Origin of the sequence: Ancylothrix sp. D3o, from assembly GCF_025370775.1 — a bacterium.
In the GTDB taxonomy this organism is placed as follows: domain Bacteria; phylum Cyanobacteriota; class Cyanobacteriia; order Cyanobacteriales; family Oscillatoriaceae; genus Ancylothrix.
This window is the reverse complement of the sequence record NZ_JAMXEX010000006.1, coordinates 173,015-230,685: the sequence shown is the minus strand read 5'-3', so window position 1 is coordinate 230,685 and position 57,671 is coordinate 173,015. Positions and strand designations below refer to the sequence as shown.

Annotated in this window: 51 protein-coding genes and 1 other RNA gene (2 of these 52 running past the window's edge); 25 read left to right on the top strand and 27 right to left on the bottom strand. The window is 43.6% G+C overall.

Annotated features, from left to right (window positions below):
• Together NG798_RS13925 and NG798_RS13920 are read right to left on the bottom strand one after the other, a co-directional pair.
• Positions 1-824 carry the beginning of a metallophosphoesterase family protein gene (locus tag NG798_RS13925; RefSeq protein WP_375338964.1) on the bottom strand. It extends 979 nt beyond the left edge of the window, so 824 of the gene's 1,803 nt are visible here — the first part of the coding sequence; it begins with the start codon at positions 822-824; its stop codon lies off the left edge, out of view.
• A gap of 199 nt (positions 825-1,023) precedes the next feature.
• Entirely contained in the window at positions 1,024-1,155 is a 132-nt protein-coding gene (locus NG798_RS13920) for a hypothetical protein (RefSeq protein WP_261223840.1), read from the bottom strand.
• Positions 1,156-1,391: 236 nt separating this feature from the next.
• On the opposite strand from NG798_RS13920, the gene NG798_RS13915 reads away from it, so the two are divergent.
• Both NG798_RS13915 and gatC read left to right on the top strand, forming a co-directional pair.
• Positions 1,392-1,913, top strand: coding sequence for a photosystem I assembly protein Ycf3 (locus NG798_RS13915; protein WP_261223838.1), 522 nt, complete (start codon positions 1,392-1,394; stop codon positions 1,911-1,913).
• A gap of 92 nt (positions 1,914-2,005) precedes the next feature.
• Positions 2,006-2,287 (top strand): Asp-tRNA(Asn)/Glu-tRNA(Gln) amidotransferase subunit GatC, encoded by a 282-nt coding sequence (gatC, locus tag NG798_RS13910; RefSeq protein ID WP_261223836.1) that lies wholly within the window; start codon positions 2,006-2,008, stop codon positions 2,285-2,287.
• Between the two features lie 46 nt (positions 2,288-2,333).
• Here the strand turns inward: gatC and NG798_RS13905 are convergent, their stop codons facing one another.
• Positions 2,334-3,635 carry a homoserine dehydrogenase gene (locus NG798_RS13905; protein WP_261223819.1) on the bottom strand — a complete coding sequence of 434 codons (1,302 nt, stop codon included), beginning with the start codon at positions 3,633-3,635 and terminating at the stop codon, positions 2,334-2,336.
• A gap of 438 nt (positions 3,636-4,073) precedes the next feature.
• Between NG798_RS13905 and NG798_RS13900 the strand changes: the two genes are divergently transcribed.
• Both NG798_RS13900 and NG798_RS13895 read left to right on the top strand, forming a co-directional pair.
• Positions 4,074-4,298, top strand: coding sequence for a hypothetical protein (locus tag NG798_RS13900; protein ID WP_261223817.1), 225 nt, complete (start codon positions 4,074-4,076; stop codon positions 4,296-4,298).
• Entirely contained in the window at positions 4,295-4,561 is a 267-nt protein-coding gene (locus tag NG798_RS13895; RefSeq protein ID WP_261223815.1) for a Txe/YoeB family addiction module toxin, read from the top strand. Before NG798_RS13900 ends, NG798_RS13895 begins: the two co-directional genes overlap by 4 nt.
• A 161-nt stretch (positions 4,562-4,722) precedes the next feature.
• Here the strand turns inward: NG798_RS13895 and NG798_RS13890 are convergent, their stop codons facing one another.
• Entirely contained in the window at positions 4,723-5,718 is a 996-nt protein-coding gene (locus NG798_RS13890; RefSeq protein ID WP_261223813.1) for a glycosyltransferase, read from the bottom strand.
• Between the two features lie 471 nt (positions 5,719-6,189).
• Between NG798_RS13890 and ftsH3 the strand changes: the two genes are divergently transcribed.
• The 9 genes from ftsH3 (at position 6,190) to NG798_RS13845 (ending at position 18,088) form a co-directional block, all read left to right on the top strand.
• Positions 6,190-8,028 carry an ATP-dependent zinc metalloprotease FtsH3 gene (gene ftsH3 / locus NG798_RS13885; RefSeq protein ID WP_261223811.1) on the top strand — a complete coding sequence of 613 codons (1,839 nt, stop codon included), beginning with the start codon at positions 6,190-6,192 and terminating at the stop codon, positions 8,026-8,028.
• Between the two features lie 130 nt (positions 8,029-8,158).
• On the top strand, positions 8,159-8,608 hold the full coding sequence (locus tag NG798_RS13880) for a hypothetical protein (RefSeq protein ID WP_261223802.1): 450 nt from the start codon (positions 8,159-8,161) through the stop codon (positions 8,606-8,608).
• A gap of 216 nt (positions 8,609-8,824) precedes the next feature.
• Positions 8,825-11,266: a glycoside hydrolase family 31 protein gene (locus NG798_RS13875; RefSeq protein ID WP_261223800.1), complete on the top strand. Its 2,442-nt coding sequence runs from the start codon at positions 8,825-8,827 to the stop codon at positions 11,264-11,266.
• Between the two features lie 81 nt (positions 11,267-11,347).
• Positions 11,348-12,337 carry a carboxylesterase gene (locus tag NG798_RS13870; RefSeq protein ID WP_261223798.1) on the top strand — a complete coding sequence of 330 codons (990 nt, stop codon included), beginning with the start codon at positions 11,348-11,350 and terminating at the stop codon, positions 12,335-12,337.
• A 513-nt stretch (positions 12,338-12,850) separates the two neighbouring features.
• Complete coding sequence (locus NG798_RS13865; RefSeq protein WP_261223945.1) at positions 12,851-14,560, top strand: NAD(P)H-quinone oxidoreductase subunit 4; 1,710 nt, start codon at positions 12,851-12,853, stop codon at positions 14,558-14,560.
• Between the two features lie 946 nt (positions 14,561-15,506).
• The gene (gene ndhL, locus NG798_RS13860) at positions 15,507-15,743 is read left to right on the top strand and encodes an NAD(P)H-quinone oxidoreductase subunit L (RefSeq protein ID WP_261223796.1); all 237 of its coding nucleotides are present in this window, start codon (positions 15,507-15,509) and stop codon (positions 15,741-15,743) included.
• A gap of 82 nt (positions 15,744-15,825) precedes the next feature.
• Entirely contained in the window at positions 15,826-16,143 is a 318-nt protein-coding gene (locus NG798_RS13855; protein WP_261223794.1) for a DUF3007 family protein, read from the top strand.
• 139 nt (positions 16,144-16,282) lie between these two features.
• Complete coding sequence (gene trpA, locus NG798_RS13850; protein ID WP_261223784.1) at positions 16,283-17,083, top strand: tryptophan synthase subunit alpha; 801 nt, start codon at positions 16,283-16,285, stop codon at positions 17,081-17,083.
• Positions 17,084-17,323: 240 nt separating this feature from the next.
• Positions 17,324-18,088: a response regulator transcription factor gene (locus NG798_RS13845; protein ID WP_261223943.1), complete on the top strand. Its 765-nt coding sequence runs from the start codon at positions 17,324-17,326 to the stop codon at positions 18,086-18,088.
• A gap of 164 nt (positions 18,089-18,252) precedes the next feature.
• On the opposite strand, the gene chlP is transcribed toward NG798_RS13845, so the two are convergent.
• Positions 18,253-19,473 carry a geranylgeranyl reductase gene (gene chlP, locus NG798_RS13840; RefSeq protein ID WP_261223783.1) on the bottom strand — a complete coding sequence of 407 codons (1,221 nt, stop codon included), beginning with the start codon at positions 19,471-19,473 and terminating at the stop codon, positions 18,253-18,255.
• Between the two features lie 264 nt (positions 19,474-19,737).
• On the opposite strand from chlP, the gene recJ reads away from it, so the two are divergent.
• Positions 19,738-22,107 carry a single-stranded-DNA-specific exonuclease RecJ gene (gene recJ / locus NG798_RS13835; RefSeq protein ID WP_261223781.1) on the top strand — a complete coding sequence of 790 codons (2,370 nt, stop codon included), beginning with the start codon at positions 19,738-19,740 and terminating at the stop codon, positions 22,105-22,107.
• Here recJ and NG798_RS13830 read toward each other — a convergent pair.
• Both NG798_RS13830 and NG798_RS13825 read right to left on the bottom strand, forming a co-directional pair.
• The gene (locus NG798_RS13830; RefSeq protein WP_261223779.1) at positions 22,104-22,775 is read right to left on the bottom strand and encodes a YdcF family protein; all 672 of its coding nucleotides are present in this window, start codon (positions 22,773-22,775) and stop codon (positions 22,104-22,106) included. The genes recJ and NG798_RS13830 overlap by 4 nt on opposite strands.
• 4 nt (positions 22,776-22,779) lie before the next feature.
• On the bottom strand, positions 22,780-23,583 hold the full coding sequence (locus NG798_RS13825; protein ID WP_261223777.1) for a hypothetical protein: 804 nt from the start codon (positions 23,581-23,583) through the stop codon (positions 22,780-22,782).
• A gap of 454 nt (positions 23,584-24,037) precedes the next feature.
• Here NG798_RS13825 and ctpB point away from each other — a divergent pair, with 454 nt between their 5' ends.
• Positions 24,038-25,336, top strand: coding sequence for a carboxyl-terminal processing protease CtpB (gene ctpB, locus NG798_RS13820; protein ID WP_261223775.1), 1,299 nt, complete (start codon positions 24,038-24,040; stop codon positions 25,334-25,336).
• Positions 25,337-25,562: 226 nt separating this feature from the next.
• Here ctpB and NG798_RS13815 read toward each other — a convergent pair whose 3' ends face one another.
• From NG798_RS13815 to NG798_RS13805, 3 genes are all read right to left on the bottom strand, one after another.
• The gene (locus NG798_RS13815; protein ID WP_261223773.1) at positions 25,563-27,659 is read right to left on the bottom strand and encodes a serine/threonine-protein kinase; all 2,097 of its coding nucleotides are present in this window, start codon (positions 27,657-27,659) and stop codon (positions 25,563-25,565) included.
• An 808-nt stretch (positions 27,660-28,467) separates the two neighbouring features.
• Positions 28,468-29,085, bottom strand: a complete 618-nt coding sequence (locus tag NG798_RS13810) for a (2Fe-2S) ferredoxin domain-containing protein (RefSeq protein WP_261223770.1) — start codon at positions 29,083-29,085, stop codon at positions 28,468-28,470.
• Positions 29,086-29,157: 72 nt separating this feature from the next.
• Positions 29,158-29,430, bottom strand: coding sequence for an Asr1405/Asl0597 family protein (locus NG798_RS13805; RefSeq protein WP_261223768.1), 273 nt, complete (start codon positions 29,428-29,430; stop codon positions 29,158-29,160).
• 224 nt (positions 29,431-29,654) lie between these two features.
• On the opposite strand from NG798_RS13805, the gene NG798_RS13800 reads away from it, so the two are divergent.
• Positions 29,655-30,191, top strand: a complete 537-nt coding sequence (locus NG798_RS13800) for a Dps family protein (protein WP_261223766.1) — start codon at positions 29,655-29,657, stop codon at positions 30,189-30,191.
• A gap of 802 nt (positions 30,192-30,993) precedes the next feature.
• Here the strand turns inward: NG798_RS13800 and NG798_RS13795 are convergent.
• On the bottom strand, positions 30,994-31,389 hold the full coding sequence (locus NG798_RS13795) for an AbrB family transcriptional regulator (RefSeq protein WP_261223764.1): 396 nt from the start codon (positions 31,387-31,389) through the stop codon (positions 30,994-30,996).
• A 531-nt stretch (positions 31,390-31,920) separates the two neighbouring features.
• Here NG798_RS13795 and NG798_RS13790 point away from each other — a divergent pair.
• Positions 31,921-32,109: a hypothetical protein gene (locus tag NG798_RS13790; RefSeq protein WP_261223762.1), complete on the top strand. Its 189-nt coding sequence runs from the start codon at positions 31,921-31,923 to the stop codon at positions 32,107-32,109.
• Positions 32,110-32,697: 588 nt separating this feature from the next.
• Positions 32,698-32,940 (top strand): DUF6737 family protein, encoded by a 243-nt coding sequence (locus NG798_RS13785; RefSeq protein WP_261223760.1) that lies wholly within the window; start codon positions 32,698-32,700, stop codon positions 32,938-32,940.
• Between the two features lie 375 nt (positions 32,941-33,315).
• On the opposite strand, the gene NG798_RS13780 is transcribed toward NG798_RS13785, so the two are convergent.
• Positions 33,316-34,002: an ImmA/IrrE family metallo-endopeptidase gene (locus NG798_RS13780; RefSeq protein WP_261223758.1), complete on the bottom strand. Its 687-nt coding sequence runs from the start codon at positions 34,000-34,002 to the stop codon at positions 33,316-33,318.
• A 2-nt stretch (positions 34,003-34,004) separates the two neighbouring features.
• A complete protein-coding gene (locus NG798_RS13775; protein ID WP_261223748.1) occupies positions 34,005-34,343 on the bottom strand; it encodes a helix-turn-helix domain-containing protein in 339 nt (112 codons plus the stop codon).
• A 306-nt stretch (positions 34,344-34,649) separates the two neighbouring features.
• On the opposite strand from NG798_RS13775, the gene NG798_RS13770 reads away from it, so the two are divergent.
• The 4 genes from NG798_RS13770 (at position 34,650) to NG798_RS13755 (ending at position 36,694) form a co-directional block, all read left to right on the top strand.
• Entirely contained in the window at positions 34,650-34,997 is a 348-nt protein-coding gene (locus tag NG798_RS13770) for a hypothetical protein (RefSeq protein ID WP_261223746.1), read from the top strand.
• Positions 34,998-35,135: 138 nt separating this feature from the next.
• A complete protein-coding gene (locus tag NG798_RS13765; RefSeq protein ID WP_261223941.1) occupies positions 35,136-35,879 on the top strand; it encodes a hypothetical protein in 744 nt (247 codons plus the stop codon).
• A 142-nt stretch (positions 35,880-36,021) separates the two neighbouring features.
• Positions 36,022-36,315, top strand: a complete 294-nt coding sequence (locus NG798_RS13760; RefSeq protein WP_261223744.1) for a hypothetical protein — start codon at positions 36,022-36,024, stop codon at positions 36,313-36,315.
• A 130-nt stretch (positions 36,316-36,445) separates the two neighbouring features.
• Positions 36,446-36,694 carry a hypothetical protein gene (locus tag NG798_RS13755; RefSeq protein WP_261223742.1) on the top strand — a complete coding sequence of 83 codons (249 nt, stop codon included), beginning with the start codon at positions 36,446-36,448 and terminating at the stop codon, positions 36,692-36,694.
• A 217-nt stretch (positions 36,695-36,911) separates the two neighbouring features.
• Here the strand turns inward: NG798_RS13755 and NG798_RS13750 are convergent, their stop codons facing one another.
• Entirely contained in the window at positions 36,912-37,223 is a 312-nt protein-coding gene (locus NG798_RS13750; protein WP_261223740.1) for an RNA-binding protein, read from the bottom strand.
• A 792-nt stretch (positions 37,224-38,015) separates the two neighbouring features.
• A complete protein-coding gene (locus NG798_RS13745; protein ID WP_261223739.1) occupies positions 38,016-38,219 on the bottom strand; it encodes a hypothetical protein in 204 nt (67 codons plus the stop codon).
• Positions 38,220-39,061: 842 nt separating this feature from the next.
• Here NG798_RS13745 and NG798_RS13740 point away from each other — a divergent pair.
• On the top strand, positions 39,062-41,158 hold the full coding sequence (locus NG798_RS13740) for a CBS domain-containing protein (RefSeq protein ID WP_261223736.1): 2,097 nt from the start codon (positions 39,062-39,064) through the stop codon (positions 41,156-41,158).
• A gap of 211 nt (positions 41,159-41,369) precedes the next feature.
• Here the strand turns inward: NG798_RS13740 and ssrA are convergent.
• Positions 41,370-41,760, bottom strand: a transfer-messenger RNA (tmRNA) gene (gene ssrA, locus NG798_RS13735).
• 206 nt (positions 41,761-41,966) lie between these two features.
• Complete coding sequence (locus NG798_RS13730) at positions 41,967-43,844, bottom strand: BamA/TamA family outer membrane protein (RefSeq protein ID WP_261223728.1); 1,878 nt, start codon at positions 43,842-43,844, stop codon at positions 41,967-41,969.
• Positions 43,845-44,164: 320 nt separating this feature from the next.
• Here NG798_RS13730 and NG798_RS13725 point away from each other — a divergent pair, with 320 nt between their 5' ends.
• Complete coding sequence (locus NG798_RS13725; RefSeq protein ID WP_261223726.1) at positions 44,165-45,433, top strand: lipid-A-disaccharide synthase-related protein; 1,269 nt, start codon at positions 44,165-44,167, stop codon at positions 45,431-45,433.
• Between the two features lie 154 nt (positions 45,434-45,587).
• On the opposite strand, the gene NG798_RS13720 is transcribed toward NG798_RS13725, so the two are convergent.
• The 10 genes from NG798_RS13720 to NG798_RS13675 form a co-directional block, all read right to left on the bottom strand.
• A complete protein-coding gene (locus NG798_RS13720) occupies positions 45,588-46,322 on the bottom strand; it encodes a 2-phosphosulfolactate phosphatase family protein (RefSeq protein ID WP_261223724.1) in 735 nt (244 codons plus the stop codon).
• Between the two features lie 327 nt (positions 46,323-46,649).
• Entirely contained in the window at positions 46,650-47,936 is a 1,287-nt protein-coding gene (locus tag NG798_RS13715; protein WP_261223722.1) for a serpin family protein, read from the bottom strand.
• Positions 47,933-48,673: a trans-aconitate 2-methyltransferase gene (locus tag NG798_RS13710; protein WP_261223720.1), complete on the bottom strand. Its 741-nt coding sequence runs from the start codon at positions 48,671-48,673 to the stop codon at positions 47,933-47,935. Before NG798_RS13710 ends, NG798_RS13715 begins: the two co-directional genes overlap by 4 nt.
• Positions 48,660-49,508 (bottom strand): metallophosphoesterase, encoded by an 849-nt coding sequence (locus NG798_RS13705; RefSeq protein ID WP_261223717.1) that lies wholly within the window; start codon positions 49,506-49,508, stop codon positions 48,660-48,662. Before NG798_RS13705 ends, NG798_RS13710 begins: the two co-directional genes overlap by 14 nt.
• 162 nt (positions 49,509-49,670) lie before the next feature.
• Positions 49,671-51,641 carry a serine/threonine-protein kinase gene (locus NG798_RS13700; RefSeq protein ID WP_261223714.1) on the bottom strand — a complete coding sequence of 657 codons (1,971 nt, stop codon included), beginning with the start codon at positions 51,639-51,641 and terminating at the stop codon, positions 49,671-49,673.
• 54 nt (positions 51,642-51,695) lie between these two features.
• A complete protein-coding gene (locus tag NG798_RS13695) occupies positions 51,696-52,877 on the bottom strand; it encodes a serine/threonine-protein kinase (RefSeq protein WP_261223702.1) in 1,182 nt (393 codons plus the stop codon).
• Positions 52,878-52,952: 75 nt separating this feature from the next.
• Positions 52,953-54,881: a serine/threonine-protein kinase gene (locus NG798_RS13690; protein WP_261223700.1), complete on the bottom strand. Its 1,929-nt coding sequence runs from the start codon at positions 54,879-54,881 to the stop codon at positions 52,953-52,955.
• 254 nt (positions 54,882-55,135) lie between these two features.
• Complete coding sequence (locus NG798_RS13685) at positions 55,136-56,086, bottom strand: WD40 repeat domain-containing protein (protein WP_261223698.1); 951 nt, start codon at positions 56,084-56,086, stop codon at positions 55,136-55,138.
• 3 nt (positions 56,087-56,089) lie between these two features.
• The gene (locus tag NG798_RS13680) at positions 56,090-56,386 is read right to left on the bottom strand and encodes a DUF3593 domain-containing protein (RefSeq protein ID WP_261223696.1); all 297 of its coding nucleotides are present in this window, start codon (positions 56,384-56,386) and stop codon (positions 56,090-56,092) included.
• The gene (locus NG798_RS13675; protein WP_261223694.1) at positions 56,383-56,718 is read right to left on the bottom strand and encodes a DUF2499 domain-containing protein; all 336 of its coding nucleotides are present in this window, start codon (positions 56,716-56,718) and stop codon (positions 56,383-56,385) included. The genes NG798_RS13680 and NG798_RS13675 overlap by 4 nt, the downstream gene beginning before the upstream one ends.
• Positions 56,719-56,839: 121 nt before the next feature.
• Between NG798_RS13675 and csaB the strand changes: the two genes are divergently transcribed.
• Positions 56,840-57,671 carry the 5' portion of a polysaccharide pyruvyl transferase CsaB gene (gene csaB / locus NG798_RS13670; RefSeq protein WP_261223692.1) on the top strand. Its footprint extends 209 nt past the window's final position, so 832 of the gene's 1,041 nt are visible here — the first part of the coding sequence; it begins with the start codon at positions 56,840-56,842; the stop codon falls past the right edge of the window.

The following is a 57,671-nucleotide window of genomic DNA, read 5'->3' as shown; positions in this document are numbered from 1 at the left end:
TACTGCTCATTAAGATTCGTTTCCATCGAATAACGCCCCATAACTTCATGGTTGCCGGTGGCGGGAAAAAGCGGCGCATTTTGAATAATTTGCCCACCTTTATAAATTGTTTTTACCCCATTTTTTTCTAACTCATAAAAAGCCCGTCCCTGCAAACAAGGAAAAAAAGCACCACCTCTTTGATCATCAAACCATTCGGAAGCACGATCAGGAATATTAACTAAATCACCGGCAAAAAACACCGCATCAACTTGTCCTATTGTTTCCTCAACTTTTTGCAAATTTGCCGCCGTCATCGGCTTTAATTGATGATCGGAAGTTAGCAATATTTTTAAAGCTTGATTGCGAAGCGGTGCCGGTGCTAGGCTAAAAACCGCACTTTTAAAACTTCTGCCATTTTCCCGCACACTACTAACAAAATAAGGAATTTTTGCCCCCAAAACTAACCCCTCAACCACAGCCTCATGCCGCCAAATATTCCGCATCACCGGCTTATTAAAAACAATATTATCTTTTGTTTGCCCCTGAAAACGCGAGCGTTCATCTTCTCGTACACGGCTTAATTTTGTTGTCGTTGCAACAGTTTCTTTATCAAGATTTTTACCAAAATTCACGAAATGCCGAGTGCCGGCAAATTCAGTAAACCAAACAACTCGTACAGAAGTTTCTGTGGGAAGTTGCAAAAAAGGTTCTGTAAGCAATTCCAAATCAGATTTCATAGCAAACGGTAAGATAGGAGAAGGACGAAATAACAGAATCAATAACAATAGAATAAACGCACCGGCACCCCTAAGCAAAGTCTTTTTGGCAAAACGTTTCAACATAAATTATCTCTGATGCGAAATTTATTGAAGGGCATTTTACCAAGGTTGGGATTTTTTGCAATAGTGCGTACAATACATCAAAAACAAAATCCCCCGATAACGCTACCGAGGGATTTTGCTTTTAGGTTTTTATTGTTGAGTAAGAAGTCACCCTTCTTGATTTTTCTAGGCTTATACATGGGTAAAAACTGGGTAGTAGTTAGGCTGAGCGTTTCACACTTCCATCTGTGTATAATTCCATTGGGACTAACTCAAGTTTGCCGTTAACTTTCATGTGGGAGTAAACAATCTTTACAAAACTGGGGGTTCTTTCTTGTTGGTGGTAAGACATGGCTGAGAGCCTCCTAACCTTTTCTTTCTTCCTACTTACTATTATCCCCGCTTCCCATCAGAAAAACTGTGACTTCAAACTTGCAGCAATGTGATAAATTATTTAAGGCAAGGTGATAACAGGCTAAGAGGCTTGTGATAGCCGTCACATCGCCTCAACTTGCCCCACCGGCCTTAAACTAGATTGATAAACCTTTTTAACCAACAGGCACAACAGCCCCAGCCACACTCAAACTTATGCCAAGAAGCCAACGCAACGACAACTTTATTGATAAAAGCTTTACCGTCATGGCAGATATTATCCTCAAGATAATGCCTACCAGCCAAAAAGCAAAAGAAGCCTTTGCCTACTATCGAGATGGAATGTCTGCTCAAGCTGATGGCGAATATGCAGAAGCCTTAGAAAACTATTATGAAGCCTTAACGCTTGAAGAAGACCCCAATGATCGCAGTTATATCCTTTACAACATTGGCTTAATTCATACCAGTAATGGTGAACAAGATAAAGCTTTGGAATATTACCACGAAGCGCTGGATCTCAACCCCAGAATGCCGCAAGCTTTAAATAATATTGCCGTGATTTATCATTATCGCGGTGAAAAAGCGCGCGAAGCCGGGAACGCAGAAGAAGCCGAAGCATTGTACGACAAAGCGGCTGACTACTGGAAACGCGCTATCAGCCAAGCGCCAAATAACTACATCGAAGCCCAAAACTGGCTTAAAACCACAGGCCGGTCTACAATGGATATTTATTTCTAAAGCAGTTATTGGTAATAGGAATTAGGTTAAAACCTAGCCCATTACCAATTACTAACTCCCCCTTACCAATTCCCTGTTCCCAATTTTTACTTATGATTGACCGCGAACAAGTCCGAAAAGTTGCTCACTTAGCTCGATTAGAATTAACGCCAAAAGAAGAGGAGCAATTTACAACGCAACTTAGCAGCATTTTAGATTATTTCGAGCAATTGGCAGAACTCAATACAGACAATGTGCCGCCAACAACGAGAGCCATTGATGTTAGTAATATCACCCGCGTTGACAAATTGGAAGCGTGCCCAGATCGGGAAGCAATTTTAAACTGTGCACCTGAAAGGGAAGAGGAGTTTTTCCGAGTCCCGAAAATCCTGTAGAGCGATACTTTGCCCACCGGCCCCCACCGATGGGCTCAGCAACAACTTACAATACACGCAGGATACTCGGTATGCTATCCACCGCACCAGATGTGCGAATTTCATCCAGGGCGGCACGGAAATTACCTTCTCTCACATCGTGAGTTACTACGACAATTTCTGCCAAATTATCCCGCATTCCAATCTGGACAATAGACTCTAAACTGACTCCGTGATTACCGAAACTCGTACCGAGTTTGCCTATCACGCCGGCTTGGTCATTTGTGAGAAAACGAGTATAAAAACGGCTCACAACATCCTCCACCGGCCCCACACTACAGTAATGTTGGTGAGAGCAACTAATTAACGGGTGAGGAATCGGCACTGTTTCAGTTTTTAGAACTGCGGCAATATTCATAATATCTGAAACAACGGCGCTGGCAGTTGGGCCGGCCCCAGCACCACGTCCATAAAACATCACCTGACCAAGGGGTTCGCCTTCCACCAAAATTGCATTATAAACTCCATTCACACTTGCCAACGGATGACTTTTTGGCAAAAGTGTCGGATGTACGCGCAACTGCAAGCGGTCGCTTTCTTCGGTGCTGCCTTCCTCACGTTTAGCAATGGCTAGAAGTTTGATAATAAATCCCAGTTTATCGGCATAAGCAATATCGGCGGCGCTGACATTGCGGATGCCTTCTTTATATACTTCCTCTAACTTGATGCGACCATTAAAGGCTAAAGAGGCCAAAATTGCAATTTTATCGGCTGCATCAAAGCCATCGACGTCAGCAGTAGGATCGGCCTCAGCATAACCGAGTTTTTGGGCGTCGGCGAGCACTTCGCCAAAGTCGGCGCCTTCTGTGGTCATGCGGGTAAGGATATAGTTAGTGGTACCGTTGACAATGCCCATAACGCTTGTGATGCGGTTGGCGCCGAGGGATTGTTTGAGGGGTTGAATGACGGGAATACCGCCACCCACAGCAGCTTCTAGCAAGACATAAACGCCTTTTTCGTTAGCGGCGGTGAAGATTTCGGGGCCAAAACGGGCAATGACGGCTTTGTTGGCGGTGACGACGTGCTTGCCGTTGGCGATGGCTTTGAGAATTAATGAGCGTGCCGGTTCGAGTCCACCTAGTAATTCTACAACGATATCAACTTCTGGATCGTTGACGATTGATTCGAGGTCTGTTGTTAGCAGAGTTTTGTCTATTTGTAAAGTGCGGGATTTATCGAGAGAACGTACTCCGACTCTATAGATTTCGATTTCTTTTAGCAATGGAAGACGACCGGCTGGGGAAAGTAATATTTCTGCGGTGCCGGTGCCGACGGTGCCTAATCCTAGCAATCCTACTTTAAAAGTCACGCTTGTTACCTAGACTAAAATTCAATTCACTCAAAACTATTGTAAAGAAGCCGGTCTACATCAATAAAGTTAATCTTGGCTATGGTTGGGCCGTTTAGGGAGGTTATACATTTTGCTGGGAGGCCGGTTATTTCTCACTTCATGTACACAGGCGGCGAATTTGGAAAAAGTTCAGGGTTGAAATTTTGTTCTGCCAGAGTTCAACAGAGAAGGTGTAATACCAAAGTAGAAATGTCCGGCCATCAATAATCTTTAAAAAGCCGCTTCACCAACAAACAAAAATAACCCTCAAGAAAGCTGATGCTCGTATAAGCAGTGTAGACACCTTGGCAAGAAGAAATTTTAATGATCTAAAAGCCGGTTAGGGGAGGTTGAGGGTTGGGATATTACTGTGTTAGGATAAAAGTGTGCTTAATAAATCAAAAACAGGTCAGAACAATGTCTACAGTTTATAGATTAAAAGCTAGTGAAATTGATCCAAAAATTTTAGAAGAAATTAAATCAAATTATGGAGACAAAGAAATTGAAATTATTATTTCAGAGTTCGATGAAACAGAGTATCTTTTGAAATCAGAAACCAACAAAAATCGGCTTTTGGCAGCCCTTGAAAATGTAAAAAAAAGCCAAAACTTAATTTCATTAGATTTGCATGATTTACCATGAGCAGAAAAATTGTTTTTGAATATTCTGCTTTTGCAGATTTTAATGACTGGGTTAAATTAGATAAAAAGATTTATCGGAAAATTATCGAATTGATTAAAGATATAGACCGATCACCATTTGAAGGATTGGGGAAACCAGAGCCTCTGAAATACGAGTTAAGTGGTTTTTGGTCTAGGCGGATTGATAATGAACATCGTTTAGTTTATCAAGTGACGGATCAAGAAATTTTGATTGTGGCTTGTAAGTATCATTACAGTGAATAGGAAAAGTAGGGGCCATCTCCTTATGGTTGCCCCGTTTGTGTTAATTGTTAATGGTATTTCGAGGACATACAGGGGTTTTATTTCACAGAGAAGACACAGAGGGTAGTTGAGGGTTTTTTGTTGGTGCTTGGTTTTTTTTGGAGTGAGGATGTTTAAGGGTTTTAATTAAAATATTTCTTCCCAAACTTTTTAACTACCTTATCCGCTAACAACCGAAACCGGCCCATCTTTGGCAAACCCCGAATCACAGTATCCCCAGAAGATTTGGCATCAAAAAACTCATTAATTTCGCTTAAAATTACCCCAAAACGCTTAACCACATTTTCTCCTCTATACTCCCTTAAAACCTCTTCAGACAAACTCAAAACCTCCCCTTTATTAACCACTTTCAAAATCCGCCTCACATCAAAATCCCTCGAATATGCCCCAATTTTATAACAATTAAAACCCGGATCTAAATAATCAGAAAGCCCACCATTGACGCTCGAAAACACCACACAACCACACGCCAAAGCCTCCATAGGTTGCAACCCAAAACCCTCACTCACTCCCTGCATTGCCCAATATTCCGCCGAATCATACAAATAAACTTTAGCCCGATTAAAAAGCGCCGGTAAGTCTTCTATATATGAACTCACCACACAGACATTACACTCTTTTTCCAACACCGGCACCAACTTTTTCATCAAATACCGCGACGACTTCCGCGCCTGCACCAAAATATCAATATCTCGCGCTATATTTCTATTATTAAATTCATCAGAAATTTGATTTGGCAAATAATAAATCAGCGAATTCGGCGACTTTTGCCCCCAATATCCCATCGTATTCCGACTTACCGTAATAATAGGAATATCCCCCGGCAAACTAAACCCATACCCAGCACTGTGAGCATGATAAATTACCTGATAACCCTTAAGTTGACGCGCCAACTTAGGCACATCAAACCCCCAACTAATTACAAAAATAGCATCATCCAAATTCCCTTGTTTTAAAACATCTTCTAAAAACAAAGTATCCTTTTCTCGCTGTCGGTAAGTAACAACTTCCGCCTCACATATTTGTTTTGCCAGATTTAAGGTTTTTAACTCAGCCCACAACCCACCACAAGCAAACTTTCCACCTGTTCCCGGCACCAAAAAATAAAGCTTTCTCACACCAAACCTCAAGAAATGATACTATCTCAATAGTTTAACTTAATTGCACTCATGGATAACGATTTAATTGCATTTTTCGCCGGTGCCGGTTTACTCATCCTCTATCTAATTTTTTCCGCGATGACAGAAATGGGTACAAAATTACCCTGGAAAAAGTAAACATTTGCTCTTTCCAGCAAACAGCTTGACATAGCTTTTAAGAATTGGTTTGTTTTGCTTTTCGTTTTTTTGCTGGAATTGTCATAATTATCTCACAGGGGAAAATGGGCTTCAGACATATTCCAGCCACCGGCCCCCTAAATACAGCAACCTTAACGCCCAGAACCCAGACAGGGCAAGCCAAGAGCCGCATTTCTGAGTTTTGCCATAGCAGAACTGCCGCAAAACCTGAAAATCGGTTAATATAAGTTTACACAAGCAAATAAAAAGACTCCCGGCCAAATAAGAAAAAAATTAGGAGGAAACCTCTCGGTGAATAAACGGTGGAGAAACGCAGGACTCTACGCCCTGCTGGCGATAGTCGTCATCGCCCTATTTACAGCATTTTTTGACAAACAACCGCCGAGCCGGCAAACCTTACGATACAGTCAATTTATCGAAGAAGTCCAAAGCAAAAAAGTAGATAAAGTCAGTATCAGTGCAGATCGTACCCGCGCTTTAGTCCAAGCCCAAGACGGCAAATTTTTAGTCAACTTGCCTCCCAATGACCCAGCCCTCTTTGATATCCTCAGCGATAACAAAGTCAACATCGAAGTTTTACCCCAAAACGATGAAGGCTTCTGGGTTAAAGCCCTCAGCGGTTTATTTTTCCCCGCTTTACTATTAGTTGGCTTATTCTTCTTACTGCGCCGCGCCCAAAATGGCCCAGGTTCCCAAGCGATGAACTTTGGCAAGTCTAAAGCCAGAGTCCAAATGGAACCCAACACCCAAATTACTTTTGGCGATGTGGCCGGTATTGACCAAGCCAAACTTGAACTCACCGAAGTTGTAGACTTTTTGAAAAACGCCGACCGCTTTACGGCTGTTGGTGCAAAAATTCCGAAAGGTGTGCTGCTTGTTGGCCCTCCGGGGACTGGTAAAACCCTGTTGGCTAAAGCTGTTGCTGGTGAGGCCGGTGTGCCTTTCTTCAGTATTTCCGGTTCTGAGTTTGTGGAAATGTTCGTTGGTGTTGGTGCTTCCCGCGTTCGTGACCTTTTTGAGCAAGCGAAAGCTAATGCGCCTTGTATTGTGTTTATCGATGAAATTGACGCGGTAGGTCGCCAGCGTGGCGCCGGCCTTGGTGGTGGAAACGATGAACGCGAACAAACTCTCAACCAGTTACTTACCGAAATGGACGGTTTTGAGGGGAACACCGGCATCATTATTATTGCCGCAACGAACCGCCCCGACGTCCTCGACGCTGCTTTAATGCGTCCGGGCCGGTTTGACCGTCAAGTGGTTGTGGATCGTCCCGACTACTCTGGCCGGTTGGATATCCTCAAAGTCCACTCTCGCGGTAAAACTTTGGGTAAAGATGTCGATCTCGAAAAGATTGCCCGCCGTACTCCTGGTTTCACCGGCGCCGATCTTTCCAACTTGCTGAATGAAGCTGCTATTCTGGCAGCCCGCCGCAGCCTTACGGAAATTGCGATGGATGAAATTAACGATGCCATCGACCGTGTGCTGGCCGGCCCAGAAAAGAAAGACCGCGTGATGAGCGAAAAACGCAAGACTTTGGTTGCTTACCACGAGGCCGGTCACGCTTTAGTCGGTGCTTTGATGCCAGACTATGACCCAGTGCAAAAAATCAGCATTATTCCTCGCGGACGGGCCGGTGGTTTAACTTGGTTCACACCAAGTGAGGAACGGATGGACTCTGGCTTGTATAGCCGGTCTTATTTGCAAAACCAAATGGCGGTAGCTTTGGGCGGTCGTCTTGCCGAAGAAATTATCTTTGGTGAGGAAGAAGTGACTACCGGCGCCTCCAATGACTTGCAACAAGTTGCTCGCGTGGCGCGCCAAATGGTGATGCGCTTTGGGATGAGCGAACGTCTGGGGCCGGTGGCTTTGGGCCGGCAACAAGGCAATATGTTCTTAGGCCGCGATATCATGGCAGAACGCGATTTCTCGGAAGAAACCGCCGCCGCCATTGATGAAGAAGTCCGCAGCTTAATTGATGTTGCTTACAAACGTGCTAAAGAAGTGTTGCTCAATAACCGGCACGTTTTGGATAAATTGGCAGAAATGCTGATTGAAAAAGAAACTGTTGATGCTGAAGAATTGCAAGAATTGCTTGCTACCAACGAAGTGAAAATGGCAGCTATTGCTTAATTCAAGGGTTGCTAAAATTTCCCTCCTATTTTGTTTCCCCTATCTTTTGCAGATAGGGGTTTTTTTATGAGCAGAGCCTAAAAATGCTAAACTAAAGCCAACCTGAACATCAATTCCATTTCAAATTGCTATGCAAAAACCGGCCCCACAAACACTTCTGGCTCTTTGGCTGGCACTGCAAAACTCACAAGTGCGACTCACCAAAGCAGAAAACCAAGCCTTAGAAAAAATAACCCATCATCTCAAACAGCACAAAGAATCAGCGAATGCTATAGAAAAAGAATTAATGGCTGTTATCAAGAGCAATGCCAATTTATCTCAAGCTTTTGAACAGGAACAAACCAAAATAGATGATACAAATTCATGGATAATAGACCGACTGATTACACATTTACAATCGGAAATTAGTCTAGGGGAAGGAAACAAAAATCAAGCACCTGTTGAGGCAGAACAAAAAGCAAATTTTCCTGAAAAAGAGGTAGATGATGAAGCTTTTGCCTTGGCTTGTGCTTTAGTTGATGAATTAAAGTTAGGTTGGGAGGAAGAATGGCAGACAGCCGCGATTTTAGAGGTTATTTAAACTTTGAGTAACCAAACTCAAAAAGAATTATTTTTTACTACAATTCACTTAATTTTTACTCCCTTCATCTCAAAACATGACACGGCTGTGTCACCACCCCACACAGCAAAAAATCCCCCTAAAGGTTGATGTTGATTACCGGCCACAACTGCCAATAATAAAAAAAATTATCCTCACAAAAAACCAGTTTCGCTTCAAACCGCAACAACACTCATCATGTCTATCCTCAAAAGCATAACCCAAAGATTAGAGTATTTTCGTGGCACCTTATTTTACATAGGCTACACCCCGAAAGCCTACCAATACTCTCGCAAACGCGACGCCATAGAAAAACAATTTCCCCGCACACCAACCCAAGAACCTTTTCCCAACCCTGGCAAACTACTCGAAGCCAAACCAACCCCCAGAGGTGCACATTTCTTTTTTGAAAAAGCCGAACTCCAAATCACCTACTTAACGCCTGATTTTGCCCTCGTAAACTGGCTTCCTGGTGAACCACCGGTACCATACGCAATAGCCCGTCATCAATGGCCTGAAGTTGATACAATACTCGAAGAAACCGGCCAAAGTTGGACAATAATACCGGCTACTTCTGAAGAAACGCCCAACACCCTAAAAATAAATATCAGCCTTGATGGAAGCCTGAAATACTATAACAAAGCCGGCCAACTATTCCGCCAAGAAAACCCACCCCAAAGCAAAGAAAACGGCTGGATACACACAGCACCACTGCGGAAAGAAGAACACATTTATGGCTTAGGAGAACGTGCTTTTCCTCTCAACTTGCGCGATCCCAAAGACGGCAGAACCCAAGTCACTTATAAAATGTGGAATTACGATGCCGCTGGAACCTATGGTGCCGGTTCTGATCCCATGTATCTTTGCATACCGGTTTATATTGGCATCCATCAAGAAGGTAGCTATTTAATCTTTTATGAAAACTCCTTTGAAGCCAACTTTACCCTCAATGAAAACGCCATTGCCGACTTTGAAGGTGGTTCATTACGCTACTACATAACAACCGGCACACCCCAACACTTAATCGAACGCTACACCGAACTCACCGGACGCTCACCTCTACCCCCGCGCTGGGCATTAGGCTATCATCAATCACACTGGGGATATCGCACCGAAGAAGCAGTTAAAAAAGAAGCAGAAGACTTTAAAAAATACAACCTTCCCCTCAGCGCCATTCACCTTGATATTGATGTCCAAGTGGGATTTCGTGCCTTTACAATAGACCCAGATCGCTTTCCCAAACTTCCAGAATTTATCAAAGAATTACTCGACCAAAATGTAAGATTTATTGCTATTATGAACCCCGGCGTTAAATACAGCCGGGAAAGCAATTTATTCCTCGAAGGACAACTTTTAAACGCCTTTTGTAAACTCCCCAACGGCGAACTCGTCAGCGGCCCCGTTTGGCCCGGCTGGTGTGTATTTCCCGACTTCACAAAGCCCACCGTCCGTCATTGGTGGAGTCGGCAATACGAATACCTTTTAGACGTCGGCGTGGCCGGTTTTTGGCACGATATGAACGAACCAGCCGCCTTTATACTTTGGGGCGACCGTTCCCTACCCAAACCCACCCAGCATTATATGGAAGGCCGAGGCGGCGACCACCGCGAAGCTCACAACATATACGGATTAATGCAGGCTAAAGCCGGTTACGAAAGCCTGCGAAACCACCGCACAAACCTACGTCCCTTCATCGTTTCGCGTGCTGGGTGGGCCGGCCTGCAACGCTACGCCTGGACATGGACAGGCGACATCGAATGTACCTGGACAGCCTTAAAACTCACGATCTCCACCGTTACAGGTTTAGGACTCTCCGGTATCCCCTACAGTGGGCCAGACACCGGCGGTTTCCAAGGCAACCCCTCCGCAGAACTTTACCTGCGCTGGTTCCAAATGTCCACTTTCCTGCCCTTCTTCCGCACCCACTCCTCAAATAACGTCTCACATCGCGCCCCTTGGACTTACGGGGAACCCTATCTCACAATAATGCGTGATTTTCTCCAATTGCGCTATCGTCTGATGCCGTATTTTTATACATTGGCATGGCAGACCAGTCAAAAGGGATATCCCCTTGTGAGGCCGGTGTTTTGGAGTGATCCCGAAGATCCTAAACTTTGGGGAATAGATGATGCCTTTTTATTAGGAGATTCGCTATTAGTTTGCCCCATCGTTATTGAAGGGGAAACCTCACGCAAAGTTACCTTACCCAAAGGCCGGTGGTATAACTTCTGGAACGATGAAATTTTAGAAAGTTCCACCCAAATAACTATTGATGCACCTCTCGAAAAAATTCCCATTTTTGTCAAAGAAGGTAGCATCATTCCAATGGAAGAAAACAACGAATTAACCCTGCATATTTACCCCTGCTCCCAAACCACTACCGAATCATTTATGTATAGCGATAGTGGCGACGGATATGGAGAAACTCGCCTCGACATTTTCCGCATGAACCAAAACAAAGACCAACTCGAAATCACCTGGCAACAACAAGGCGGTTATCCTTTTCCTTACAACAGCATCCGCGTAGAATTTCACGGCATGGAACCCCACAAAATCAGCCTAGACGGCAGCGAAACCACGCCCCAAAGCAAATATATCAACTGCCAGCCTTTTGAAAAGTTATCTGTCATCGGTGAGTAAATAATGCCACAAACCCGGTATCTTAAAAAATACCGGGTTTTTTATACCCGCCACAACTGATTTTTAACTTCAAAAACCCCCATGACTGATTATCCCACCCTCACCCAAAAAATTATTCACGACATAAACACTCAAGAAGCAAGCCTCCCCCTTTTTGACGAAAAGTGTGCATCTCGCTTTTTTTTCCATCCCCAACCTACAAAAAAAGTATTTCTATTTTTTCACGGTTTTACCGCCGTTCCCTATCAATTTGAACCGCTTGGGAAAGCTTTATATCAAGCCGGTTATAACGTCCTTATTCCCTTACAACCAGGACACGGAATCGCCGGCAACTGGAACGCCGATAACCCCCCACCCCTCCCCGAAAGCCTCCACACTTACACAGAATTTTGCTATCACTGGTTAGAAATTGCTCAAACTCTCGGCGAAAAAGTCATTATCGGCGGCTTATCCACCGGCGGCGTTTTAGCCGCAAACATTGCCCTAGAAACACCAGAAAAAATCGAAAAAGCCTTACTTTTTGCTCCCTATTTTGGCGGTACAAATGAGGCTGTTGATTGGTTTGTTAAACTGGTAAATATTTATTTTAAATGGATAAGGCCGGCGGGAAGAGAGCATTTTGGTTATGAAGGTTTCGAGATGCCAAAACTAAGAATTTTGCTAGAACTCGGAGAAGACATCTTAAACCGCGTTACAACACAACCAACAGCCCCAATATTTGTTATTTCCAGCGCAGCGGATCAAGCAGTTGATCCAAAAGAACAAGACCACTTATTTAAAGCCTCTTTAAACCTTGAACCTAAATCCTGGTTTTATAGTTTTGATAAAAGCCTTGGTATTCCTCACACCATGATGACGAGGGAAGAAGGAAATAATTATATTGAATTGTTAATTTCCATTGCTAAAGCCTATATCGAAACTGATCTAACTTGGTATGAACTGCAAGAACTACGCTGGCACATTGCCCAAGGAAAAAGCTTTGAGACAGCTATCAAAGAACTTAACCTCGCTCAGCGCGTTTATCCCAGTTTAGCTGCTATGTTACCTAAAATAATAACTCCAAACTCCTAAAATAATATCAACTTTTTTTCGCTATTTAAAGACCCAGCTACTCTAATAAACTGGGTCTTTAAGCTTTTGGCGCACCAAGTTAAATGAAAAACTTTCTTAAAACCGGCCTCTGAATCAACCCAATAATTATGTCCGCTACCATCTGAAGCAATTACAACCTTATTGGCAATTCTTTGATAACCTTAACGAATTCTAATTAGCCAAAATATTATTAAAGCAACGAAGTTTCTTTGCTTTCACTAATTCCTTTATTTGTCTATCCAAAATCCACCTACCTATAATAACCTCTTTAACACTGTGCATTGCTGGGATGAAAAAACATGGGCTATCGAGCCGACACTACTGTCAATGCCAAACTTTAAGTTATTGTTAATACCGGCTGCTTGATAAACTTAAAACTGGCAAACGTCAGCATAAGATTGCCCTATGCTTGAGGAAGAAAAAAATTGATGAAGAAATGTAACCAAAGTTTAGTAATGTTAAATGAGTCGGCAAACACTTCTTCACACTGCCATGATACCCGCTCAATTTCCTTGGCTTACAGCTATAATCGCGCTGCCACTTCTTGCATCCCTCCTCATCCCCGTACTGCCAGACAAAACCGGCAAGTCCGTGCGGCTGTACGCCCTGGGGATCGCGGTAGCAGATTTTGTCTTAATGTGCTACGCCTTTTGGAATCATTACGATCCAACCAACGCAAGCTTTCAACTCGTTGAAAAATATTCTTGGGTGCCGCAGTTGGGCCTCAACTGGGCGGTTTCTGTAGACGGTGTTTCAGCCCCTCTGGTACTTTTAGCAGGTTTTGTAACAACTCTTTCTATATTTGGGGCGTGGCAAGTAGATCGCAAGCCACGCCTTTTCTATTTTTTAATGCTTGTGCTTTATGCAGCCCAAATTGGGGTGTTTGTAGCCCAAGATATTTTGCTGCTGTTCATCATGTGGGAAATTGAACTCGTCCCCGTTTATTTGCTCATCTGTATTTGGGGCGGGCCAAAACGTCGCTACGCAGCAACTAAATTTATCCTCTATACCGCAGCGGCTTCTATCTTTATCTTAGTAGCCGGTCTGGCAATGGCTTTCTATGGCAATAATGTCACCTTTGATATTGCTGCTTTAGGTTTAAAAGATTATCCTCTTGGTTTGGAATTGCTGCTTTACGCCGGTTTGTTGGTGGCTTTTGGTGTGAAACTGGCGATTTTCCCTCTCCACACTTGGTTACCAGATGCTCACGGTGAAGCCTCGGCCCCGGTTTCAATGATTTTGGCCGGTGTTCTCTTGAAAATGGGCGGTTATGGTTTAATTCGCCTCAATTTAGAACTGCTCTCCGATGCTCACGTTTACTTCGCGCCGGTTATAGCGATTTTAGGTGTTGTCAATATTGTGTACGGCGGTTTTACTTCTTTTGGCCAAACCAATATGAAGCGCCGGCTCGCCTATTCCTCGGTTTCCCACATGGGTTTTGTTCTCCTCGGTATAGCCTCTTTTACTGATGTGGGAATGAGCGGTGCAGTGTTACAAATGATCTCTCACGGTTTGATTGCCGCTCTGCTGTTCTTCTTGGCCGGTGTTACCTACGACCGCACCCACACAATGGCCCTTGATGAAATGGGCGGTATTGCTCAGGCAATGCCAAAGGTGTTTGCTTTGTTTACTGCCGGTGCAATGGCATCGCTGGCACTTCCGGGGATGAGCGGTTTTGTTAGCGAATTAACGGTTTTTGTTGGTGTCACTTCCAGCGATATCTACAGTTCTAGTTTCCGCACAGTTACGGTGTTTCTCGCAGCGGTGGGGCTTATCCTCACGCCGATTTACCTGTTGTCAATGTTGCGGGAAATCTTCTACGGTTCTGGGAATGCTCCGACTTGTTCGTTACCCGGATTTACTGGTAATGGCAATGCCGATTTAGGGGCAAATTTCCAAGACAATCAAGAAGCGGTTTGTTTTGGTACTAACTGTGTTCTGCCTGTGAATGCCGGTTTTGATGATGCCAGACCTCGTGAAATTTTCATCGCTGCCTGTTTCTTGGTTTTAATCATCGGTATCGGTTTTTACCCCAAAGTTGCTACCCAAATGTATGACGTGAAAACTGTGGCGGTAAATGCTCAACTCCGTGATTCTTATACACAAATCTCGCAAGTCAATCCTCAAATCTATGCAGCGAAATTTACTGCTCCTCGCATCGCTGAGCCTGAGTTGGCTTCGGTTTCGCCAATGATTAAGTAATCTTTCTCTGCTTGATTTTTTGGGATCTTTAACGACCGGCTTTTAAATGTCGGTCGTTATTATTTGTAGGATGGGTAGAGCGTAAGCGAAACCCATCAAAGCCTCTGTTGGGTTTCGTTCCTCAACCCAACCTACATTACATCCAGAGTTTAATTAAGTTGACTTACTTAAAAAACAAGGCCGGTACCTCGAAAGACACCGGCTTTATTTAACTTTAAATTTATGGGGGCGGTGGGACTTGAACCCACACGACCGGGTAAGGGTCAACGGATTTTCATCCTCTCGCAACTTTCGCTGCTGCTGTTTTTTTCCTACCAGCTAAAATGCCGGTTCTAACAGCTTTGAGAATTGGACTCTCCCTTTACCCTCGTCTTTACGTTAGGGTAGCTCCCGTCGAGTCTCTGCACCTTCCCTTTGAGGATTTTGAATTTTCGATTAATGTAAAATCTAAAATCAAAAACCAAAAATTTTTGGGCTTGGCTCAGGATTGCCTTGTCTGTTGCCAGATTTAGGTTTCCCTGAATTTGAGAGCAGTCACTTGCAGGATTTCTCCTGTAAGGCTCAGTTTTCTAAGTCCGTAGCGTCTACCATTCCGCCACGCCCCCGTCATTGCTTCCTGTCGATTGGTTATTTTCTACAGGTTTTGCTGACTTTTATTATTTCAGCACAACTAGGGTGATTTATGCAAGCATTTTATCCTAACATTTTTCTGGCCATCTCGCTTTGGTCGGCTTTTTATTGCATTTTTTGTTTTTACTCTAAAGCTTAAATTTTTCTTAACCGATTACATCATAAGCTTTTGAGCAAAAAAAGATTTGCAGATATATCGCAAATAATCCAAAAAAATCCAGAAGCCCCGGAAGCGGTAAAATAATAAAACTTAGCAAACCAGTCGGCATTGCTAGGGCCACATCCGCTTTCGGGCCAAACTAGCCGCTATCATTATTTGAATCATCACGAGGCAAAAATGGAAATTGCACTGTTGCTGTATGTGGTTTTAGGTGGCGCTTACCTTCTGGTAGTCCCCTTTGGTCTTTATATTTACCTGCAAAAACGCTGGTATATCGTCAGTTCTTTTGAACGGGGTTTCATGTACTTTTTAGTCTTCTTTTTCTTCCCCGGTTTAATGCTTTTGGCCCCATTTTTGAATTTACGGCCCAAACGCCGGCAAATTCCTACCTGATGGGACTTGGTGAGGGCGGGCCGAAAATCACCCCCCCCTCAGCCTTACTCTGCGCTGTCTGTGTTCTTATTGGCCTTTTTTTATGCGAAGAATTGATGTTATTGGTATTGGTTTAGGCATCTTTATTGCCGGTGGTTTGGCTTATTTGGTTTTGCAAGCCGCAGGACTAGACAGCATGGATGCCGGTATTTGGAGTCAAGTTTTATTAGTTGTTGTCTTAATTGGCTGGTTGTTAAGCTATCTTTTCCGCGCTGTTACTCAAAATATGACCTACAATCAACAACTCAAAGACTACGAAGATGCTGTATTTCAAAAACGCTTAGAAGAACTCACCCCGGAAGAACTTGCTAAACTGCAAGCAGAAGTGGAAGAAGAAAAAAGCCGACAACAAAAACCATAAAAGTTTAAAGTTTTAAAATTTAAATTTTTGATGAGTTTTTCTCAGCTAAAAAAGATTTTTATAAAATATCAGCAAAAGGCAATGGTATAATTAATTGCTTTTGATTTGCCAATGAACGCTTACCGATTACCAAGATCAAATGAATTCTATTTCCCAAAGTTTTGAGAGCCTAAAAAAAAGCAACACAATTGCTTTAATTCCTTTTATCACCGCCGGCGATCCAGATTTAGAAACCACCGCCAAAGCATTACAACTTCTCGATAAAAGCGGTGCAGATATTATTGAGTTAGGGGTGCCTTATTCTGACCCTCTGGCAGATGGGCCGGTGATTCAAGCCGCCGCAACGCGAGCTTTAGAACGGGGAACAAAACTAGAACAAGTGTTAGAAATGCTGGCCGGTTTAACTCCTAACCTCAAAGCGCCGATAATTTTGTTTACTTACTACAATCCTATTCTAAATCGAGGCATTGATAAGTTTTTACAACAAATTGCCGGTGTTGGCGTAAAAGGTTTAGTAGTTCCTGACTTACCCTTAGAAGAAGCCGAAGCCTTGCTCAAACCGGCCTCCCAATACGGCATAGAAATCATTTTACTTGTTGCCCCTACCAGCCCCCCAGAACGCATTAAAGCGATCAGCGAAAAATCCCAAGGTTTCATTTATTTAGTGAGTGTGACCGGCGTAACCGGGATGAGAGGAGAAATTCAAAGCCGTGTAGAAGACATCCTCACCGAAATGCGGCAACTCACAGATAAACCCATCGGAGTCGGTTTTGGCATTTCTTCCCCCGAACAAGCCAAACAAGTGAAAAACTGGGGCGCAGACGCGGTGATTGTCGGTAGTGCCTTTGTTAAACGTTTGGCTGATGGTACGCCAGAACAAGGCTTACAAGCCATTGGCGAATTTTGTCAAACTCTCAGAAACACCATTAATGCCGATTGAGGCGTGGCGTGGTGGGCACCGGCCCACCCTACTTAATACACTTTTACCAATCGAGGTAATTATTAAAAAAATATTAAGCTCGTCTGGCTGGGAAAGCCTAAAGTAATTAAAGTAAAAAAAGTAAGATTGCGAAAATTTTGGAAAAACTTTAGAATCTGCTTATAATTTGGAGAGGAAACTTCGTAACCTGCAAAGGTTCGCAAAGTACCTTAAAAAAACGTCATAGAGAAATTATTAATGATGCCCCGGATACTTGTTATTGACGATGACCCCGCAATATCAGAACTCGTTGCCGTTAACCTAGAAATGGCAGGTTACGAAGTCACCCAAGCAGAGGACGGCATCAAAGGCCAAGCGATTGCCTTACAAACAATCCCAGACTTGATCATGCTTGACTTGATGTTACCAAGAGTCGATGGCTTCACTGTTTGCCAGCGCCTCCGCCGCGATGAACGCACCGCAGACATTCCCATCGTCATGTTAACGGCACTTGGGCAAACCCAAGATAAAGTGGAAGGATTCAATGCCGGTGCAGACGACTACCTCACCAAACCCTTTGAAGTTGAAGAAATGCTGGCGCGAGTGCGAGCATTATTGAGACGAACAGATCGCATTCCCCAAGCAGCCAAACACGCAGAAATCCTGAATTTTGGCCCCTTAACTTTAGTACCAGAACGCTTTGAGGCAATTTGGTTTGACCAAACTGTAAAATTAACTCATTTAGAATTTGAACTGTTGCACTGTTTGTTGCAACGTCACGGTCAAACAGTTTCCCCCAGCGAAATATTAAAAGAAGTATGGGGTTATGATCCTGATGATGACATTGAAACTATTCGAGTTCACGTCCGACACCTGAGAACCAAACTAGAACCAGATCCTCGCCATCCAAGATATATTAAAACCGTTTATGGGGCCGGTTATTGTCTCGAACTACCCGGAACTAACCCTCCCACAGAAACAGCCGCTGTCGGAACACCAGAATTAAATCTTGCCAAAGAATCTTAACTGTAGTTTAACCGTACCGGCCCTAAAACAAATAAAGCCGCAGATGCACAAAGATAAAAAATCAGCGTACATCTGCGTTAATCTGCGTTAATCTGCGGTTAAAAAATTATTTCGTTCCCAGAGACAACCCCAGGAACGAAATATAAGTGTTTCAAACCAAACAATTAGGGAGCAAGAGCATTACCGCGTAACAAACTACCAATTGTTTTAGCAGTAATTTTCAACTGCACCAAAGGATTAGCCGGCACCACCGTTTTGTATAGATAGCTATCAAACGTGAGACGCTGCACATCCAAATCCGCACACATTTCCACAAAAGCTTCCCGCGTTGCATCCGAGCGGTAGAAGACGTTTTGCAGAATATCTAACACCTTATAAGTGAGACCGTATTTCTTATCCCAGCGCTTCAGATAAAGCTTGAGTTCATCCTCACTAGGAATACGCGCCCCATTGTTAGAAATTTCCACAATTGTTTCAGCGCACATCCGGCCAGACTTAGCGGCGAAATAAATACCTTCACCGGAAGACTTGGTAACATAGCCAGCAGCATCACCAACCAGCGCCACCCGTCCGACAACGCGACGCGGACGTGGATGTTCTGGGATGGGGTGAGCTTCAACTTTGATAATTTTACCACCGGCCAATTTTTTCGCAGCGCGGGCACGAATCCCAGCCTGCAAATCTTTAATAATCGCCTTATTAACCTTCATTGTGCCGGTGCCGACAGCAACGTGGTCATATTTAGGGAAAACCCAGGCATAAAAATCTGGTGAAACGTCATTACCGACATACATTTCAGCCAAATTTTCATAAAACGCCATTTTATCTTCTGGCAAGCGAATGCGTTCTTGGAAAGCAATCGCATAATTATAATCCCCCGCATCAATGGCCTTAGCAACGCGGGAGTTAGCACCATCCGCGCCGATCACCATATCAACTTGCAGAGTTTTTGCTACACCTTCCAAACTGCCATTGGAGTGATCTGCATAGTGCAGAGTATAGGGGTTGGTGTTATTTGAGGGAATCTCTAGTTTATGAACAGTCCCATTTATTAATTTTGCCCCACATTTGGCGGCACGATTGCGGAGGAAACCATCTAAGACTTCCCGCCGGCACATTCCGATATATTCTTCTTGTTTTTCTAATTTGATATCAACCTCGACATTAGACGGCGAGATCATCTTCATTTGTCTCACACGCCGGTCGATAATTTCTGGAGGAAGGTCAAATTCACTTACCATGCACAGAGGGATAGCACCGCCACAGGGTTTGGCGTTGTCCAGCTTGCGCTCAATCAGATAAGTTTCGATTCCAGCTTTTGCCAGAGTTTCAGCGGCAGACGAACCAGCTGGCCCTGAGCCAACAACAGCAACCCGTAACACCAAAGGTTTACTCCTAATCGCTTACGATTACAAGCAGAGATGTTATCACGGACTCTTTCTTTGCGGAACCAGATCACCCTAAAAAACACCAAATTTGCAACACAGCTTAACACTGCGTGTAACAAACCTTCACATCGCTTGCCGGCCTGAGTATATTTACTCATCCCCAAACCCAATATCCCACCCCCCCGCATCCCCACCGAAAACCCATCCCATTTAGTGGGGCAGGCATCCTGCCTGCCTTACATCTGCGGTTAAATAAAACCCATGATCACACCCCTCTGGCAAATACAACCCCCCACGCAACCCCCCGCCTGGTTAATCCAAACTATCCGCGAAATTGCCCCAGAAATCCCCGGCCACTACGCGGCACAATTATTATGGCAACGCGGAATAACCGAACCCAAAAACCTCCCTGGCTATCTCAATCATACAAAATACCAACCGGCCAGCCCCTTTGAATTTGGCCAAGAAATGCAAACAGCCATTCAAAGAATATTAAAAGCAATAAATAGCCGAGAAAAAATAGCAATTTGGGGAGACTTTGATGCAGATGGAGTAACATCAACCTCAGTCTTATGGGATGGATTAAGTCAATTTTTCTCCCAAGAAAACCTAACTTATTATATCCCCAACCGGCTTATAGAATCGCACGGACTAAACCGGCAAGGAATAGACAAACTTGCAGAAAATAACATTAGTTTAATTATCACCTGCGACACCGGCAGCACAAACCTTGATGAAATAGAATATGCCAAACAAAGAGGCATGGATATTATTATTACAGATCATCATACCTTGCCAGAAAACCGGCCCGAAGTAATCGCCATTATCAATCCTCGTTATTTAGATAGCAATCATCCCTTAGCAAACCTTTCTGGCGTAGCGGTAGCTTATAAACTCATAGAAGCATTGTATTTAACTTTGCCAAACGTTCCCCAAAAACCTTTAGAAAATTTACACGATTTAGTTGCCATTGGATTAATTGCGGATTTAGTGCAACTTTCGGGAGATTGCCGGTATTTAGCACAAATTGGAATTCAACAATTACAAAAACAAACAAAAAATCCCACTCGTCCGGGGGTAGGTTGTTTATTAGAATTATGTCAAAAAAATGGCGACCGGCCCACAGATATTTCCTTTGGAATTGGGCCAAGAATTAATGCTGTAAGTCGCATTCATGGCGATGCGTCTTTTTGTGTAGAATTGCTGACTTCAAATGATGCTAAACGCTGCCGAGAATTAGCAGAATTAGCAGAAATAGCAAATGCCCGCCGGCAATCTTTGCAAAAAGATGTATTATTTTCGGTGAAAAAACAATTAGAAAAAATCGATTTATCAACGACTTCTGTTATTGTTTTAGATGACCCCCAATGGCCGGCGGGAGTGTTGGGATTGGTGGCCGGTCAAATTGCCCAAGAATACGGAAAACCAACAGTTTTATTAAGCACAGAAAATTCTGCCAATAGCGAATCTAATCAATCTCTAGCCAGAGGTTCGGCACGTTCTGTAAATGATGTTGATTTGTATCAATTGGTGAAAGAACAAGCATATTTATTACACAAATTTGGCGGTCATCCCTTTGCGGCTGGGTTGAGTTTGCCGGTGGAAAATATTCCGTTATTTCGAGAAGGAATTAACCGGCAATTACGACAACAGGGCAGTTTAAGTGGGCCGGTGATTAAGGCTGATTTAATAATTTCGGTGGCAGAATTGGGACAGCCTTTGTTTCGGGAGTTGAAATTACTTGAACCTTGCGGGATGGGGAACCCGGCGCCGAAACTTTTTATACAAAACTGCTGGTTTGAAAAAGTCTGGCATAAAAATATTCAAGACACAAAAGGGCGAAAAATTCAATATATCAAGACTGAGTTTGAAATTTGGGATAATTCAACGCAAAAGGGATTTCCGGGTTTATGGTGGGGACATTATAAAGAGGAAATACCGACGGGCCGGTGTGATGCCATTGTCGAGTTAGATTATAATGCCTTTAAAGGCCGGTATGAGGTGCGAATTATTGCTTTGCGAATTAGTCAAGAAGCTACTGATTTTCACATTCCAACTCAAGGCGATTGGATTATTGATTTACGTTCAAATTTGCAGGCAAAAGAAGCGCTTTCTGATTGTGTTTTTGTTGAAGATTGCCCGAAAAGTTGGGATGAGTTGCAATATTGGTGCCGGTGTGCCCAAAGAGACGAGCAAAAATTAGCCCTTGCTTATTCACGTCCGCCAAAATTGCAACCCAGTCAAGTTTGGCAAGAGTTGGTAGGGGTGGCGAAATATCTTAGCCGAGTTGGCAAATCAGTTAGCCGTACTCAATTAGCGCAGAAATTAGGTATTAGTAATTATGCCTTATATTTAGGTTTACAAAGTTTAGAAAAAATGGGTTTTGAGATAATTTTAGCTGAGGAAAATTTGCTGATTCGTTGCAGAGTAGCGGACTGGGTATCTACATCTGGGGAAGTCTCAGAAATTGATTGTAAACCCACCCTTAGCGAAACAAATGAAACAGAAATTTATTCTCATCTCGATAAATTTTTTGCCGGCATCAAAGAAGAGGAATTTCGCAGACAATATTTTTATCAGGTGCCGGTGTCCACAATTCAAGCAGTTGGGTGGACGACACCCACTAATTAAAAAATATACTTTTCGCATTTGAAACTGTCGGGGTGCCAAGTTTGAATATCGACGGATGATAGAGGAATTACATTAGAACATTCCGGCAAATTAAACTGACTAAGAAAAACCCAAACTGTAGCGCGAATTAAATCTAAACTTGTTTTTAGCCAAAATTCTCGGTTTCCGGGCATACCTTTTTGTTGAGCAAGTTCTATATCTACCCAAATGCCATGACTTCCTAACATAATTTGTGCTAACCATTGAGCGCGAGGAAGATGAGAAGGGGAGGTAATTACTTTAACTTTTTTGACTTGCCACGATTGTAAAATAGGCAGAGAAAATTTAAAATTATCAAAGGTTGAATGAGCGCATTTTTCTAGCAAAACTTGATCAAGAGGAGCACCGGCACGTTGAAAAAGCAACCAGATACAAGGATCAGCAGAACCTTGGGAAATCAAAATGGGGATTTTGGGATTAGTTTTTGCAAGTTCAGCCGCGTAAATTTCCCTCTGAATGCTTCCACCTAAAACTAAAATAGCACTCACCGGCTCCGAGGCGGATTTTTGTAAAACAGAGTGAACCTTCAGCAACCATTGGCCGGTTATCAACGCACCGGCTACAAAAAAAATCAGCAAACCATAAACCAAAAAACGCCTCAACTTGGAGTTATTGAGAAGAGAAGCCAAAAATTTACGGTTTTTTAGAAGAAGCCGGTTTATCTTGTGGGACAATAAAAAATTCTTCTCCTTTTTCATTACGCTCTATTTTTCCCCCCAGTTTCACGATTTCTTGTTCAGCGCGTTTTTTAACTTTTGCATCAACTGCATTCAGATAAACATCCACCCAAGAGCGAAACCGGATCACAGTGCTGTCGGGGTCTTGTTTAAGAAATTCTGCCGTTTGTCGATACATTTGCGAAAGTTCTGGCTCACTTTTTTGCGCCCATTTAGCAGCCATTTCGTGAGAGCGAATCGAAGCTTGAGTATCACCTATCAGTAACAGTTGATCAAGACCTTTATAACGCCAAACCAAAAAAGCATAAGGGTGAAGTTGTGGCGAGAGAACATTGGTTCCTCGCGTCATATATTCAACAGCAAGCTGAGGGTTTCCCAAATAAAAAGACACGCCGGTGGAAAGATAAGGATAAATTTCTACAAAACGCGGGTCACGTTTAGTAATCAGATCAAAATAATTGGCGTTGAGAGTATAACCAGTAACTTCGCGGGCTTCATCATCGCCATAATATTGCAGTAAACTTAAAAAAGCCCAGTTGGCAATTAAATTATCGTAACCCAAGGTGGGCAAACGCTCAATCAATTTCAGCCTTAATGCCTCTTGCCGTTCAGCCGAAGAAAAATTAAGAGGGCGTCCGAGGTTTGGCCTTAGCTGAAGTGATTGTAAACCAATAGTTCCAGCCAAAGCCAGCGCCGCGATTGCCAAATTTAACAGCAGTGGCCAAGGCTGGAAAGAAGTTGCTTTTGATCTTTGTTGCACAGCCGCCTCGCAAATTTATTGCAAACAACTTGTTTTAAAAAAGATTTTAGCTAAACTATAACCATAAAGTTTTTAGGGAGTTAAAAATCAGACTTGGCGCTTTAATAGGCTAAAACCTTACTAAAATAACTCGCGCTTGTCATCCCCAACGTGCCAGATTCATCTATAACCTCAATGAGGACACCCTTTGAAACTGTCACAAAACATAGCTGGGTTTCCTTGATAGCTGGAATATTATTTTATAACCAGTTGTTTAGGGCGTCTCACAGAAGGGGAATACTAAAACCACCAGCCTTTGGGCAAAAGTTGCCACCGCGCACCTGCTGCCATGTTTGTAAGTCTTTGAAGTCGCTGCACCGGAAGTAGCAAAGGAATCTCTGAAGGATATCCCAAAGCATACCGCTGTTCAAGCGGCTTGATTTATAGAACTCTATCCCGAAAAAGCCAACTCAAGATGAACTTATCCCCAAAACGCTTCTTACCGCCACAAATAGCACTATTTGGAGGCGCTATCGCAGCAACGGCTACCTTGTCATTATTTGTTCCTGGGTTAAGCACGTCTGTCCGTGCAGCCCTGCAAGACAGCCCCAAAGCGGTTTTAGATGAAGCTTGGCAAATTGTTAACCGCGAATATGTAGACGGTACATTTAATAAAGTTAACTGGCAGCAAGTCCGGCAAAAATTGCTGGGCAAAGAATATAGCTCTCGTGAAGAAGCATATACTGCCCTCAAAGGTGCTTTAGAGCAACTGGGCGATCCCTACACTCGCTTCATGGACCCCGAACAGTATGAAGCTTTAACTAGCCAAACCTCTGGCGAACTTTCGGGAGTGGGGTTGCGCCTCGAAGAAGATAAAAACACCAAAGTTATCAAAGTGGTGGAACCTATCGAGAATTCCCCCGCCATCAAAGCTGGTTTGCAAGTAGCAGATAAGATTGTATCAATTGACGGTAAACCGACCAAAGGCATGACCGTAGAAGAAGCTGCAAAGCTGATCCGGGGCCAAGTGGGAACCGAAGTCACCTTGAAAATTGAGCGCGATGGCAAAGGCACTTTTGATGTCACTATGACACGGGCGCGAATTGAACTGATGGCAGTTCGCCACAGCGTCAAACAAGAAGGAAAAACTCGCGTTGGTTATATTCGCTTGCAAGAATTCAGCAGTCACGCCGCTGAACAAATGCAGAGAGCCATCGAAGATTTGAATAACAAAAAAGTTGATGCGTTTGTGTTAGACTTGCGCGGCAACCCAGGCGGCTTACTCTATGCGAGTGTGGATATTGCCCGGATGTGGATGGATAAAGGCTCAATTGTCAAAACCGTTGACCGCGCCGGCCACGATGAAGAACTAACCAACAACCGCACCGCTTTAACAAAACTCCCTCTCGCCGTTTTGGTTGATGGCAACTCCGCCTCAGCAAGCGAAATTTTATCTGGTGCTCTCCAAGATAACGGTCGCGCTACGATTATTGGCACTCAAACTTTTGGTAAAGCCTTGGTGCAGTCAGTTCACTCGCTTTCCGACGGTTCGGGTTTAGCTGTAACTATTGCTCACTATTACACTCCTAAAGGTACGGATATCAACCACAAAGGCATCACGCCTGATATTAAGGTTGATCTCAACGATGAGCAAAAACAAAAACTTGTGGCTAACCCGAATTGGGTGGCCTCTCAGCAAGACCCCTGTTACAGCCGTGCTGTGCAAGTGCTGCAAGCTAAGCTTATCAATTCTCCGCCGATGGCTGCACAGTAACATTTTGTTATTGCTCCAATGTATCTTTTCTCACCCCCCTCGCCTTCTCGGTTTTCTTCCCCGGACAAGGGGAGGGCAGAGGTGGGGTTTTTTGTTAAATGACTTTTGATAGCATCCGGTTACGGGTTTATTTTTTTAACCGCAGCCTTTAGGCAGGCAGGATGCCCGCCCCACTACAGATGGATGCAGATAGGTTATTTTTTAGGGTGAGGTTTGGTATGAGGTTTTAGGGAACTTGCCAAATTTTTACGGTCGAGTCTCCACTGCCGCTTGCTAAAATTTTGCCGTCGGGACTGAAAAAGACTGATTCCACCCACCGAGAATGCCCCGCAAGTGTTTGCAATAATTCGCCTGAATTGATATTCCACAAACTAACTCGACCGGCCAAACCACCGCCAGCTAAAATTTGGCCGTCGGGACTAAAGGCTATTGAGTAAAGAGTGCCTGAATGACTCGATAAAGTCGTGGTGGCATAACAACGTTGGGTAATCGTGCAGCCGGTGCGAAGATTCCAGAGTTTAATGGTATTATCTGCTGAAGCGGATGCCAGAGTTTGTCCGTCTGGTGTAAAAGCAATCGAATGAACGTTTCCCGTATGTCCGACTAACGTTCCCATTAATTCGCTGTTATTGCGATTCCACAGCTTAATGGTTGTATCTTCGCTGCTGCTGGCAATTAATTTACCATCGGGACTAAAAGCAATAGCCCGAACCGGCCCAGCATGACCATAAAGTGTGCCGAGTTGTGTGCCGGTGCCGGCGTCCCACAATTTTACGGTCATATCTTCGCTGCCGCTGGCAATGATTTTACTGTCGGGACTGATAGCGACTACGGAAACCCCATCGACTTGTTTAGGCAATGTCGTTAATAATTCGCCGCTGCTTAAATTCCAGATTTTTATCGTTCCGCCATAACTATTACTACCGCTGACTAAGGTTTTTCCATCGCTACTAATGGCTACCGAGGCAACTAATTCTTGGGCTTCTGAATGAGCGGTTAAGGTGCGAATTATTTGGCCGGTTTGCAAATTCCAAACTTTAATAGTTCCGTCCAAACTGCCACTGACTAAAATGCGATTATCTGGGCTAATGGCTACGGATCGGACATCCAAAGAATGACCGGCCAAAGTTGTAGCTAAAACCCTTTTTTCATTACTTACATTTTGATTAACACTTTGATTAACACTGGTGATGGCGGCACGAGTGTAGCTAGGCTGAAGAGTGGGAGTTTCTGGGCTTTTAATTGTGTTGGCAGACACCGGCAGCCGGTGAGGAGTGGTGGGGCCGTCGGTAAAGGTGTAAATTGCTCCTAATGTTGCACTTCCGCCGAGAACAAACACGCCGGCGGCTGCCCATTTGGCGTTATCTTTCAGCAGTTTATCAAAGCGAAAATTACGTTGCTTTTGCACCGGCAATCTTGTGACGGGACGGTTAATTTCTGCTAAACGTTGCAAAATAACCTCCGTATTAGGAGGCCGGTGCCCCGGCAACCGTGCCATTAAATTATCAATAAAATCAGCAAATTCTGGGCTAATTTGGGGGGCTGCACTATGCCAACGTAATTGATCGCTAAAATGGTCATAAAAATCTAAAGGAGGCGAGCCGGTCAGCAAATGAACAAACGTTCTCCCCAAGGCAAAAAAATCAGATTGCGGTACGGGATGACCGCTATCTTGTTCGGGGGGAGTGTAACCTTTTGAAGCAATAACTGTGTTTTTTTGCCCGACACCCATTTTTGCTAAATAAGTGCCGGTGACTTCTCTGGCGCTACCAAAATCAATGAGTACCAGTTGGCCGTTTGGACGTAGCATGATGTTGGCCGGTTTAATATCGCGGTGAAAAAATTGTGAGGCGTGGACTTGGTGCAAAATTGTCGTCAATTGTTTTAACCAGTTAATTGCTTCAAGTTGAGAAAGAGGTTGATAGTTGCGGCTATAAAGCCACTGTTCTAAATTTTGCCCGTTGATTTTTTCCATCACCAAGCAATGCAAAGGAGAACTCGCGTGTTTTGGCAAATAGGTAAAATAGGCATCGGCTTGGACTTTGGGGATGCCCGGATCGGATAAGCGCATTAAAATTTCGGCTTCTTTTTTAAATAGAGAAACGGCTTTTTTTTCGTTGAGTAAAAGAACTTTTAAAACTTTGTTTTCGCTTTTAAAATCTGAGGCTTCGTAGGTTTTAGCAAAACCGCCTTCTCCCAAAAGACGCAATGCTCGATAGCGCCCTTCTAAGACTAACTGGGAACCGCAATGCCGGCAAATGCGATTGGTGTCATGGAGGGGGTCGGCTGGTTTGGGGCAGTTGGGGTTAATGCAATAACTCATCGGATTGAAGAATTGAAGATTTGAGAATTCGTATCTGGTAATGGTGGCTCAAGCCTGGGGCGTCGAAGCTTTGATTGGTCGCTAAATTCTCCAAAAATCCTATCATTACAGATATTGAGGGGCGGGTAATTTTTACTATAAAGGATGCGAGGAAGGTAGAAGCGCTCAGGAGAGTTAGAGTGATTTTATGATAAAGATTTTTTGCAAAATAGCTCTGATGGCTGAGACGTTTTTTTGAGGCAGGTTTGTTCACCGGCATTTAGTTCTGCTATGATGCGGCTCTGCTTGTGTACGGCGAGGTTGGGTGTTTCTATTGTGGCGGATTATTTGCGGTTTGGGTATGGCTCTGAGGGAGGATGAGCCTTTGGGGGGGCCGGTCGTCGTAGCTCTTGATTTTTTGCAAAAATAGGACTTAGGCAAAAAAGCCAGTTTTTCTTAAAAATCTCATAGGCACACAAACGGCCTTTTTTACCCTCGGTGCGTAAGTCGTGACAACAAAAATAAGCAGACTGGCTCAAATTTTTGTTGATAGCGGTTTACAGGTGGATAAAAAATTATAAAAATCCGCTAACTAGGCGCGAATGCGGGTTTTGAGCTTAACAAATAATTTTAAAAAAGCTATAGTTGGTCGGGCCGGTTGTCGGGGCGAAAGTGAGCGCAAACAATTAAAAAGTTTCTCCCTGTCTCGCTGATAAGGAAGCGGAGGGAGAATCTGAGGAAAAAAGCTTTACCCCTCCCCTGATAGCAAAAGGGGGGTTAGGTTTGCTCGTCTGTTTAATGATGTCGAGCTATTTATAGCAAAAATAATTTATTTTTTAACTCCGCAGAAAGCAACCTCTTTTATTTGGGTTTGTTGAGGCTGTTCGGGGGGAAAATGTTTATCAATAATGGCGGGAATTTCGGAAGCATCAAACCGGCTGTAGCGAGTTTTATCTGGCATCATTACCATGTTTGGCCCTGCTTTACACTGTTTCAAGCAGCCTGTGCGTTTAATCGTGACAGAATCTTCTAAACCACGCTCTTCTAAAGTTTTTTCTAAAAATTGGCAAACTTGATTTGCACCGCGCTTACAACAATCGGATTTTGTACAAACTAACACTGTTGCTTTTGGTTGGCACACCTGCACCGGTTTCGCTTGGGGCTGGGAGACGGTGGTGGCAACGCTGGCAGCAGACTCTACGCTATAGGCTTTGAGTTTTTGAGTGCCGGTTTCTAGGTTAATCTTTTTTTCACCGGCCACTCTTACCCAGGTTCCGGGTCTTAACTTTCGCTCAATATTTGGCCGCAACTCTTTAGCAAGTTTGATGCAAGATTCACCCGACTCTGTGGCCAGTCGCAAGTGTTTAATTTTATAGCCTTCAAAGACAAAATCAAGAAATCTTCCTTCCACAGAAAATTCAGACGTTTGTTTTTTATAGGAAGCCATTTTTTTGATTGATTGTGAGTGGTTTACTATTTAGGGCGCTATGGGGCGCCGGCTTGTTTTTTATTGGCCTTGTTAGAGGCTGAGTTGCCAGCAGAGGTTTAGCCATTGCTGTAACTCTTGTCGCGAGTAGTTGAATTGTTTAAGGACGCTTTGCAATTGAATTGCGTGGGTGGCGTTGTTGATTTCTACCCGCAAGGGTTGGTTTGTGGTGCAAGAACAAGGGATCTGGAGTTCTCGCAGGCGCTGATAGATTTGCCAGCGGTCGGGCCAATTGACTCTGAGCACGTTGCCGATATCGGTGGGTTGTTCTGACTGGTTCATCGATGGATAGGCTGATGAAAGCATTTCTCAGTTAATTTTCCAGAACTGGCCGTTGCTACCCGGATGCTATTCCTGTTGCAACTGCCTTTTTTTAGGATACCCTAACTGCAAACAATTCTCATTTATTTTCAAAAATTTTTTTAATCACGGGATATATTCTCAATAAATTAGAGTTATTGACAAGCGGGTGAAAGTTGCTAGACTATGGGTGGCAAAAAAGACTTGCCGATCAAGAGGAGAACACTTTCATGGCTGAAACTCAAAGTGCGTTGCGCCCATTCGGCCATTTGGCTGAGAATGTGGTTTTATTGGAAACTTCGGTGACAGCGCCAGTGTGTGAGGGGATGAATGTACTGTTAGCCAGTTTTCAAGCCCTTTACTTGCAGTACCAAAAGCATCATTTTGTGGTGGAGGGGGCTGAGTTTTACTCCCTGCATCAGTGGTTTGAAGAAAGTTATGGCCAAGTTCAAGGTCATGTCCATGACTTGGGTGAGCGTTTAAACGGACTTGGTGGTATTCCGGCGGCTGGTTTTGCTAAGTTGGCGGAGTTGTGCTGTTTTAGTCCTGAACCAGATGGGGTTTATACCTGTCGGCAAATGGTGGAACACGATCTGGCGGCTGAACAAGCTATGATTCAATTGCTACGCCGGCAGGCCGGTCAGGCAGAAAGTCTGGGAGATCGCGGCACCCGCTATCTGTACGAACAAATTTTGCTCAAAACTGAGGAACGGGCTTATCATTTAGCTCATTTCTTACACAATGACACCTTGGTTGTGTTGCGCTAAGGAATTTTAATCTTTTAGGTGTTGAACTTGTGGCCGGTTGGGTGTTTTAACCCAACCTTTTTTAGTGCTTATGTTATGTACCCCCAGTTAGGGTTCAAGCCTCATTTGATACTTTTGTGAGAATAAATCTAATAATTTCGTTGCAATTTGTTTGCCAATTTTAATTATACAAAAATTTTTATACTTTAATTAAAACAGCATTGAAAGATTATAAAATCTCGAATTTTTAATCGGATAGGGCGGATAAGTTAAACGTTTTGCATTGCCCAATCCAATCGCAACTACAAATCAGCATTACAAATTACCCCTCGTTGCTTGAAAAACAAAATTTGGGGCTATATAAGAAGTTTATTTTGACCGGCTGGTTGATTGGCTGGAGGGGATTGGGAAAAGATAAAGCAACAAACGTTTATGCTTTTCCCAGCGCGTAGGCTACCCGCCTTGTGGCTTGACCCCAATCAAATTTATAGCCTTAACAAAGAATTAAGAGGTTGCTTATTTGGAGAGCGGGTGCTGAAGATGGCTCTGATGTTTTCACCAAAATCTCGTACCTTGCTTACTCGAGTAGCGTCTGATTTCGAGACCACTTAAAAAGAGCGATCAGCACTCGCACTAACCAACTCATCCATTACAGACTCTTACCCAAAAAAAATAACTTTTGTGGGAGTGCCGGCATTGTTGAATTGTGACATTAGCGTGAAGCCTGCCCGTCCCACAACCTATTTATTCAGCAACGCTGATTAGCTTTCAAGTGGGGCGGTAGGGGTTTGCGTTCACTGGAATTGTCAGAGATTGCAAAGACTTATTCTTCCTCGTCTTGTTCGCGGTCAACTTGTTTGAGGTGAATGTGCTTACGTCCGAGAGAGATTTCAAATTCATCTCCAGGTTGAAGATCCATTTGCTTAGTGTAAGCAGCACCAATCAGTAAATTACCGTTTGACTGAACACTAATGCGGTAGCTTGCGCTGCGTCCACCGCGTCCGTTACCGTTTTGCTTGCCATCAAGTTGAATACCCTCAGCATCAATCAAGGCGTTGAGGAACTTCATCATATTGACCCGTTCCACACCATTCTTAGTAATGGTGTAGTAACCACAGGATTTAGCTTTGTCTTCTTTGCTTTGGTTGCCCAACTCCTTGACTTTGCGGAGTAGATCTTCACCGACGAGGGGCTCTGCCTTTTTAGATTTTTTATTCATCTACTTGTCTCTCAATCATTAACGATGGGTCTACAGTAATCTATCTTAGCTGACTTTTAGCAGAAAAAGAAATAGTTTTTTTGTGTCAGCTTGTGAAACTATATTACAAGATCGTGTTTAATTTGTTAAGCCATTACCCCTGTTTTGTTATAAAGCGATCTTTGAAGAGGCTGTTGGTGAACCGGCACGAATCTGATCGACCGGCAGAAACAGCAGTTTAACAAGCAACAGTGATGGCTTGACTCTATATTGATGAAGCTAAACATCAAAAATGTAAGCCGTCCTTGGGGCCGGTGTACAGAGAGCGAGTCTAGTCTGAAAACCCCCAGGCGAAAAGAAAAAGTCCTTTCTCTTAGACTTCCCAGTTTGGCACCACTGATGTTCTGACTGGTTGAAATTAAGCCAATGTTGCTGAGTGTAATATTTAGAGGAACCTGTAGACAACCCCACCTTTAGGAAGATAGACACCTAGCCGGTTTATGCTAAAGCAAAGACGCACTCCTATCAGTTGCGCCTTTGCTATCAAGTTTTTTGGAGTCAGTTCAATGTCTTTTTGATCGAGAGGGCAACTCAAGCATTGAACCCAAACTCGCAACAGCCGTCTCACCCCACAAAACTTTTGACTGGCATTTGCGACACACCGGCACAAAGCGGTTAATGTCCCAAGGCAATCATGCCACAATTGCTATCAGTCAGCGAGCAAAGTTTAACATCACTTGAGCAAGGTTCAGTTTTAGGGCATGAGTGTTTTGGCTAAGAGATTGTTGAGAGCGGTCTGTACAGTTATGTAAGAGCCGGCAAAAACTCTCATCTCAACTCGATGTCATTCAACAGATGCTCAATGGCATCAACTTTGACTCAACTAGGCATGAAAACACAACTTGCCCTTCAACTCATACTTATTATTAATAGAGTCATCGCTGATTGACACAGGTAAAGTTTTGTCAGGATACTGGCACAGTTGGCTCAAAGATGGCAGTCAGAGGAAGTGCTCAGAGCATCAACCCATTGCCATCAACCCAACCTATGAGCGGGCCAAAACTGTTGTATTCATTCTCATTTCACCTTGACGTTAGAGAAGAATTTTCGCTGGCTGGCAAACAACACCAACTCCGACATCCTTTCTAAGAGTTGTCACATAAAAGGCCAGCACAAAAAACTAAGAGTTTGCAAAGCCTGATTTTCTATATCGAAGCACAAACAGCCGCCCCCATTCGGCACCTTAACTAAAAGCGGCCCTTGTGTCGGCAACATCCGACCGTTAGACTAAAACTGATTAATCAATAAAAACTATTGCTTGCTTGCTTTATGTCCAAACAAAACCCTTATAATCCTTGGGACTATAAACCCTGGTGGTGTCAGCCCTGGTCAATTATACTTACCAGCGCCGCCATAATTAGTATTAGCTGGTTGAGCTTTCAACGCATCTGGTTAACCGGCATAGTAGCGGTGCCGGTTTTAACATGGGCCGGCTTTTTTCTGCTTATCTGGCCCAAACTCCAGAGCAACTACTACCAGCAAACTTCTCAAAATTCTACTCCACCCGAATAAACCGTAATTTCTCTCACAAACTTTTTGATTTGTCAATAAATTGCTCAATAAACTTTGGCATTTGTTTGATAAATTATTTCCTCACTTATGGATAAAAAACACCGTGAAGAGAACTTATTTTTAGCACAAAAAATAATTTTTTAGCTTATATGTATAAAAAAATCAAAAAACTTTTCCTCACTTGCGGACTGAGTGAAAGAATACGGGCGGACAAACAAGACCGGCCCCCCTGGAAAGTTTGGGGCGCTTGGGCAAGTCTGAAACCTCTTAGAAGCAGGCGTGAGAGTTAACAGTCTGGCTGTCGCACAGTCTAAAAGTCGCGTCCTGCCGAAATCAACCTCTCTTAGCAGCCAGCCGTATTCTACAAAACCTCGCCTACTGTTGGGCAAAAAGCTGCATTTGGCCTTCGGGAACCGGACTACCTAAATAAATTTCTCGCGTACCTTGAGGAATATGAATTAAACCTAAATCTTTAAGCCGATGGTTTAAATTAGAAATCGTTACGCCTAACTCTTCTGCAATTTCGTATAAATTTGGCCACTTCGTTAAATCTCGATCCTGGCACTTTTCCTGCAATATCATGCGAGGCATCAGCAAACAACTGGCAAAATACTGCGCTTGCCATTCAATTGACTGAATTTTAGAAAAATTCTCGGAACTCCGACAGACAAACGGTTGCGAGTCTGATGCCGGCTCAAAATTAAAATCTAACTCTAACTGCTTAATTGTTCCATCCACCTCCAAATGATTGATATGGAGAATCCAATGGCCGATTTCATGGGCTATTGTGGATTGCTGAAACCCAGGCGGCTTGTTAAGAATTTCTTCATTAATCTCAACAAGCCGCACAGAAGGCAAAATCCTGGCAGCAATTGGCCCCATATCATCAGGCGCAATAAAGTCCCAAACCACACCCAAATCTAAAAAATCCGCCACTAAACTAGCATCAAACGGCCACTTAGGGGCGAAATTCGGCTTGCATTCCATCTCGGAGAGCAAATCATTTGCTTTGCACTCGATTTCAGCCTTGGAATAGAAGCGGTAGGGTTTGAATAGACTCAAGATTATTCGTCCTCACTGGCCGCCTGAAACACCTTTTGAGCAAATTCGGGATTTTCTTGTAACCGACGGAACAAGGCCGGCATTTCTTTGTAGTGCTGCTTGAGAAAATGTTCCGTTCCTTGCGGCAGCCGACCGGCCAGAAAAATTAACTCTTCTGCATCTAATTCTAAATGCTTGGCCAGCGAACGGATTACATCTTCTTTTGGAGGATAATCTGCCCGGTCGTTCTCTAGTTTCGACAGATAGGTAAAGTCTAACTGCACCAGTGCTGCGAGTTCTCGCTGGCTGTACCCTTTTGTTTTCCTCGCGTTGAGGATTTGCTTACCAAATGTCTGATTCACATCTTTATCTTTTGCTGACTACAGTAGGATCTTAGGCAATTTTGAAAAAAAAATCAACGACACCTTGACGAAAACTTCAACCCTGCGCTAGTATCAAAGCAGTTGACGAAAACTTCAACGCGGCAAAATACAACATATAGAGTACAAGCGCCCCTTAGAGGCGTACAGGCACTCTATAGGTAGTGTAGCCAATAAACCGGGATCAAGGCTGGTGGTTGTGTGGGGGTGTTGGAAAGAAAATGCCTGATTGCGTGAATAAACAGGGCGACCCTGGAGTAATCAAATACACCAAGAGGAGAATAATCAATGCTCAGGACGTGGACAGACACTCATTACAACTTGGCAGAAAGCGACTGGTTGTATATCGCCAAACACGAACGCGAGAAATCGGTTTCTTTGGTTTGCCCTGGATATGCGCGTGATGGAGAAGGTTTCAGTATTCATTTTAGCACTGCTCAAATCAGCGTCCTAGAGCAATTGTTGCAAGCCTTGCGACAAATGGAAGCTTTGTCTTCTGCTCAAGAATGTAATACCGAGGCAGATTCTCAAACTTATGCAGAAGTCATTTCCTTGTGGGATGAAATGCCAAAATATCCAGCGCCCGTTTCAGCCAAGCCAAAGCTTATTACCTATCCCGTTGGACAAGAAAAATGAGGCTTAAATGGTAAAAAATGAAAGTGGATAATTCCGATTTTTAAAATTTCCCAAGCACCCATTACCTCTAAGCAATTTATGAACGCTCAAAAAGCAAGTACCAACGCAAAAATTAACGAAAAAGAAGGAAATACTATCATGGCAGACTCTCCCAAAATTAATGTATTTGGCAGCAAACCGACTAATGCAATTATTATACCGGAATTGCCGCTATCTGTTCGCAATAACTGCCAGAGTGGCCGCTGGACAATTGGTGATCAAGAGTATGGCAGTAAAGTGGCGATGACCATTTTAAAATTTAGTAAATTCTTTGGGAGTTTGGGACAAACAACTAACACCCTTTGGGGGCAAATTTGGTTTGTGGCTGAAGCGGGAGACTTACCCCAAGGAGTTGTACTTGTTACCTATATCAAGGGCCGGTCTTTGTCAGATTTTAACCGCAAAGTTACGGAAGTGATGGCGCGGGGAATCGAACCGGCAGAAGGATATTTTGTGCCAGAATTTGTCAAACATTCGGGTTCTAAACCTGATGAAACCGGCGTTGCCAAACCAATTAATTACTATTCCTTAAAATGGGATTGGTACGAACGGGGGGCAAAATTCCCTTCCACAAATGACCCTGTGTTGAAACAATTGGATGCGAGTGCGGACAAGGCAATAGAGCGACTTTCTCATGTAGCGGTGGCGCTGAATGATGAAAATACGCAATCTCGGTTACTTGATTTGGAAGGCACGAAATATATGGCTTGCCTTGACCATTTACCGCCGGCGGAAATTGTCCGTTTAATGGCGTTGCAAAATAATAGTAATGGCAATAATAACGATATGTTGTTGCCTGCTAATGGAAAGGGAAACCAACTCGAACCGGCGATTATTCTTTAATCACTGCCTAGAGATAGGGTAAGGCGCTTTCTTTTCTAGGAATGAGATGTTTTTTACTCAAAACACTATCAGGATTTAAGCTTGCTAAAAACTAAGCTAAATCCTGAGTTTTTTTATAATCAACGATTTACACTTTAACAAAATGAAAATAAATCCTGCTGAGTTGAGGAGAGAATCTCTCTTGAATAGCCGCATTGAAGTTAGCGAAAATTTTTCTAATGAAACGCTGGCGCAATTGGAAGATTTGCAGGAAGATTTAGCGTATCTGGGAGAAACGCTGGCCCAAACTCAAAGCCGGTTTAGAAAAGTGCTGGAAGAAAACCGAACTCTTAAAAAGTTGCTTTTACAAATGGTTGAGGAGTGTTGGTGTACTCCGGGGAACCGCTGCGCTAAATGCCAGCGAATTTTGCTAACTTTGGGGCCATTAAATCTTTAAAGGAGATGCGAGGTAATAAGGGGGCCGGTTGCTAGTAAAACCGACTTTTTTAGAATAAATCCTTATATAGATAGAGGCATAAATCCATAAGTACGTCTAAGCTGAAATAGAAGAGTTAATCTTGTAAAAAATGACACGAGAAGTTACCGATCCAGAGGGCATTACTTGGAGTTGCACAGAAGCCTATTCCGGTCTTTCTGATCATGCAGAAAATCACGAAAAAGCTCAAGTAAAAGGGTCAGAAGATAGTTATTGGGTTGTGTGTACTCCCGAAGGCGGCGCAAAATCCGTGCGGCTTCAGCTAGAGGGTAAATGGGAAACTTCCTACTCAGAGGAGGCATTACTTAGCGAGATCAAATCTCAGCAGGAATCTGAATAATATTGTACCGGCCGGCATCTCCATTCAGTTTACCGTTAGATAAATTTCTGGCATTGCTAAATCTTAAACAATTTCCACTTGGATTAACTAGCGCATCGTAGCCCAAAACTGACTTGATGCGGCGCTGGTGATGGGCCGAAAATAGGAAAAAGGCTCAAGCATTAATGCCTGAACCTTTTTAAAATTATGAATCGGCTAAATATTTAGCCCTTAAAACTTAATAGCGGCGAGAAAAATTGCCGTTACCACGACGGCCACCATCGCCACCACCAAAAGAGCCACGCTCTTCGCGGGGTTTAGCCTTGTTAACTTTCATGTCGCGGCCCATCCACTCTGCGCCGTCCAAAGCTTCAATCGCTTTGGTTTCTTCAGCTTCGGTATCCATTTCCACAAAAGCAAAGCCACGAACGCGACCGGTTTCACGGTCGGTAGGAATCTGAACCCGTTTCACAGAACCATATTCTGCAAAAACGGCGCTCAAATCATCAGAAAGAACATCATACGAAAGATTGCCTACATAAATAGACATAACTTGTCTCCAGAATCAAAAGGTTGTAGTGAGATTTCGGAGAGAAGCCTGCCAATACCAAAAGGAAAATTGCCTGTCAATACTAAAAACAAACGCTGCAACCGAATTTTTACTCTTGTGCTTATTCTAGCACACAAAAACCAAATAGGGGTAAACCTGAAAATATTCATCTATCATCAAGCTTATTTCCCTGTCAGACGTTCAATGTCGGCGTTAATTTTTTTGTTTGGCCCTAGTCCGAGCAAATTTAAACAAGCAACCAGAGCCACCTGGATAAGAAAAGAGTAGGATCAGCGGCTATAGGCTTAAAATCGCTGACAGATGGGCTCACTTTCAACAAGCAAGCTGAAATAATCTCTACAATTTGCTACCCAGGCGGTAGTTTCAGCGGGGATCTCAATCAAGGCCAATTCAGCTTTGGGAAGTTGAGCATTAAATTAAGGGCTAAATTTTTCCACCGGCCTAGACCATTTCCTGTAATTCCTTACCCTAGGAATGACAGGATTAGGGGCCACCTTCCTATTTACTTTTTAGGAGTCTCCTCATAAAGAACCCCGTTTTTTGTGTCTGAGGTGAGAAATAATATCTCTCCTCGTTATCAGCACGATTATTTCTGACTCTAGGAAGATTGTTTCATCCCTAGAGGATAATTCACATCAATCTTTAGGCTTGAAAAAGCCAATATATCGCGTCTTTAGACGGTAATTTCCGATGGCTGAAAAAAAGTGAGTCAAATGCTTTTCTGAGGAAAGTAATCTAAAAATCTGGTACTAACAGATTGTCTAATCAAGTTTAAATCGTCTTGGCCGCTTTTGCCCGATGGCTAAAAGTTCTAAAAGTTCGGGCTTGGCTGTGGTTGAGCAAAGTGTCGCCGTTGAAAGTGCCGGTGCCAGAAGGGCAAGTAAGTGGGTTGAGGCTCACGGGATCAAAGGAAAAAGTATAATGGGTTGTACGTTTTGCTAAACGATGTTGCATAATAGAGGCACAATATGCCATCAACTGCGTTAAACAGGCGGCTTTGGCGAAACCATTTAGCTCCAATTTTGACGAAATTACCCAAGTCGTTCAAGTTGAGTGCCCGACAAACTTTTATCGCTAAAAATCACAAGTTTTGCCTGTGGACAGCGGTAAATAAAGGCGTTCGTGGGATTTGAGTTTGGCTCTTAGGCGACGGCAACGCAGCAATTTTTAAGCGTCTAGGGAAAATTATCAGGGGATATCCATGTTGCTTTTTTGTCAGCCTTGCAATACGGCGTTTTAGGGCATCGCTATCCGGTTTATTGTTGTTTTATCCCAGACTGCCAGAGAATCATCGCTAAGATTTACATGATGCAAGTTGAAGGAGAAAATACGCTGATTAAGAGATTATTTAGCTGTTCTGCACCCCATAACACTTTGCTCTTCCAGCATCGGAAAATTGTTTTAAATTATCTTTTGGCCTCCTATGAGGATTACCTATATTACAAAACGGTCAGAGTCCCCGCCCGGTTCATCTGCTGATTTTGCAACATCGCAAAGTTTCTGTTCTCTCAGCGAGGGCTGTCTGGTTTATTCTTGTTTTATCTCAGATAGCAACCTTATCATCAGCAAGACTTACACGACGCGAAATGTCGGCGCAGTGCCCAGCCGTAATGACAAAATATGTTTATTAAGACATTATTGAGCGCACCGGCATCAAACTACTCTTTGCTCCAACACATCTAAAGAAATGCTTAAATTGTCTTTTCGCCTCCTATGAGGAGATTACCTATATTACAAAAGTGTCAGAGTCCCCGCTCGGTTTCTCTCTTGATTTTGTACCGCCAAATTTTTAATATATTTTTAAGTTTTGACTCGTCATGTCTTTAAACAACACCCCATTTTATTCTTCGGCTCTTGAGTATGCAATTGACCGGCATCCGCTAATTGTGGCGGCGCAAACGCCGGTTTCTGATGTTTTGACACTGATGAGCCAGGTAAGAAGTGCCTGTCCTCTCCCTGATGCTAATTCTGGGGTAGAGGAACCGATTGCAGCGGAAATTCGGGCCAGTTGTGTATTAGTCAGGGAAGGCCCATCTGTAGCGATGTGCTGTCAGTTAGATGAAACTTCTGCTGCGGAGATCCGAGGGATTTTTACGGAACGGGATATTGTCCGCCTCACAGCGGCAGATATTGATTTAAAAAGCATTACCGTCGGGGATGTAATGACAAGAACCCTGATTACGGTGCGACAATCTGATGCTCATGGAATTTTCACTGCCCTTTCACTTTTTCGTCAGCACCGGATTCGTCATTTGCCGGTGGTTGATAATCAAGGGAAACTATTAGGAGTTGTGACACCGGAAACGGTACGCAAAGCTTTACAACCGGCTAATATTTTAACACATTTACGGTCGGTTAAAGACGTGATGAGCCATTCAGTTATTCACGCTACCAGAGAAAAATCGGTGTTAGATTTGGCGAAATTAATGGCGGAACACCGAGTTAGTTGTGTGGTGATTACGGACGTGATTTGGGAAGCTACTACCTCTCATAAAAAAGAAATTCTTAAGCCGGTGGGGATTGTTACAGAACGCGATATCGTTCAATTCCAAGCCCTTGATTTAGACTTAGGAGGGATGAAAGCTGAAGATGTGATGAGTTATCCTTTATTTTGTTTAAAATTAACCGATTCTTTGTGGTATGCCCATCAAGAAATGCAGCACCGGCACGTTCGTAGAATGGTGGTAACAAATGCCGATTGCCATTTGTTAGGTATTGTTTCGCAAACCAGTTTATTGCAAGCTTTAGATCCCAATGAAATGTATGGAATTATTGAAGTTTTGCAGCAAGCTGTGGATGAACGAACAAAAGAGTTAAAAACTGCTAATGAACAATTACAAAAGGAAATTATAGAACGCCGGCGAGCCGAATATGCCCTACAACAAGCCCATGATGATTTACAAAAACAAGTTGAAGAACGCACGGCGGAATTAAAGGCGGCAAATGATATGTTAGTTCAGGATATTGCTGAACGCACGCGAGTAGAAATGGCTTTGAGACAGTCGGAGGGTCAATTGCGTAAACAAGCGCAACAGCTTACTCAAGCTTTGCACGAGTTGCAGCAAACTCAATCCCAATTGATTCAAGCTGAAAAAATGTCGTCTTTGGGGCAGTTGGTGGCTGGAATTGCTCACGAAATTAATAATCCCGTTAATTTTATTTATGGCAATTTATCTTATGCCGGTCAATATATCGAAGATTTGCTGACGCTGCTAGAAACTTATCAGAAAACTTATCCAGATGCTACGCCTGAAATTCACCAGCAGTCTGAGGATATTGATTTGAATTTTTTGGTGGTGGATTTACCTAAGTTGCTGAATTCTATGCAAATAGGCGCAGAAAGAATTAGGCAAATAGTTGTTTCTTTACGCAATTTTTCCCGTCTGGATGAGGCAGAAAAGAAAAAAGTTGATCTTCACGAAGGAATTGATAGCACTTTGCTGATTTTAGATCATCGGGTGAAGGGTAAAGGCAAAACTTCGCCCATTAAAATCATCAAAAATTATGGAGTATTACCGCCCGTGGAATGTTATGCCGGCACTCTTAATCAAGTGTTTATGAACATTCTTAGCAATGCCATTGATGCTTTAGACTTAAATTTGAAAGATAAGGAAAATGGCCCAGAAAAACTTATTATGATTCAAACTGAACTCACTCAAGAAAACTGGGTGGCTGTGCGAATTTCTGATAATGGAATGGGAATGCCTACTCATGTTCAGCAACATTTATTTGAGCCATTTTTCACAACAAAGCCGGTGGGAAAAGGCACCGGTTTGGGTTTATCGATTAGCTATCAAATTGTGGTAGAAAAACACGGGGGGAGATTACATTGTAACTCTAAAGCCGGTGAAGGAACAGAGTTTATTATCGAAATTCCTATCAAACAACAAAAACATAAAACTAAATTTTTATAAAAAAGAAAGGTTTGGACGAAAATAACTGTAGCGGTTTTCAGTTGTCTGAAGTACATCAACCGTTTCTAAAAACTTAGTACCTTTAAGATGCCGGTTTTTTGCCCTACCGCCAAACGCTATAAACTCAACTTGCTAGTTTCCCTTGGCTAGAAAAATAATAACCCCCCTAAACGCATGGCTTAGGGGGGTAAGTTTAATATAGAGTTTCAGAATATGGAGCATGCGAGAATCGAACTCGCGTCCAAATGAGGTATTGACCTCCCGTTCATTCACAGGCTTAGCCTTTCTAATCCTCAAGGCGGGAACCATTCCTTATCCCGAATGATGGGATGCAGTGGTTAAATCTTAGCTAGTAAGCAACCAGAGAAACCTTACTAGAGCATCCGTTGGGGGTTTGTCTATAGTCCTTAACGGAGTCACACTATAGACGCTCGGACCTTTTTTAGGGGCTATTAGGCAGCAACGGTGGCGGCCTTACGAGCGAAAGGAACTACATTGTTCGCATTTACTTTTTTTTGAGCCCGGTATTTTCGAGAGAAGACTCACTCTCGGCCTGAATCACAAGACAGCTTTCGCTCACCTGTCGAAACCTTTAATGCCCCTTGTGTTCTTCTCCTATTATAATCAAAGATTACCCTGTGTAGACAAGTTTGAAAAAAAATTTGGTAGTAAAAACCGAAATTGTTGGGGCGGTCAGCCGTCATTATTTGTCAGGGGGCCGGTAATCACCAGTGGCGCATCTGTCCCAGATGCTTTTGGCGCAATAATCGCAGGCAGGATGCCTGCGCCACTGGGACAGTTCACCGGCCTAAAACCTTTGACCCACACCAAACTGTAACCGGCCTTCGCCTTGGTCATTAATGCCATAATCAGCGCGAATCACGCCTATGGGTGTATTTAACCGCACACCGGCCCCATAACCAAACCCAATCCCAGGCTTATCGCGCACTACCCCAGGCTCTCCTGGCACCGTTTCCTGTGACCCTAAATCCGAGCCAAAATCCGCAAACAAAACGCCCGTCACCGGCTGCCAAATTGGTACGCGATACTCTGCGGAGGCTACCACATAACTGCGTGCGGTTCCTAACTCTCCATTCCGATATCCGCGCACCGAGTTCGGGCCACCCAAATTATAAGCCTCATAGGGCGGCAAATCTCCTATGGTTGTCCCCCCTTGCACATTAAAGGCAAACACATCGCTTTTACCATTATTCTGCACAAAGCCCACCGGCACATACTGAGTGTAACTGCCCTCAAGTTGGTTCATCAAAATATTACCCTGACCCACCGGCACCGATTGTTTTGTCCCCACACTTACCAGCGATCCAGATGTGGGATTTATAGGATTATCTCGGCGGTCTCTAGTTAAAGAAGCCGACACTGTTGTTAAATCATCAATGCCGGTGCCACTTAAACTTAAAGAATTCCCCAAGGAATCGGTCGGTGTCAGTTCCCCATCTGCATCTCGAATACTTGTCCGCTGATAATTTACCCCCACCGAAGCTTGCCAGTCTCCCACCGGCCTCGAAAGCGTTACACCACCGCCAAATTGCCCTTCTCTGGCTCGATCTCCGTTCGCTAATTTCACCTCATCATCAAACGTTAAAGACACTACTCGATTGCGAAACGCATTCACGCTATATCCCCACCGATTCGGATTACTTTCGCGGTAAGGATCGCCAAACTTGGCATCAAATTGTAAATCCCGTGTATTGCCTTGAACATTCAACCCTAGCTTTTGATTTGCCCCACCCAAATTATTATCTTGATAGCTAATTGTACCCACCACTCCTGTTGAGGCATTATACCCCAAACCGCCATTAATTGCGCGGGCCGGTGCTTCGGTTAAGTTATAGGTAATATTAACTTTTCTGGCATCGCCATCCAGAGAAATTGTTGCATTTTCAAAAAGGCCGGTTTTGTAAAGACGCATTAAATCTTCTTGGGCTTTATCGCGGCTAAAAATATCGCCAGAAGCCATTTTTAACTCGCCTTTAATAAAATCTTGGCGGGTTCTGCCTTGCACCGGCTCGCCATTTTCAGCAGTTAATTTTCCATCGCGGTCTATAAATTTAATGTTGATATCTCCTACTACCCCTTCTGCCACTTCTACGATTAATTTTCCGTCGCGGCTGGGCTGCAAAAATACTACCTGAGCAAGATCATAGTTATTTTGCTTGTACCATTCATTAATTTTATCCCCAGCAATTTTTAACGCCGCTGGACTTACGGGTAATCCAATTTGGTCTTTAAAAATCTCATTCACCACAGGCAAAGTTAAAACTTTGGCATTATTCAGATCAAGCGATTTCAGCAAAACTGGCTGGACTTGATAAACCACATCTAAACCCGCCGAATTGGGTTGAGAAATAACTGTAGCATTGGCAAAAAGGCCGGTGGATAAAATGGCTTCTACATCTTTTTGTAATTGAGTTTGCGACGTATCACCACCGGCCCGCGTTTTAATTAAATTCGTGATAATTTGCTGTAATTCTTGGTTCGCTCCCAAAATTTGTACTTTGGTGGCCGTTACAGCTAAATCATCCGTTACCGGCACTGCGGTTGCTGGCATTACGGGAATAACTGTAGGGGCATTTGGGGAAATTTCGGCAGCAGCGCTAACTTGTGTATAATTAAAGGCTGAAACGGCTGCCAAGGTGTAAAGTAAGACGGCTTTTTTACGCATGATAAAATCCTGATCTCGATTGGCTAAGACCTGGTAAAATTAATCAGTTTAGGAAGATTGCTTTTTCTTTGAAAGATTGACAGCAAGAAATCTAACAATGTTCCTTACAATTACAGTCACCGATTAAAATCGGTGCCTAAACGAATAAAACCCCTTCGGGGTTAATAGGGTTGCCGTTAGCGGAGCGTGGCGAAGCACCATTGTTATGTGGGGTTAGGATGGTTAGGATTTTTGTTAAAATTTCCCAACCCCGAAGGGGGTTTTATTCATGTAGTCGCTCTTTAACCGGAGACTTACTAATTACCAAAGGAGGAAAAAGGTTGAAACTGCTTTGTTTAAGTAATGGTCATGGAGAGGATGCTATTGCCGTCCGAATTTTGCGGCAGTTGCAGGGGTTGTCTTCTTCTCCTCAATTGGCGGTTTTGCCGCTGGTGGGAGAGGGTTATGCTTACCGGCAATTAGATGAGGTGGAAGTGATCGGGCCGGTGAAACAAATGCCTTCTGGCGGCTTTATTTATATGGATGGCCGGCAGTTATGGCAAGATGTGCAGGGGGGGTTATTACAATTAACTTTCAGGCAGTTTAAAACAATTCAGGCATGGGGGAAAGAAGGGGGGATAATATTAGCTGTGGGGGATATCGTGCCGTTGTTGTTTGCTTGGTTGAGTGGTGCAAATTATATGTTTGTGGGAACGGCCAAGTCTGAGTATTATTTGCAGGATGAGTCTGGCCCCCTGCCGCGTAAGACTTGGTTTGAAAAATTCGAGGCGTGGTGGGGGTCGGTTTATTTGCCTTGGGAACGCTGGTTAATGAAGTCGCCTCGCTGTAAGGGGGTGTTCCCCAGAGATTCTTTGACGGCAAAACAATTAGAAAAGTTTGCCATTCCTGCTTATGATTTGGGTAATCCGATGATGGATGATTTGGAGGTAGAAAAATCGGCTGTTTTTTATGATGTAGATGTGGAATTTGCCGAACTGACGCGGCCTTTGGTGGTGGTTTTGTTGCCTGGATCGCGGGAACCAGAAGCCTATCGAAATTGGCAGAAAATATTGATTTCTGTGGCGGGTTTGTGTGACAAATTTGCGGAAAAAAATCTGGTGTTTTTGGTGCCGGTGGCAACAAGTTTGAATGTGGATGTTTTAAGTGAGGAGTTGAGGGGGGCCGGTTGGCAAGAAAATGAAAAGGTGGGAGTGTTAAAAAGTGATGAATTGGCAATAGAGTTTTGTTGGAAAAATGCCAGGGTGGTTTTGTCGCAAAAAGCTTTTGGGGAGTGTTTGCAAAAAGCAGATATGGGGGTGGCAATGGCAGGAACTGCGACAGAACAATTGGTTGGTTTAGGCAAGCCGGTGTTTACGTTTGCGGGGGTAGGGCCGCAATTTACAGCCGCGTTTGCGGAGGCGCAAAGTCGTTTGCTGGGGCCGTCGGTAATTTTGTTAGAAAATCCGCAGGAAATAGGGGAGGCGGTTGGTAAGTTGTTGCGAGATCCTGATCGGCTTGTTTTAATTAATAAAAATGGCCGGCAGCGGATGGGGGAGGCCGGTGCTGCGCGGCGTATTGCTGAATGTTTAATACAAAAATCGTTAACGTAGTTTTGATAGGAGTTCGCGGAAGTCTTGCCGAAACTCAACTACCAAGTAGGCAAAGCCCACCGGTTATTTTGGGTACGTTAAGGCCGGTGGCTTTGGGGCCGGGTTTATCAATGTTAAAAGTGAGGGGCTAAGAGGTCTAGGAACCTGCCCCTAACTAATGTTTGACTAAAACTCCGGGTTCTCGTTGCACCGGCACCACATTTAAAGTATCCATTTCGATGCAATATTTTAAATCTTCGTGACAGTCAAGACGCAATAAACGCTGTCCGTGACTGGCGTGGTGCATGAGTTGTAAGAGGTCTTTTTCCCAATGTTTAAATAGGGTGTAGGCGGCAATCATTTCGTCATTGCCGGCCAGTTCGCCAATAGAGAGGCCGGTGGCGGTTAATAGACCATCGGTAATGGCGCCGGCGCAGGCGGTGTCTTCCATAGAGAAACTACCTTCCCATCCCGAACCAACGATCCAAATATTTTGGGGTTGTTTGGCGACGATATAGTTAACGACGGCTTGGCGGTTGATGAAGGCACCGGCTAAAACTATGGCGGCGTCTTGGACGCGCTGTAGTGCTCTCGTGCCGTTGGTGGTGCTGATAAATAACCGGCGTCCGCCCATGAGTTCGGGGGTGCAGTCAAGGGGCGAGTTACCTAAGTCGCATCCTGCTACTTTTGCGCCGCCTCTCTCGCCTGCCCGTAGGCGTTTTTCTGCCGGCCATTCTTCGCTGATGAACATCAGTTTATCCATGTCGCTGAAGACTTGGACGGCTTCGGCACCAGCGTTGAGAGCGGTTGCAATTGTAGAGGTGGCCCTGAGAACGTCAACTGCGATGGCGCAGTCGGGGACAAGGCCGGTGGGGGTTAGTTCGGGGGTGTGGTAAACAAATAGCTTCACAGCTTGGCTTCTACCTGCTTTGACTACTGCGGAAATTTTATTCTAACCTTCATTGTCCATTGTTATTCTTTATGGTTCTTATCGTTATCATTGAAAAAGTCAGGGGTTTTACCCGTCTTGGCCGGGTGTTGGACATTGATCGGATGAATATCACAGCCATCCTTAACCCCACGCCTACCCGTCGCCCAGAAGAGGAAAGGTTGAAAACTGCCTTTGCCTAGAGCCTTCTTGGTGGCTTTAAAAGGGGTAATTTTTACTTTTCCTCGTCCTATAGTTGGTGGGCTGGGCGAGAGGTTGGAGAATTTTAATACTTACAAATGGTGGTATTTATTGAGGATCAACAATTGACCCCATAAATAAGATTGTGCCGGTTTTGTTATCGCGGATGACACTGAAGAAGGGCCGATCAACGACCATTTCAAAGGGTTCTGAACGTGCGGGGGCGCTGGTGGTACGAATTCCTACACCGGTGACGGCGGCGGCTTCGGTGCCTTCTTCGTTGACTTCTACAAATGTTTTATGTTTGACTTCATCAATGTTGGCTTTAACGTTGCTCATTCCAGAAAAATCTGCTTGTTGCCGGTTAAAGGCCGGTGCCATTCCTAATGCTTTGAGGGCTTCGTTTAAGCTGATGTCGTATTCTAATTTAAACCGGGGCAAACTAATAGAACCTTGCCGGGATCTAAATTGTTTCATCCATTGTTCCCAGGTTTGGGCGTTGAGGCTGTTATAAAACGAGTCGAGGCTTTTTCCGCTTTTTGGCAAAAACACATAAAAACTCATTTGACCGTTGCCATAGGGCAAGCTAATGGCTTGAAATTGATCGTTTTCGAGGTATTGATATCGGTCAGATTGCGACATCAGGGGGTGTTGTTTTTTGCTGCCATTAAGTAGGGTGAAGGGGCGATTTTTGGTGGCTTCTTTGGCAAAGGGTTCTGACCAATTTCCTTTAAAATAAATGGCGTTGATCAGCCAGAGAATTTGGTCTGGTTGAAGTTGATCCACAATCTCGGTGATTTTGCCGTTGGTTTGCTTTTTGACCCAGTTGTTAATGGTGCCAACAGAGGCTGGATCGCTAAAGTTTAGTTTGCTGATTTCGGCATCGTAGTATTGTTGATTTTTTTGGATAAAATCGGGGTTAAGGGTGACTTGTTGGTTTGCCCACAGGGAGTTAGCAATGGCAAGTTTGATTTGCGGATCGGCGGTGGTGAGGGCTTGCTTGAGGAGGAGGTTACTTTTGTTTATTTCTTCTAGGGTTAAGCCTTGTAATTCTAAGGCTTTTGTCATGGCTTTTTGGGTTTCGCCGCTACTGCCATTATAGGCCATTGTTAGGGCCATTGCGACGGAAGAAGGCGAGATAAAAACGTTTTTGCTGGCTTGTTTTTTTTGAATTTGGGAAAATAGTTTAAAGCCAAAACGGGTATTAGCTGCTACCAATTTTTGGTTAATTTCTTCGCCAGCGGTGTTATTGGTAACTGCCATAGGGGTAGGGGTGGTGGCTGGGGAGGTGGTTCCTGGTTGCTGTGTGCAAGACATAATGACTAAACTAAGAGCAAGCAGGCCGGTGAGGGTGGCAATTGAGGCTTTTATTTTAAGAGAAAATTGAGTGATCATAGGTTTGCTGGTGGACGTTTTCCACCGAATAATGCGATTTCAAATACCTTCAAAAAACAATCTACATCCCTAAATCCTAAATTCCGTAACCAATGACATTGAATTTCTACGGAGGAGAGGATATTGGCTGCTTTGTCTGGCCGGTGGTAGTATTCTTTGGCAAGTTCGTCTCTTGACTTTTTATTGCCTTGGGTTTGGTGGAAAGCATACAAAGAATCAATAAACGTTTCATCGCTGATTTTTTCTACCCAAGCTGTGGCTGAGGCGACGTGCTCAAGGTTTAAAAAGATTCCGCCTGGTTTAAGTAATTCAAAAATTTGCTGATAGATTTTTTGTTTGGTTTCATCGGGGTAATGGTGAATGGCAAACCCGGAAACAATGACATCAAATGGGGCTTTTTTTTGAACGCTTTGTAACCAGGCTGTTTCGCCAAAGTCTTGAAGAATAAATGTTGCTTGCGATGCCTTTTCTCCGATTTTGTTTTTGGCGGCTTCTAGCATCGGTTGAGAAAAATCTAAAAATACTCCTTGCGAGTCTGGATACTGAGATAAAATCGACCGGCCCAAGATTCCATCCCCGCATCCTAAATCAAGAAAATTAGTTACTTGGGGGCTGGCTTGTTGAATAATTTTTAGGAGAAAATAAATTTGTTCGTTTGCTAAAGGAATCGCACCCCGAATGTTTTCTAAAAAGGTTTTTGTTAATTCGGCAGTTTTCCAAATTTCAACCTCGTTCATTTTCTTTTGCCTTTAAAGTAATGAGGGTAACTTCTGGGGGACAAAACAACCTTCCGGGGGCATAAGTTCCTAGACCGCGATTTACATAAAGTTGGTTCCCCCCTAGTTGATGATAACCGGCTGCCCATTCCCAATGCTCAACAATTTTATAACAATTGCCTCGCATATAAGGAATCCAACGCCGCAGAGATGGGGGAATTTTGCGGCGAATTGGTTTAATATAGGCGGGTAAGGGGCCGAGAATTGGTATGATAACTTGTCCGCCGTGTGTGTGACCCGAAAGTTGCAAATCTACTCGCCATTGTTGCAGGGGTTTTGCACTATCTGGGTTGTGGGATAAAACAATTCGTGGAAGAAAGGGATCTAAGGTTTGCATTAAGGGTTTGGGGTTAAATTCTCCTGACCAAAAATCTGCTAGTCCTACTAAGATTAAATCTGGGCCCAAGGGGTAGGCAATTTGGTTCCAAAGTACGTTAATTCCTACGTTGGTTAAGCCTTGGGTAATTTCGGAGATAGAGTGAGGAAATTTCCGGTCGTGGTTGCCTAATACTGCATATATACCTTTTTTACTTTCTAATTGTTTGAGATGAAATGCCAGTTTGTGAATTGGATCGGGTTCTCTTGTAACATAGTCGCCGGTGAGCAATATTAAGTCTGGTTCTGCTTGGTTGGTGGTATCAATTGCTTTTTGTAAAAGGCTGTCTGATAAGCGTTTTCCATCATAATGAAAGTCGGTTAAATGGACGATTTTTGTGTTTTGTAGGCGCGCCGGTAGGTTGACAATTTCAATGGTTAGTTTTTCTAGTTTTAAGGGGCCGGTTCTTAGGGGTTTCATAGGGGGAAGGTGTTGTGAGTTTTTAAGGATCTTATAGTGTTTTTCTACGGACTCCAGAGACACCCGGTTTATTTAAGAAAGCTGCTTTTTAGAAACTGTCTCTACACTTTATAAAAGAAAAAAATCTAGTTCATTATTATCCCTAAAAAATTTTACATCCTCCTATTCTGCTTGCCAAATTTTGACGCTATAATCCCAACTCCCGCTTGCTAATTTTGTTCCATCTGGACTAAAGGCGAGGGAAGTCACCGGCCCGGAATGCCATTTTAAGGTATGCAATAATTGGCCGTTTTCTAAATTCCAAAGTTTCACGCTTGTATCCCTACTTCCGCTTGCCAAAATTTCTCCATTTGGGCTTATGGCGATGGCTTGAACCCAGCCAGTCGGGTGATTTAAAGAGTAAATTTCTGTCTGTTTATTCAAGTCCCAAAGTTTAATGGTTTTATCTTCACTTCCACTGGCTAATTTTTGACTGTCTGGAGTAAAAGCCAAGGAACGCACAGCGGCTTTATGGCCGTTGAAGCTATGAATTAAGTTGCCGGTTTTTAAATCCCATAATTTGATGATATTATCGTCAAATCCTCCCCCACTGGCTAATATTTTTCCATCGGGACTAATGGCGAGGGATTCTATATAGCCGGTGTGGCCGGTAAGGGTTCCCATTTGGATGCCGGTGTTTAAATTCCAGAGTTTAATAATATTATCAAAACTGCCACTGGCTAATATTTGTCCGTCTGGACTAATTGCAACAGAAATAACATAGCCGGTGTGGCCAGTTAAGGTGGTTTTTAGGGTGCCGGTTCCGAGTTCCCAAAGTCGCAAGGTGTTGTCTAAACTGCCACTGACTAAGGTTTTGCCATCGGGACTTATGGCAACGCAGCTTATCCAGCCGGTATGTGCTAAAAGTGTGCCGACTATGTTGCCGGTGTTTAAATGCCAAACTTTGATACTTTTGTCATAACTGCAACTGGCAAGAGTTTTATTATCTGGGCTGATGGCAACTCCTATGACATAATTTGTATGACCGGCCAACGTATGAATACACCGCCATGTTTTCTGTTTTCCATTCCCAGGTACTTGGATTTTTGTAATCGCAGAATTAATCGGCATCCAAGCTAAATCTGCCAAAACTGCCTCGGCTGATTGATATCTTTCGCTAACAATATCAGGCAATAACTTATCAATTACTTTGCCCAAACGTTCGCTAACAAAATTCCCGATTTTCATTAAAGCTTCCCGCCACAACCATTTGCCATTGATAGGGTTATAAAGTTCATCAGGTTGGGTGTTTGTTAACAGGTGAATGCAAGTTACCCCTAAGCTATAAAGATCGCTGGCAGGATACGCTTTTCCACCGCGTAATTGTTCGATAGGCGCATAACCTTCTGTGCCTATTTTGGTGCCGGTTTTTACTAACACACTGCCGGTTAAGTTTTTTGCTACGCCAAAATCAATTAAGACAAATTTACCGGCGCTGAGATCCTCCCCCAACCCCGGCGGAAAGAGGGGGGGAGAAAGACTGTTTTCTGCTTCTAAAAAAAGGCTATGGGGACTCGACTGGTTCTCCCCTGTTAAAGAAGACTTAGGGGTGATCTGGGCGGAAACTCGACGACGAATAATATTTTCTGGTTTAATATCGCGGTGAATCACACCGGCAGAGTGAATATACTTCAAAACCGGCAATAAATCTAACAATAATTCTTCTATTTCTTCCCCACTAAAGGCACCGCGTTGTTCCAATTCTTCTAACAAATTTTGTCCATTGATAAATTCTTGAACTAAATATAACCGGCCTTCTTGTTCCAAATCTGCAAATAACGTAGGAATTTGCGGGTGGTTTCCCAACTGCAACAACTGTCGCGCTTCTTGCGTAAACATTTCTGTTGCTTTCTGCAATAAATTAACATTTTGCTGGACTTGGGAAAGCGGCAAAAATTGCTTAATTACGCAACTTGCATTTAATCTTTCATTATCTTCTGCAATAAACGTTCTGCCAAACCCTCCCTCCCCAATGGGAGAAATAGCCCGGTAGCGATTTTTTAGGAAAAGATTGGAACCACAGGTTTTGCAAAACTGCGTATTATCGGGGTTTTGAGGGTTGCTGCATTCTGGATTTAAACAATAACTAATCATAAATGTAGTTTCTAAGTTCTGCTGACAAAACCCCTAAAAATTCCCCTCCTCTTTCTAATCACCTTTGCCAAACTCGGTTTTTAACGAATCTAAATCAGCACTCGGATCATAGTTAGTTGCTGGTTTTGGTTGCGGTGGCGTTGGTTTGGCGGGAGGGTTAACTTGAGAAAATTGCGTTTTTATTGATTCAAATTCTGCGGCTAAAATAGGATCAATAAGTTTGACTGGTGGGGGTGGTGGGGGTGCCGGTGGAGTTTGGTTTACCGATGCCATTACCACCGTAGGTTTATTATTTTCGCCAGCATTTAATACTTGCAAAACTTCCGCCGCCGATTGATAGCGATCTTTGGCTGCATCTTGCAACATTTTATCTAAAATTTGCCCTAAAATCGGACTCACTACTTTACCTTGTTTGGCTAAAACCTCGCGCCAAATCCAATTTCCCTCAACAGGATCATATAAATCATCGGGCATTTTTGCAGTCAATACAGTAATACAAGTCACGCCTAAACTATAAATATCACTCGCCGGATAAGCTAAACCGCCTCTTAATTGTTCAATAGGCGCAAAACCTTGAGTACCCGCCCGCGTTCCACTGCTTCCTAAATCTGTTCCTACTCCCTGCGACGCCACCCCAAAATCTACTAATACCAAATCGCCCCCAATTCCCTTTGATAAGGCGGGAGTATAAGAGAGGTTTTGTACAGAGTTTTGGGGAATAATTCGCCGTAAAATATTCTCTGGTTTAATATCGCGGTGAACGACGTTTCTCTCATGGATAAACTGGAAAATCGGCAGCAATCCATTTAAAACATTTCGCACTTTTTCTTCTGTAAATGCCCCTTGTTTTTGCAACTCTTGTAACAAATTTTGACCATCGATAAACTCTTGAACTAAATACAATCTTTTATCTTGTTCAAAATAGGCAAATAAATCAGGAATTTGCGGATGTTCGCCAAGTTCAAATAAGCGTTTTGCCTCTCGGCTAAACAATTCGGTAGCTTTTTGTAAGGCTGAAATTTCGGAAAAATGCGGCAAAAATTGCTTAATTGCACAGGGAGAGTTTAGCCGGTCTTCATCTACTCCCAAAAACGTCCTCCCAAACCCGCCTTCTCCCAGAATGCGAAGGGCGCGATACCGTTCTTTTAATAATAATTTAGACCCGCAACTTACACAAAACATCGTTGCGTCTGTGTTTTGAGGATTTACACAATTTGGATTCAAACAATAACTCATAATTTGTCCTTTGTCCTTTGTCGTTTTGTTTTTTGTACGATCACCATTGACCCTTGACCATTGACCATTGACAAATTAGGCAAACCACCTCCAAATTTTAATCGTTTTATCGGAACTTCCGCTAAGGATTGTTTTGCCATCCGGCGCCAAAACTACCACATTAACACCTCCTAAATGCCCCACCAGTGAACCAATTAGCTTGCCGGTTGAGACTTGCCACAGTTTAATCGTATTATCGCTACTCCCACTAATTAAAGTATTGCCTTGCGGGCTAAAAACCACCGAATTTACCATATTGGTATGACCAGTTAAACTGCGTAAAAGCATGGGATTATTTTTGCTAATATCCCAAATTTTAATTGTTTGATCTTTACTCCCACTGGCCAGAATGTTACCATCAGGACTAATCGCAAGAGTGTTAATAGAATTGAAATGTCCCGAAAGGGTACTCAGTAAATCTCCGTTTGCTACATTCCATATATAAATATTATTATCTAAACCACCGCTGGCTACTCTTTCTGCCTTGGGGGAAAAAGTAACACATTTGATCATACCCGACCGGCCAGAAAAAATACGCATCGGCTTAAAATCGTTGCCGGTAAAGCCTTTTGTTAAATCCCAAAGCTTAACGGTTCTATCTTCACTTCCACTTGCCAAAAGCTTACCATCGGCGCTAATTGCTACGGAATTAATATCTCGTAAATGGCCCTTCAGCGTTGCCACTAAAACACCTTTAGATGGATTCCATAACTTAATAGTGCCATCATCGCTACAACTTGCCAGTAATGTTCCATCAGGAGTAAACGCCACAGAATTTACAGCGTTTAAATGCCCAAATAAAGTAGTAAATAACTCCCCTGTATTAATATTCCAAAGTTTAATAGTATCATCTAAACTGCCACTCGCAACCATTAAATTATTAGAACCAATAGCCAGCGAAGTCACCCAAGAAGAATGATTTTTGAGAGTGTGAATGCAACGCCAACCCCGACTCACGGGTTTAGACGCAGAAACAGAAACAGGCGGAAGATAAGACACTCTTTCCCCTGTTTCAATGAGATTTTTTTGCGGAACACCTTTAGAGGCTGAATTCGGTGGTGAACTTACCACCCCCTCGCTTAAATCTGCCAACACTTCAGCCGCCGTCTGGTAGCGGTCGCGTACCATTTCTTGCACCATTTTATCCAAAACTTGACCCAAACGTTCCGTCACAGACCGGCCTTGTTTTGCCAATACATCCCGCCACACCCAACCTTTAAGCGGATCAAAAAGATTATCAGGTTTAACCCGCGTTAAAAGATGCAAACAAGTGACCCCTAAACTATAAATATCACTTGCCGGATAAGCCTTACCGCTTCGCATTTGTTCTAAAGGTGCATAACCTTGAGTACCGATGCGTGTGCCGGTGCGTTCCATTTCAGACCGGCTCAACAACTTCGCCACCCCAAAATCAATCAACATCAACTGACCGTCTCGCGCTCGCCGTAAAATATTAGTCGGTGTAATATCGCGGTGAATCACCCGATGCTCGTGAATAAACTTCAACACCTGCAACATCGACATCAAAACCTGGCGGATCTGCGGTTCGTTAAAAGCACCTTCGTGCAGTTCATCCCACAAAGTATTACCATCTATATATTCTTGTACTAAATATAAGCGGCGATTTTGCTCAAAAAACGCTAATAAAGTCGGGATTTGTCGGTGTTCTCCCAACTCACATAACCGCAACGCCTCTTGATTAAATAATTGAATTGCCTTTTGCAGCGAAGCTTGCGCCCGCGAGTCTGTGCCTTCAATTTTTGGCACAAATTGTTTAATCACACAACGAGTAGACAAACGATCCTCATCTACTGCCAGATAAGTTATACCAAACCCACCTTCTCCGATGGGTTGAATCGCCCGGTAGCGTTCTCTCAGCAACAGTTTTGACCCGCAACTGACACAGCGGAGCGAATTTTCGCGGTTTTTAGGATGCGGACAGGAAGGATTAAGGCAAAAAGTCATAATGGCAGGTGGCAGAAAATACACACCAATTGTCTTAAAGTGGATTCTGAGAGTGTGTTTGAAAGTGTCTTTGAAAACGTGCTGTAAAGATGCCCTAGCTATTATGGTAATCTTTCCCTAACCCTTCTCAGCCACACTCAACCATGATTTGATTTTAGATTTTAGATTTTAGATTTTAGATTGGGCTAAAAATACAACTTGATACTCCCGACAAGCCTGCTTGTGGGTTTTTTAGAAAAAAATTTGCTTATTGTTTATTTTTGTAATTGCCAAATTTTAATAGTTTTATCCGCACTAGCGCTCGCAAGAAGTTGGCTATCTGGACTAATGACAACCGAATTGACAGAACCCGTATGGCCGGTGAGAATCCTTAAGCGTTTTCCGGTAGCTAAGTGACGAACCTTAATAAGGCTATCATAACCCCCACTTGCCAGCCATTGCCCATCTGGACTAATTGCCACAGCATTAACCGAATAAGAATGGCCCGACAAAGTACGAACTAACTTGCCGGTGTGGAGATTCCAAATTTTAATCATCTGATCTTCCCCACCACTAACCAAAGTTTGCCCGTCTGGACTAATTGCAATGGAAAAAATACCGCCGGTGTGCCCCACCAAAATATTCATCAATTCTTCCGTTGCCAAATTCCACAAACGAATCGTATGATCTGACCCATCACTTGCCAAAATCAGACCATCGGGACTGATCGCAAAAGACTTTACCGAACCCGTATGGCCGGTTAGCGTACTCACCAACTCGCCACTATCCAAACGCCAAAGTTTAATAGTTTGACTATAAGTGCTGCTGTGACTTGCCACCGTTTGCCCGTCTGGACTAATAGCCACCGGCATCCACACCGAATCTAAACGCGAATATCCCGCAATCAACGTCCTAACTAACTCTCCCTCTGGCAAACTCCACAGCTTAACCGTTCCATCTCCACCCCCACTCACCAAAGTTTGAGCATCTGGACTAATAGCAATACCTTTAACCCCATAAGTATGACCAGTCAGAGAACGAACTAACTCACCGGTTTGCAGCTTCCACAGCTTAATAGTTCCATCTTCGCCGCCACTAACAAGCAAATGCCCATCAGGACTAATTAAAACCGATTTAACCCCGTCAGAATGGCCGGTGAGAGTGTGAATACAAGTCATACTTTGGTTATCTGGCTGGACGTTTACCATTAAAAACTCAGAAAGCAAATCTTATTTTAACAACTGTCGGCGCTGGTTGACTGCTTGCCGGAAGCCCAACACAATCAAAATATTAGAAAGCGTCAAGAAAAACTCAGCCCCACCATGCAGCCAATCCACATTAGCAAGCTGCTCACCATAAACAACTTTCGCATAAATTCCCGCCGGAATCGTCACCCCCACAAACACCAAAGTCATATAAAACCCAATCACTGCCAATTTTGGCGCTTGTTTGTTGCGACTGAGAAACCACAAAAACCCCAAATAGGGAAACAGCGAAAAAGCAAACAAAAACTCTTTAGAAATCATTCCTCTCCCCCAAACTCACCCTTAGTTTCCTTTTCTTGCAGTCTTTCCCCCCGCCACAGCCACCAAGCCGCCGCACACAGAGTAAAGTTATTGAGTACAGTCATCGCCGCTTGCACTGTAACCAACCATTCCAGCGACTCAGGATTATCAAAAAAATGCCAAGTACAAGCACACATCGCACTTACCAAAGCCGGCAACATCGCCACAGCAAAAAACTTCCACCCCCAACTACCCATTAACTCCCCATAAACCCAAATCAACCAAATGGCCCCTATCCATTCAATCACACTCGACACATGAATCATCCAAGTAGGAATCGAAAGCGCGTGCATCGAACATCCCCTCCCAACCAAAAAAACCACTCCACCATCTTACGTCACCCAAACCTCCAAACCCAACCAATAACCCATCTGCGTTAATCAGCGTCCATCTGCGGTTAAAAAAAAATCAACTATGAAAAAAATAAAAGCAATTTGTTGTGGCTATTACGGCAAAGGAAACGGAGGAGACGAAGCCCTCCTAGCCACCCTCCTACAAATGTTACCCCCACATATAACCCCCATCGTCCTCTCTGGCAACCCCCAACAAACCCAAAAAAGCTATGGAGTTTATGCCTGTGATCGAATGAACACTTGGCAAGTTTTGCAAGCCTTAAAAGAAGCCCAAATATTTATCTGGGGAGGCGGTAGTTTAATCCAAGATTCCACCAGCGCTATCAGCCCTTTATATTACACCGGCCTGATGGCACTTGCCCAAAAAATGAACTTAAAAACAATTGCCTGGGCACAAGGAATTGGCCCCCTCAAACGCCCTCTCACTCGTGAAATTGCCAAACGCACTTTTGCCGGCACAAACATTATCAGCGTTCGTGATCGCGGCAGTGCAGAATTATTATCTAATTGGCAAATTCCTTTTAGTTTAGCCCCCGATCCTGTCTGGGCTTTAGAATCATCTCCTGTGCCTGGTTTATGGGATTTACCCGCCCCAAAAGTTGCCATAACATTACGTCAACATCCCTTATTAACTCCCGCCCGCCTCCAAATTCTCACCCGCGCTTTAATTGATTTCCAAAAAGCCACAAAAACTTTTATTTTATTATTACCTTTCCAAGCTTCTCAAGATTTAGCTATTGCCCAAGAACTCCACAGCCATTTGGGAGAAAAAAGTCAGATTTTACAGCTAGAAAACCCTCGCCAATTAAAAGGAGTTTTTCGTGGTGTAGATATGGCAATTGGGATGCGTTTACATAGTTTAATTATGGCGGCGGCTGAGGAATGCCGGTGTT

What these genes read in the sequence shown, in the direction of transcription:
- NG798_RS13920 (WP_261223840.1), bottom strand. Translation starts at nt 1,155, where the DNA reads ATGTCTTACCACCAACAAGAAAGAACCCCCAGTTTTGTAAAGATTGTT.
- NG798_RS13915 (WP_261223838.1), top strand. Translation starts at nt 1,392, where the DNA reads ATGCCAAGAAGCCAACGCAACGACAACTTTATTGATAAAAGCTTTACC.
- gatC (WP_261223836.1), top strand. Translation starts at nt 2,006, where the DNA reads ATGATTGACCGCGAACAAGTCCGAAAAGTTGCTCACTTAGCTCGATTA.
- NG798_RS13900 (WP_261223817.1), top strand. Translation starts at nt 4,074, where the DNA reads ATGTCTACAGTTTATAGATTAAAAGCTAGTGAAATTGATCCAAAAATT.
- NG798_RS13895 (WP_261223815.1), top strand. Translation starts at nt 4,295, where the DNA reads ATGAGCAGAAAAATTGTTTTTGAATATTCTGCTTTTGCAGATTTTAAT.
- NG798_RS13880 (WP_261223802.1), top strand. Translation starts at nt 8,159, where the DNA reads ATGCAAAAACCGGCCCCACAAACACTTCTGGCTCTTTGGCTGGCACTG.
- NG798_RS13875 (WP_261223800.1), top strand. Translation starts at nt 8,825, where the DNA reads ATGTCTATCCTCAAAAGCATAACCCAAAGATTAGAGTATTTTCGTGGC.
- NG798_RS13870 (WP_261223798.1), top strand. Translation starts at nt 11,348, where the DNA reads ATGACTGATTATCCCACCCTCACCCAAAAAATTATTCACGACATAAAC.
- NG798_RS13865 (WP_261223945.1), top strand. Translation starts at nt 12,851, where the DNA reads ATGATACCCGCTCAATTTCCTTGGCTTACAGCTATAATCGCGCTGCCA.
- NG798_RS13855 (WP_261223794.1), top strand. Translation starts at nt 15,826, where the DNA reads ATGCGAAGAATTGATGTTATTGGTATTGGTTTAGGCATCTTTATTGCC.
- trpA (WP_261223784.1), top strand. Translation starts at nt 16,283, where the DNA reads ATGAATTCTATTTCCCAAAGTTTTGAGAGCCTAAAAAAAAGCAACACA.
- NG798_RS13845 (WP_261223943.1), top strand. Translation starts at nt 17,324, where the DNA reads ATGCCCCGGATACTTGTTATTGACGATGACCCCGCAATATCAGAACTC.
- recJ (WP_261223781.1), top strand. Translation starts at nt 19,738, where the DNA reads ATGATCACACCCCTCTGGCAAATACAACCCCCCACGCAACCCCCCGCC.
- ctpB (WP_261223775.1), top strand. Translation starts at nt 24,038, where the DNA reads ATGAACTTATCCCCAAAACGCTTCTTACCGCCACAAATAGCACTATTT.
- NG798_RS13815 (WP_261223773.1), bottom strand. Translation starts at nt 27,659, where the DNA reads ATGAGTTATTGCATTAACCCCAACTGCCCCAAACCAGCCGACCCCCTC.
- NG798_RS13810 (WP_261223770.1), bottom strand. Translation starts at nt 29,085, where the DNA reads ATGGCTTCCTATAAAAAACAAACGTCTGAATTTTCTGTGGAAGGAAGA.
- NG798_RS13805 (WP_261223768.1), bottom strand. Translation starts at nt 29,430, where the DNA reads ATGCTTTCATCAGCCTATCCATCGATGAACCAGTCAGAACAACCCACC.
- NG798_RS13800 (WP_261223766.1), top strand. Translation starts at nt 29,655, where the DNA reads ATGGCTGAAACTCAAAGTGCGTTGCGCCCATTCGGCCATTTGGCTGAG.
- NG798_RS13795 (WP_261223764.1), bottom strand. Translation starts at nt 31,389, where the DNA reads ATGAATAAAAAATCTAAAAAGGCAGAGCCCCTCGTCGGTGAAGATCTA.
- NG798_RS13785 (WP_261223760.1), top strand. Translation starts at nt 32,698, where the DNA reads ATGTCCAAACAAAACCCTTATAATCCTTGGGACTATAAACCCTGGTGG.
- NG798_RS13770 (WP_261223746.1), top strand. Translation starts at nt 34,650, where the DNA reads ATGCTCAGGACGTGGACAGACACTCATTACAACTTGGCAGAAAGCGAC.
- NG798_RS13765 (WP_261223941.1), top strand. Translation starts at nt 35,136, where the DNA reads ATGGCAGACTCTCCCAAAATTAATGTATTTGGCAGCAAACCGACTAAT.
- NG798_RS13760 (WP_261223744.1), top strand. Translation starts at nt 36,022, where the DNA reads ATGAAAATAAATCCTGCTGAGTTGAGGAGAGAATCTCTCTTGAATAGC.
- NG798_RS13755 (WP_261223742.1), top strand. Translation starts at nt 36,446, where the DNA reads ATGACACGAGAAGTTACCGATCCAGAGGGCATTACTTGGAGTTGCACA.
- NG798_RS13750 (WP_261223740.1), bottom strand. Translation starts at nt 37,223, where the DNA reads ATGTCTATTTATGTAGGCAATCTTTCGTATGATGTTCTTTCTGATGAT.
- NG798_RS13745 (WP_261223739.1), bottom strand. Translation starts at nt 38,219, where the DNA reads ATGGCATATTGTGCCTCTATTATGCAACATCGTTTAGCAAAACGTACA.
- NG798_RS13740 (WP_261223736.1), top strand. Translation starts at nt 39,062, where the DNA reads ATGTCTTTAAACAACACCCCATTTTATTCTTCGGCTCTTGAGTATGCA.
- NG798_RS13730 (WP_261223728.1), bottom strand. Translation starts at nt 43,844, where the DNA reads ATGCGTAAAAAAGCCGTCTTACTTTACACCTTGGCAGCCGTTTCAGCC.
- NG798_RS13715 (WP_261223722.1), bottom strand. Translation starts at nt 47,936, where the DNA reads ATGATCACTCAATTTTCTCTTAAAATAAAAGCCTCAATTGCCACCCTC.
- NG798_RS13710 (WP_261223720.1), bottom strand. Translation starts at nt 48,673, where the DNA reads ATGAACGAGGTTGAAATTTGGAAAACTGCCGAATTAACAAAAACCTTT.
- NG798_RS13705 (WP_261223717.1), bottom strand. Translation starts at nt 49,508, where the DNA reads ATGAAACCCCTAAGAACCGGCCCCTTAAAACTAGAAAAACTAACCATT.
- NG798_RS13700 (WP_261223714.1), bottom strand. Translation starts at nt 51,641, where the DNA reads ATGATTAGTTATTGTTTAAATCCAGAATGCAGCAACCCTCAAAACCCC.
- NG798_RS13695 (WP_261223702.1), bottom strand. Translation starts at nt 52,877, where the DNA reads ATGAGTTATTGTTTGAATCCAAATTGTGTAAATCCTCAAAACACAGAC.
- NG798_RS13690 (WP_261223700.1), bottom strand. Translation starts at nt 54,881, where the DNA reads ATGACTTTTTGCCTTAATCCTTCCTGTCCGCATCCTAAAAACCGCGAA.
- NG798_RS13680 (WP_261223696.1), bottom strand. Translation starts at nt 56,386, where the DNA reads ATGATTTCTAAAGAGTTTTTGTTTGCTTTTTCGCTGTTTCCCTATTTG.
- NG798_RS13675 (WP_261223694.1), bottom strand. Translation starts at nt 56,718, where the DNA reads ATGCACGCGCTTTCGATTCCTACTTGGATGATTCATGTGTCGAGTGTG.